Below are 57,671 nucleotides of genomic sequence, written 5' to 3'. Positions count from 1 at the left end.
TTGGGCGGCGGCCACCTGCGGCTTGCCGCCGTCGACCACGACGAGCTGGGGCGGGTAGGCGAACCGCTTCGGCCTGCCCTCCTCGTCGATCGGGCCGGAGGGCCCCTGGTCGGGGCCGTCGAGTCCGTCCGGGCCGTCGAGGGGCTGCCCGGTGGTCCCGGTGGACCCGGTGGACTCGGTGGACTCGGGAGTCTCGACGGCCCCGGGAGCCCCGGATGTTTCGGTGGCCCCGGAAACCCCGGCGATCCCGGATGCCTCAGTGGCCCCGGGAACCCCAGGAGCCCCGGTGGCTTCCTCCTGCCACTCCCCCGTCTTCTGCTTCTCCTGCAGATAGCGGCGGAAGCGGCGACTCACGACCTCGTGCATGGAGCGGACATCGTCCTGCCCGGCGAAGCTCTTGATCTGGAAGCGGCGGTACTCACTCTTCCGGGGGAGCCCGTCCTCGAAGACCACCATGGAGGCCACCACGTCATCGCCCTGGAGATGGGAGATGTCGAAGCACTCCACGCGCAGCGGAGCGGAGTCCAGCCCCAGGGCCTCGGCGATCTCCTCCAGCGCCCGGGAGCGGGTGGTGAGGTCGGAGGCGCGCTTGGTCTTGTGCAGCGCGAGCGCCTGCTGGGCGTTGCGCTGCACGGTCTCCATCAGGTCCTTCTTGTCGCCGCGCTGCGGGATGCGCAGATCGACCCGGGAGCCCCGGCGCTCGGCGAGCCACTGGGCGACCGGCTCGGCCGGTTCCGGCACGGCGGGCACCAGGACCTCCTTGGGGACGGCGTCGCCGCGCTCCTCCCCGTACAGCTGCTGGAGGGCGTGCTCGACCAGCCCGGCGGTGTCGACGGCCTCGACCTTGTCGGTGACCCAGCCGCGCTGACCGCGCACCCGGCCGCCGCGCACATGGAAGATCTGGACGGCCGCCTCCAGCTCGTCCTCGGCGACCGCTATCAGGTCGGCGTCGGTGGCGTCGGCGAGCACCACCGCGTTCTTCTCCATGGCGCGCTTGAGCGCCCCTATGTCGTCACGGAGCCGGGCCGCCTTCTCGTACTCCATGTCCTCGGCGGCCTCGTGCATCCGCTCCTCCAGGCGGCGCAGATAGGTGCCGGTGCGGCCGGCCATGAAGTCGCAGAACTCCTCGGCCAGTTGGCGGTGCTCCTCGGCGGTGACACGGCCGACGCAGGGGGCCGAGCACTTGCCGATATAGCCGAGCAGACAGGGGCGGCCGATCTGGGCGGAGCGCTTGAACACCCCGGCGGAGCAGGTCCGGACGGGGAACACGCGCAGCATCAGGTCGACGGTCTCGCGGATGGCCCAGGCGTGGGCGTACGGGCCGAAGTAGCGCACGCCCTTCTTCTTGGCGCCGCGCATCACCTGGACCCGGGGGAACTCCTCGTTGAGGGTCACGGCGAGGGAGGGGTAGCTCTTGTCGTCGCGGTACTTGACGTTGAACCGGGGGTCGAACTCCTTGATCCAGGAGTACTCGAGCTGCAGGGCCTCGACCTCGGTGGAGACCACGGTCCACTCCACGGCGGCGGCCGTGGTGACCATGGTGCGGGTCCGCGGGTGGAGGTTCGCCAGGTCCTGGAAGTACGACGAGAGCCGCTGGCGCAGGCTCTTCGCCTTTCCGACGTAGATCACCCGGCCGTGCTCGTCACGGAACTTGTAGACCCCCGGCGAGTCGGGGATCTGTCCCGGCTTGGGGCGGTAGCTGCTCGGGTCGGCCATGGTCACCACCCTACTTGCGGGGAGTGACACATCCGGTGCCCTCGGGACGCGGTTCGGTGAGGTCCAGGGGATTTGGGGATTCCGCCGTCCGCTCAGGCGTCGGGGCCCGCGATGAGCCGTCCGCCCCTCGCGGTGACCGGGACCGACGGCAGCGGCTGCTCCGCGGGCCCCTGGACGACCTTGCCGGTGCGGGCGTCGAACTGGCTGCCGTGACAGGGACAGTTGATCTTGCCGTCCTCGACCGTGTCGACGACGCAACCGGCGTGGGTGCACACCGCGCTGAACGCCGTGAACTCCCCCTTGGCGGGCTGGGCGACCACCACCCGCTGCTCTCGGTAGATCTTGGCGCCGCCGACCGGCACCACACCGGCCGAGCCGAGCTCGACGGGGGCGGTGGGCGTCGGGGACGCCTTCTTGCCCGACCCGCTCGGGGAGCAGGCCGCCACCCCGAGCCCGGCGGCTCCGGCCAGCGCGGCGCGGCACAGCACGGTTCGACGGGAGGCGGGCTGGCTGGACATCTGCGACTCCTGGGGGTGTGAGGGCCCTCCGACCATACCGGTACAGATCCTTCCGTTCGCCACCGCCCCCAGGGGGGACGTAAGCGCTTGCGCAAACGTTTACGTCTGCCGCCCGATGCGATACGTTACGTGCCCCCAGCAGGGCTCGGCAGCCCGACGGACCCGAACTCGCCCTTGGGACCGGCTCCCCCCTGGACCGGCTCCCCCTTGGACCGACTCCCCCGACGATCTCGACGTTAAGGACCGCAGCGGATGGCAACCATGGTCGATGTCGCCCGTCGCGCCGGGGTGTCCGTGGCCACCGTCTCGCATGTGCTCAACGAGACCCGGCCGGTCCGCCCCGGCACCCGTAAGGCCGTGCTGGACGCCATCGACGAGCTCGGATACATCCCCAATACGCTGGCGCGCTCCCTGGTGACCGCGCGCACCCGCTCGATCGGCCTGGCCGTCTCGGCGATCAGCAATCCGTACTTCACCGAGATCCTCCAGGGCGTCGAGGCCGGCGCCCTGGAGCGGGGCTACGGTCTGCTGATCGCCGATCCGCATGACGACCCCGAGCATGAGCTGACCGTCGTCCGGCTGCTGCATGAGCGACGGGTGGACGGCGTGCTCGTCGCCCCGTCGGCCGGGCCCGCCGGGCTGCTGGAGTATCTGGCCCGCCGTAAGATCCCCGCCGTCTTCCTCGACCGGCTGGTCGGCGACGCCCATGACCAGGTGTGCGTCGAGAACGTCCGCCCCGTCGAACAGCTGGTCGACCATCTCGCCGATCTCGGCCACACCCGCATCGGACTGGTCGCCGGGCTGCCGGGGCTGAGCACCACCACCGAGCGGATCGCGGGCTACCGGGCCGGGCTGGAGCGGCACGGGCTGCCGTTCCGCCCCGGGCTGCTGGCCGAGGGCCACTCCGAGGCGCGGGGCGCGGAGGACGCCGTCCACCGGCTGCTGGCCTTCCCCGAGCCGCCCACCGCGATCATCACCGCGAACAACGCGATGACCATCGGTGCGCTGCGCGCCCTGCGGACGGCGGGGCTGAGCGTGCCGGACGATCTCGCGCTGGTCTGCTTCGACGACTTCTCCTGGGCGGATGTCTTCTCCCCCGGGCTCACCGCGATCTCCCAGCCCGGCCGGGAGGTCGGCGCCACCGCCGTCCGGCTGCTGCTCGAGCGGCTGGAGAATCCGGGGCGGCCGCCGCGCACCGTCCGGCTGCCCTGTGCCTTCGTCCACCGCACCTCGTGCGGCTGTGTGGCCGAAGGCCTCGACCGACCGCTCCCCGGAACTCCCGGAATCGCCGGAAAGGACCCCGTCTCGTGATCGTCGTCGCCGGAGAAGCCCTGATCGACCTCGTGCCCGAGCGCACGCCGAGCCCCGCGGCGGAGGGTCAGTTGCCCGCGCTGCGGCCCGCGCGCGGCGGCGGCCCGTACAACACCGCGCTGGCCCTGGGGCGGCTCGGCTCGCCCACCGCGTTCTGCTCGCGGGTCTCCACGGACGGTTTCGGGGAGGCGCTGCTGGAGGGCCTGCGGAAGGACGGCGTGGACACCGCGCTGGTGCAGCGCGGCGAGGAGCCCACGACCCTGGCCGTCGCCTCCATCGGGGCCGATGGCTCGGCCGGGTACGGCTTCTATGTGCAGGGCACCGCGGACCGGCTCTTCACCCTGCCGCCGTCCCTTCCCGAGGGGGTGAGCGCGCTGTCGCTGGGCACCTGCTCGCTGGTGCTGGAGCCGGGCGCGAGCGCGTACGAGGAGCTGCTGCGGCGCGAGGCCGCGCGCGGGGTCTTCACCACGCTGGACCCCAATATCCGCACCGGTCTGATCCCCGACGCCGATGCCTACCGGGCCCGCTTCCGCGGCTGGCTGCCCCATATCGGCCTGCTGAAGCTGTCCATAGAGGACGCGAGGTGGCTGGCCGACTCGGAGGACGCGGGGGATGTCGAGAGGGCCGTGGGCGCGTGGCTGGCGGCGGGCCCGGCGGCCGTGGTGCTCACCCATGGCGGGGAGGGGCTGAGCGTACGGCGCCAGGACGGCCCGGTGATCTCGGTGCCGGGCGAGCGGGTGGACATCGTGGACACCATCGGGGCGGGCGACACCGTGAACGCCGCGCTGCTGCACCGGCTGGCGGGGCACCAGGCACTGTCGGCGCCCGCGCTGGCCAAGCTGGACGAGGCGGCCTGGCGGGATGTGCTGGGCTTCGCCGCCCGCGCCGCCGCGATCACCTGCTCCCGCGCGGGAGCGGAGCCGCCCTACGCGTCCGAGCTGGCCTGAGCCCAACCGTTGCGCCCGCGCTCGCGCCGCGCCCGGGTCGGTCCGGGCGCGGCGCGGGCATAGGAGCGTGGGCTACTTCGCGGCCGTCCGCTTGGCGGCGGCCGTGGTCTTGGCCGCCGCCTTCTTGGCCACGGTCTTCTTCGCCGCGGTCTTCTTGGCCGCCGTGGACTTCGCGGCGGCCTTCTTGGCGGGCGCCTTCTTGGTGGTCACGCCGCCCTTGCGCGCGGCGGGCACCGTGGCGTCGCTCACCCGGTCGCCCAGCATGTCCCGCAGGAACTTCCCGGTGTGGCTGACCGTGATCGAGGCCACGTCCTCCGGGGTGCCCTCGGCGATCACCAGACCGCCGCCGCTACCGCCCTCGGGGCCCATGTCCACGACCCAGTCGGCCGTCTTGATCACATCGAGGTTGTGCTCGATGACGATCACCGTGTTGCCCTTGTCGACCAGGCCGGAGAGCACGCTGATCAGCTTGCTGATGTCCTCGAAGTGCAGACCGGTGGTCGGCTCGTCCAGCACATACACCGTGCGGCCGGTGGACCGCTTCTGGAGCTCGCTCGCCAGCTTCACGCGCTGGGCCTCACCGCCGGAGAGGGTCGGTGCGGGCTGCCCGAGCCGGACATAGCCCAGCCCGACCTCGTTGAGGGTGCGCAGATGGCGGGCGATGGTGGGCACCGCCTCGAAGAAGTCCAGGGCCTCCTCGATGGGCATGTCCAGCACCTCGGCGATGGACTTGCCCTTGTAGTGCACCTCCAGGGTCTCCCGGTTGTAGCGCGCGCCGTGGCAGACCTCGCACGGCACATACACATCCGGCAGGAAGTTCATCTCGATCTTGATGGTGCCGTCACCGGAGCAGTTCTCGCAGCGGCCGCCCTTGACGTTGAAGGAGAACCGCCCGGGCTGGTACCCGCGGACCTTGGCCTCCATCGTCTCCGCGAACAGCTTGCGCACATGGTCGAAGACGCCGGTGTACGTGGCCGGGTTCGAGCGCGGGGTGCGGCCGATGGGCGACTGGTCGACATGCACCACCTTGTCGACGAGATCGTCGCCGGCGACCCGGGTGTGCCGCCCGGGAACCGCCCGCGCGCCGTTCAGCTCGCGGGCCAGATGGGTGTAGAGGATGTCGTTGACCAGCGTGGACTTACCCGATCCGGAGACACCGGTGACGGCGGTGAGCACTCCGAGCGGGAAGGACACGTCGATGTCCTGGAGGTTGTTCTCCCGGGCGCCGTGGACCGTAAGGCGCCGCTTGGGGTCCATGGGCCGGCGCGCCGCCGGCAGCGGGATGGCCTTCTTGCCGGACAGATAGTGCCCGGTCACCGACTCCTGGTTGACCAGCAGCTCGCTCAGCGGCCCGCTGTGCACCACCTTGCCGCCGTGCTCGCCCGCGCCCGGGCCGATGTCCACCACCCAGTCCGAGGTCTTGATGGTGTCCTCGTCGTGCTCGACGACGATCAGGGTGTTGCCGAGGTCGCGCAGCCGCACCAGCGTCTCGATCAGCCGGTGGTTGTCTCGCTGGTGCAGGCCGATGGACGGCTCGTCCAGCACATAGAGCACGCCGACCAGTCCGGAGCCGATCTGGGTGGCCAGCCGGATGCGCTGGGCCTCGCCGCCGGAGAGGGTGCCCGCGGCGCGGTTGAGCGAGAGGTAGTCCAGGCCGACATCGACCAGGAACCGCAGCCGCTCGTTGACCTCCTTGAGGACCCGCTCGGCGATGGTCTTCTCGCGCGCGCTCAGCTCCATGCCGCGCAGGAACTCGGCGCATTCGCTGATCGACATCGCCGAGACATCCGCGATGGACTTGTCCTGCACGGTGACGGCCAGGACGATCGGCTTCAGGCGGGTGCCCTCACAGGTGGGGCAGGGCACCTCGCGCATATAGCCCTCGAACCGCTCCCGGCTGGCGTCGCTCTCCGCCTCCGAGTGGCGCCGCTTCACATAGGGCAGCGCGCCCTCGAAGGCCGTGGTGTACGCCCGCTGGCGGCCGTAGCGATTGCGGTAGCGGACCTCGATCTGGGTCCGGTGCCCGTTGAGCAGCGCCTTCTTGGCGCGCTGCGGAAGCCCGGCCCAGGGGACGTCGGTACGGAAGCCGAGCGCGTCGGCGAGCGCGCCGACCAGACGGCCGAAGTAGTCCTTGGTGTGGCCGTGGGACCAGGGGTGGATGGCGCCCTCGTCCAGCGACTTCTCCTCGTCCGGGATGATCAGCTCCGGGTCGACCTCCATCCGGGTGCCGATGCCGGTGCACTCCGGGCAGGCGCCGAAGGGCGAGTTGAAGGAGAAGGTGCGCGGCTCCAGCTCCTCGAAGGACAGGTCGTCGTACGGGCAGTAGAGATGCTCGGAGAACATCCGCTCCCGCTGCGGGTCGTCCTCCTCCAGGTCCACGAAGTCGAGGATCACCATGCCGCCGGAGAGGCCGAGCGCGGTCTCCACCGAGTCCGTCAGCCGGCGCTTGGCGCTGTCCTTGACGGTGAGGCGGTCCACGACCACCTCGATGGTGTGCTTCTCCTGCTTCTTCAGCTTCGGCGGGTCGGACAGCTGGATGGTGGCGCCGTCCACCCGGGCGCGGCTGTAGCCCTTGGTCTGGAGATCGGAGAAGAGGTCGACGAACTCCCCCTTGCGCTCGCGCACCAGCGGGGAGAGCACCTGGAAGCGGCTGCCCTCGGGGAGCTCCAGCACCCGGTCCACGATCGCCTGCGGCGACTGGCGGGCGATCGGACGGCCGCATTCGGGGCAGTGCGGCTTGCCGATACGGGCGAACAGCAGCCGGAGGTAGTCATAGACCTCGGTGATGGTGCCGACCGTCGAGCGCGGGTTCCGCGAGGTCGACTTCTGGTCGATCGACACCGCGGGGGACAGGCCCTCGATGAAGTCGACATCGGGCTTGTCCATCTGCCCCAGGAACTGGCGGGCGTAGGAGGAGAGCGACTCGACGTACCGGCGCTGCCCCTCGGCGAAGATCGTGTCGAACGCGAGGGACGACTTGCCCGACCCGGACAGCCCGGTGAAGACGATGAGCGAGTCGCGAGGAAGGTCGAGTGAGACGTTCTTGAGGTTGTGCTCGCGAGCGCCACGAACGATGAGACGGTCGGCCACGCCGGTCGGCACCTTTCTTGAGAGGGTCGGGGTGCGCCGAGCCCGCTCGCGGGGCGGCCCTGCCGGTCGGAGCAGAGGCGGAGCGGAGCGAAGCCCCCAACCCAGGGTATGGGGGCACGACGACGATGTCTTAAGGATGCAGCACACCGAGCCTATAGCACGCACATTCGATTTGCGGGACACGGGAGCCGACTTCACCCGATCGTGTGGTGCGCACTACGGTCGGGTCATGACCGACTACGCCGGGGCCGACTACGCCCGGGACGCCGCCGCCGTTCAGGAGGCGACGGCCCGGCTGCTGACCGCCGTCGCCGCCCTCGACGATGCCTCCCTCGCCCGTCCATCGGAGCTCCCGGGCTGGACCCGCGGCCATGTCCTGGCCCACCTGGCCCGCAACGCGGACGCGATGGTGAACCTCCTCACCTGGGCCCGGACCGGCGAAGAGACTCCGATGTACCCCGACGCGGAGACGCGCGACGCCGACATCCGGCGGGATGCCGCCCGGCCGCTCGCCGTCCACCTGGACGACCTGCGCACCAGCGCCGCCCGCTTCGACGCGGCGGTCGCCGCGCTGCCCCCGGAGCGCCTGCCGTACGAGGTGGCCCTGCGCGGCGGTCTCCGGGAGCCGGCCGCCGGGCTGCCGCTGCGCCGCCTCACCGAGGTCGAGCTGCACCATGTCGATCTCGGCATCGGCCGCACCGTGGCGGATCTCCCCGCCACGTTCGTCGAGAGCCAGCTCACCGTGCTCACTGGTACAAGGTTCGCCGGGCACCCGGATATTCCCCCGCTGCGGCTGGCCACCGGGCCCGGCGAAGCGGACGTCCGGCACACCGGCCGCCCCGCCGCCCCCGGGGAGTCCCCGGTCACCGTCACCGGCTCGCCCGCCGCCCTGCTGGGCTGGCTCACCGGCCGTACGGACGGCGCCGGTCTATCCTGCCCCGACGGTCCCCTGCCCGCCCTGCCCGCACTAGGCTGAGGCCATGACCTACAGCGGAGTGGTGACGGTCGGCGGACCGGCCGACGTGCATGAACTGCCCGATCTCATGATCTCGAAGGTCGCGGTGGGCCCCATGTCCAACAACGCCTATCTGCTGCGCTGCCGGGCCACCGACGAACAGCTGCTGATCGACGCCGCCGCGGAGCCGCACACCCTGCTCTCCCTCATCGGCGAGAGCGGGATCGCGTCCCTGGTCACCACCCACCGCCACCCCGACCACTGGGGTGCGCTGCGCGAGGTGATGGAGGCCACCGGCGCCCGTACCTACGCGGGCCGCTACGACGCGGAGGGCATCCCGGCGCGCACCGATGTCCTGGTCGAGGACGGCGACACGCTGCGGGTCGGCCGGGTCGAGCTGACCGCCCGCCATCTGGTCGGCCACACCCCGGGCAGCATCGCCCTGATCTACGACGATCCGCACGGCCATCCGCACGTGTTCACCGGCGACTGCCTCTTCCCGGGCGGGGTCGGTAACACCCGTAAGGATCCCAAGGCGTTCGAGAGCCTGCTCAACGACGTCGAGACCAAGCTCTTCGACCAGCTCTCCGACGAGACCTGGGTCTACCCCGGCCACGGCGACGACACCACCCTCGGCGCCGAGCGCCCGCACCTCGGCGAGTGGCGCGAGCGCGGCTGGTAGCGGCGCTCGCACGCCCCGGAGCGCCGCGTGCCTCCGTACGCCCCGTGACCCCCGGCGGGCCGGGCCGGTTGTCGCGTCATGCAGCACGACCGCTCTCCGCAGCATGACCGCTCACCGTCCATGGTCCGCCTCGCCGCCGCGTCCATGGCCGGCACCGCGATCGAGTTCTACGACTTCTTCGTCTACGGCACGGCCGCGGCGCTCGTCCTCGGCCCGCTGTTCTTCCCCACCTTCTCGCCGCTGGCCGGCACCCTCGCCGCCTTCGGCACCTTCGCCGTCGGCTTCGTCTCCCGGCCGCTGGGCTCGATGCTCTTCGGGCCCCTCGGCGACCGCCACGGGCGCCGTCCGGTGCTCATCGCCTCACTGCTGCTCACCGGTCTCGCCACCGTCGCCGTGGGCTTCGTCCCGACCTACGACTCGATCGGCATCGCCGCCCCCGTCCTGCTGCTCGTGCTGCGCTTCCTGCAGGGGCTGGGGCTGGGCGGCGAATGGGGCGGCGCGGTGCTGCTGACCGCCGAGCACGCGCCCGCCGCACGGCGCGGGCTGTGGTCGGGCTTTCCGCAAGTCGGCCCGTCCATCGGCTTTCTGCTGGCCAACGGCACGATGCTGGCCCTGTCGGCCACGCTGAGCGATGGCGAGTTCCGGTCCTGGGGGTGGCGGGTGCCGTTCTGGGGCGCGGGGCTGCTGGCGGGCGCCGGGCTGCTGCTGCGGGCCCAGGTGACCGAGTCCCCGCGGTTCCGGGAGCTGGCCGAGCGCGGCGAGCAGGCCGCCGCGCCGCTGGCCGAGGTGGTGCGCGGCCACTGGCGGCTGGTCCTGCTGACCGCGGGCGGTCTCGCGGTGGGCTACGCCGTCTTCTACGCGGTCACCACCTGGGCGCTGGCGTACGGCACGGAGCGGCTCGGGGTCGCCCGCACCACCCTGCTGGGCTGCATCATGGCGGCCGTGGCGGTCCTGGGCGCCCTGACGCCCCTGGCGGCCCATCTCGGCGACCGCTTCGGGCGGCGGCCGATGTGCCTGGTGGGCTGCGTGGCCATCGTGGTGTGGATGTTTCCGCTGGTCGCGCTGTTGCGCACCGGTGAGCCGCCGCTGATGTTCCTGGGCTTCCTGGGCGCGCTGCTCGCCTTCATCACCATGTTCGCCGTGACCTCGGCCTATCTGCCCGAGCTGTTCGAGGCGCGGGTGCGGTGTACGGGGGCGGCGCTCGGCTACAACCTCGCGGGCGTCCTGGGCGGGGCGCTCACCCCGATCGTGGCGACGGCGGTCTCCCACGGCGACGGCCCGCCCTGGGGCGTCGCCGCGTATCTGACCGGCGTGGCGCTGCTGAGCCTGGGCTGCTTCGCCCTGCTGCCGGAGACACGGCCGACGGCCGACCGTCCGGATGGTGGACGGTCGGCCGTACGGCCTCTGGAGGCCGGGGAGGCGGCTGTGTGAGCCCGTCTCCCGGATCCGGGACTGGGCAGCTGTCAGACGCCGCCGGGCGCTCTCGGGCGCCGTCAGGGCGGTGACGCCGCGGGCGCCGTCAGACGTCGACGCTGTCCTTGTCCCGGGCCCGGTCCTCCCCGTTCCCCGCCTCCGCCAGGGCCTGTTTCTTCGAGGCGTACAGACTCGTGGCCGTGGTGACGGCGAGCACCGCGCAGATGACCCCGAGCGAGACCGGGATGCTGATCTCCGGGACATGCACCCCGGACTCGTGCAGCGCGTGCAGCACCAGCTTGACGCCGATGAAGCCGAGGATGATCGACAGCCCGTACGAGAGGTGGACCAGCTTCTTGAGCAGGCCGCCGATGAGGAAGTACAGCTGGCGCAGGCCCATCAGCGCGAAGGCGTTGGCGGTGAAGACGATGTACGGATCCTGGGTGAGGCCGAAGATCGCGGGTATCGAGTCCAGCGCGAAGAGGACGTCGGTGGTGCCGATCGCCAGCATGACGATCAGCATCGGGGTCATCAGCCGCTTGCCGTTCTCCACGATGAACAGCTTGGTGTCGTGGTACCGGTCGGTGGACGGGACTCGCTTCTCGACCGCCTTGAGCAGCCGGTTCTCCTCGAACTCCTCTTCCTCCTCATCGGCCCGCGCCTCCTGGATGAGCTTCCAGGCCGTCCAGATGAGGAAGGCGCCGAAGATGTAGAAGACCCAGGCGAAGGTCGAGACGATCGCGGCACCGGCGGCGATGAAGACCGCGCGCAGCACCAGGGCGATGAGCACACCCACCATCAGCACCCGCTGCTGGTAGATCGTCGGCACGGAGAACTTCGCCATGATCAGGACGAAGACGAAGAGATTGTCGACGCTCAGCGACTTCTCGGTGATGAAACCCGCGAAGAACTCGCCGGAGGGCTGACCGCCCGCGAAGACCAGCAGCCCGAGCCCGAAGAGCCCGGCGAGGGCGACCCAGACGGCGGTCCAGATCCCGGCCTCCTTCATGGAGACCTCATGCGGTTTGCGGCCGCCTATGAAGAAGTCGACGGCGATCAGGGCGCAGAGGCCGATGATCGTCAGCCCCCACATGGTCACGGATACGTCCACGGTTCCTCCGGCATTCGTACGGCAGTCTCAGCGTCGTCGCTGCCGGAGGTCTCTTCCGCCCATGGACCGCGCCATGGACCGGAGTCCCGGGATTCCGTCCGGCCTCCTGGTGCCGGACGGAATCCGTGGTGACGGGAACACCGCTAAGGAGTACTCCCCTCCGCGTAAAAGAGAGTACAGGAATCCCCATGAGATAGTAAAGAGAAAGGCAAAAGCCCTGGTCAGAACCAGGTCAACCCTGGTCAGCCGCCATAGGACTGGCGGGCCCGCGCGGCCCTCAGAGCCTGCGCGGCCCTCCCCACCTCCCCCAGCACCTGGTCCAGCACCCGGCTGCCCGGCGGCACCGTCGGCGGCTCATACGTCCACGCGTGGCCCACCCAGGGGTCGGCGAGGTGGTCGTCGGCCACCGGCGTGAGCCGCAGCAGCGACCGCCACAGCGGGTCCAGCACCGGACCGTAGGCCCGCGCGTCCTCGCGGTCGGCGACCATCATCAGATGCACGCCCACCGACGGCCCCTCGTCCGCCAGATAGCGCAGCTGGGTGACGGCCCGGTCGTCGAAGCCGTGCGGGAAGTCATGGACGATCAGCAGCTGCTCGGCGGTGTCCATATCCGGCGGCAGCGCGTCCGTGGCCCGGCTGCGGATCGCCATCTGCACCAGGTCGACACGCTGGGTCAGCGCGGCGAGCACCGCCGAGACCCCCTGGGCCCCGGCCGCCGGCGGCTCGGCCAGCACACCCGACCCCACCAGCGGGGCGAACGAGCCCGCGGCCGAACCCGCCGGGTCGATCACATGCACCGCGAACTCCCCCGCCGGATAGACGGCCAGCATCCGCGCCGCGATCGCCACCGCCGCGTCCGCGGCCAGCCTGCGCAGCTCACCGGAGTCGGCCGGCCCGTCGAACGAGCTCGAACGCCCGGCGTCGATCCACAGCCCCCGCTCCAGCGGCAGCCGCACCAGCATGGGGATGCGCAGATCGGCGCGCTCCGGAAGGTGCAGATCGCCCAGACGCAGGGCCATCGGGACCTCCATCGGCACCTCGTACGCCTGCCACACCGGGCTGTCCCAGCGGGCGTAGGCGTACGGCAGCGCGGGCTCCACCACCTCGGCCTCGGAGATGAGCTGCGCCAGATCGCGGTCGAGGGCGATCCGGGCCTGCTCGACGAGGTCGGTCTGCTTGGCGCGCGCCTCGGCGCGCGCGGAGTCGGCGGCCGGGCCCACCCGGGTGCACGGGTCGGAGAGCACCCGGTCCAGCTCCTGCTCCATGCGGGACTCGGCGAAGTCCACCGCGCTGCGGTAGGCGGCGGTCGTCCGGGCCAGGTCCTCGAACATCCCCCAGACCTGGTTGTAGAGCCGCTCGTCCATGGACCAGCCGGAGGCGTCGCCCGCGACCGGCCGGGTGGGCTGTCCGGGCGCGGCGGGCGGCGCCGTGGGCGGGGGTGTGGGCGGCGCGGCCGTACGGCGGCTCGGGTGCTGGTAGTCGATGGGCCCTCCGGCGGCGGGCGTGCCCTGCGGCTGCTGGGGCGTGCCCTGCGGCTGCTGCGGCGGGGTCTGCGGCTGGGCCGGGGCCGGGTCGGTGCCGCCGCCCGCGGCGGCCGTGCGCACCCGGCCGTCGCCCTCCGGGCGGGGCGGGGGCTGGGCGACCGAGCGGGCCATGCCGCGGGCCACCGCCTCGTTGATCCGCGCCGCGAGGTCGGTGCCCTGCTCCAGTCCCTGGTCGTGCAGCATGGCGGCCAGCCCGCCCGCGTACCCCTGGCCGATGGCGCGCACCTTCCAGGCGTCCTGCCTGCGGTACAGCTCCAGGGCCGCCACCGCGGACTCCGAGTCCAGATCGGTGATGGTGTAGCTGACGATCTCGGTGCCGTCGAGGCCGGTGACGGCGACGAACGGCGCGGCCATGGCGCCGAACCGGGCCGGGCCGCCGACGCCGGTCGGCAGCGCGAGCAGCACGGTGACCCGGTGGATGTGCCCGGGCATCGCGCCGAGGTCCACGGCGAGCCGGTGGGCGGCCGCCGCCTGTTTGGGCACCTCTATCCCGGCCAGCTGGGGCGAGGCGGGATGCGCGACCCATTCGGCGCCGTGCACCGTGCCCCGCTCATCGCCGAGTGTCGCCCCGGCCACGATCGGATTGCCCGCAGAGATCCGGATCTCCAAACGGGTCTGGGGCAGCGGGTGGTTCTGCCCTCGGACCAGCTCGGCCGTCATGGCTGCGTCCCCTCGTTGTGTTCCGCTGTGTGCCGTACGTGTGAGTGGTGATGCGGTGGTGCGGTGAGCGCGTCGGCCCGGCGAGCTCTGCTCAACCGGGCCGACGCGCTCACCTGGGCGGTACGCCTTTACAGACGCGGTACGCCCTTACAGATGCGGCAGGATGTGCGGCATCAGGTCCTGGAAGGTGCGTCCGTTGGCCGGCTCGCCGACCGCCTTCATCTGCCAGGAGCTGCCCGCGCGCTGGACCGTGGCCATGATCTGGGCGGTGTACTGCCCGCCGCCGGTGAGGGTGTAGCGGGCGAGCTCCTGGCCGTTGGTCTCGTCCACCAGCCGGCAGAACGCGTTCTGCACCTCGGCGAAGGTCTGGCCGGTGAAGGAGTTCACCGTGAAGACGATCTGGTCGATATGGACGGGCACCCGCTGGAGGTCGACCAGGATCGCCTCGTCGTCGCCGCCCTGTCCGGCGCCGCCCACGAGGTTGTCACCGGTGTGGCGGACCGAGCCGTCATCGCTGACCAGGTGGCGGAAGAAGACGACATCGGTCGGCTGCTTGTCGGCGAAGAGGACGGCCGACGCGTCGAGGTCGATCTCCCGCGTACGGGAGCCGAACAGCCCGCGGCGGGGCGCCGCCTGCCAGCCCAGCCCCATCCGCACCGCGGTCAGGGTGCCCCCGTCGGCCTTCTGCAGGCTGATGGCCTGTCCCTTGGACATGTTGACCGTCACGCGCTGTCCCTACTCTCGTCTCTCGATTCCCCGTGGCCGCCGCGGGTGTGCGGCCGTGGCCGCGCCGTACGCACGGCCCTTCCGAAAACCCTATGCACTGCGACCAGGACTCCGGCCGGACGAGCGGACTTTTGTGTCGGTCTTGCAACACAGGGAACCCACGGGCGCCCCGGTGAGGACCCGGGGCGCCCGATGATCAGGAAACTCCGGCCTCCCGCATCTGCCGCAGCTCCTTCTTCAACTCCGAGACCTCGTCGCGCAGTCGGGCCGCCACCTCGAACTGGAGCTCCGCCGCCGCGGCCCGCATGCGGTCGGTCATCTCCTCGATCTGCTCGGCGAGCTCGGCCGCGGGCCGGTCGGTCAGCACCGCCTCCTTGGCCTTGCCCTTGGCGGCCTTGGCCTTGCCGCCCTTGGCCGCCTTGCCGCCGGCCGCCGGCCCGGCCGCCTCCGCGCCCTTGCCGTCCTTCGTCTTGCGGTAGCCGGTGCCGAGCAGCTCCTCCGTGTCGACGTCCTCGCGGGCGATCTGGGCCACGATGTCGTTGATCTTCTTCCGCAGCGGCTGCGGATCGATCTTGTTCGCCTTGTTGTACGCGATCTGCTTCTCGCGGCGGCGGTTGGTCTCGTCGATGGCCTTCGCCATCGCCGGGGTGACCTTGTCGGCGTACATATGCACCTGGCCCGAGACGTTACGGGCGGCGCGGCCGATGGTCTGGATCAGCGAGGTGCCCGAGCGCAGGAAGCCCTCCTTGTCGGCGTCGAGGATGGCGACCAGCGAGACCTCCGGAAGGTCGAGGCCCTCCCGCAGCAGGTTGATGCCCACCAGCACGTCGAACTCACCGGCGCGCAGCTCGCGCAGCAGCTCGACCCGGCGCAGGGTGTCCACATCGCTGTGCAGATAGCGCACCTGAATGCCCAGCTCGAGCATGTAGTCGGTGAGGTCCTCGGCCATCTTCTTGGTGAGGGTGGTGACCAGGACGCGCTCGTCCTTCTCGGTGCGGGTGCGGATCTCATGGATGAGGTCGTCGATCTGGCCCTCGGTCGGCTTGACGACGACCTCCGGGTCGACCAGCCCGGTCGGGCGGATGATCTGCTCCACGAAGCCGTCGCCGCGGGACATCTCGTACGTCCCCGGGGTGGCCGAGAGATAGACCGTCTGGCCGACGCGCTTCAGGAACTCCTCCCACTTCAGCGGGCGGTTGTCCAGTGCGGAGGGCAGCCGGAAGCCGTGCTCGATCAGGGTCCGCTTCCGGGAGGCGTCGCCCTCGTACATCGCGCCGATCTGCGGCACCGTGACATGCGACTCGTCGATGACCAGGAGGAAGTCCTCCGGGAAGTAGTCCAGCAGGGTGTGCGGCGGGGATCCGGTCTCACGGCCGTCGATGTGCAGCGAGTAGTTCTCGATACCGGAGCAGGTGCCGATCTGCCGCATCATCTCGATGTCGTAGGTGGTGCGCATCCGCAGCCGCTGGGCCTCCAGCAGCTTGCCCTGCTTCTCCATCCGGGCCAGGGTCTCGGTGAGCTCGGCCTCGATCCCGGCGATGGCCTTCTCCATGCGCTCGGGCCCGGCCACGTAGTGGGTGGCCGGGAACACATACAGCTCATGGTCATCGCTGATCACTTCGCCGGTGAGCGGATGGAGCGTGGACAGCGCCTCGATCTCGTCGCCGAACATCTCGATGCGGACCGCGAGCTCCTCGTAGACCGGGAAGATCTCGATGGTGTCGCCGCGGACCCGGAAGGTGCCCCGGGTGAACGCCATGTCGTTGCGGTTGTACTGAATATCGACAAAGCGACGCAGCAGCTGATCGCGGTCGATCTCCTCGCCGACCTTGAGCGGCACCATACGGTCCACGTACTCCTGCGGCGTACCGAGGCCGTAGATGCAGGAGACGGAGGCCACCACGATCACATCACGCCGGGTGATCAGCGAATTCGTCGCCGAGTGACGCAGCCGCTCCACCTCCTCGTTGATCGAGGAGTCCTTCTCGATGTAGGTGTCCGACTGCGGGACGTACGCCTCGGGCTGGTAGTAGTCGTAGTACGAGACGAAGTACTCGACCGCGTTGTTCGGCAGCAGCTCGCGGAACTCATTGGCCAGCTGGGCGGCCAGCGTCTTGTTCGGAGCCATGACCAGCGTGGGCCGCTGAAGCTTCTCGATCATCCATGCGGTGGTCGCGGACTTGCCGGTGCCGGTCGCGCCGAGCAGGACGACATCCCTCTCCCCCGCGCGGACGCGCCGGTCGAGGTCGGCGATGGCGGTGGGCTGGTCGCCACTGGGCTGATAAGGGCTGACGACCTCGAAGGGCGCCACCTTGCGTTCGAGCTGAGTTACGGGCCGCATGAGACCAACCGTACGACTCACCACTGACAACGGCGGAGCGCTCGTCCGCACCACCCCCTCCCCGGACCTCCGGCCGGATTCGGATGATCATGCGCACGATGTCGCCCGTGGCACGAATTTTCCGTCCATCCGGCACCTATCCTCCACTGCCGTGCATCTGGGACCCTCTGCCCGTCCATGAGTCGGACGAGAATCAGACGACGCGAGGAGTCCGTATGCAGATCCGCCCGGCCGCCGCGTTAACCGGCGCGCTCATCGGGATGTCCGCGCTCTTCCTCCCCACGGCCACGGCCCAGGCCACCGGCCGGACGACGCACCACCACACGGTCACCGTGGCCCATCGCGGTGCCTCCGCGTACGCCCCCGAGAACACCCTGGCCGCCGTCGATGCCGCCGACGACCTGGGCATCGACTGGGTGGAGAACGACGTCCAGCGCACCAGGGACGGCGAGCTGATCGTCATGCACGACACCACGCTGAGCCGGACCACCGACGTCGAGCAGGTCTTCCCGGACCGCGCGCCCTGGAAGATCTCCGACTTCACCCTCGACGAGATCGAGAAGCTGGACGCCGGAAGCTGGTTCGGCCCCGAGTTCCAGGGCGAGGCGGTGCCCACCCTGGAGGAGTACATGGACCGGGTTTCGGACAACCACCAAAAGCTGCTGCTGGAGCTCAAGGCCCCCGAGCTCTATCCGGGGGTCGAGCGCCAGACGCTGCGGGAGCTGAGGAGAGAGGGCTGGCTGGACCACCGGCACAAGCGGCGGCTGATCATCCAGAGCTTCAGCGCCGACTCCGTGCGGACCGTCCACCAGCTGCGCCCTGACGTCAAGACCGGCTTCCTGGGCACCCCGGCCGTCGCCGATCTGCCGGAGTACGCCGAGTTCTCCGACCAGATCAACCCCAGCTATAAGACCATCGACGCCGGCTATGTGTCCGCGGTGCGGTCGGTGGACGGGGCGCACGGCAAGCCGCTGGAGGTCTACACCTGGACCGTCAACGACGGCCCGCCGGCGGTCTCGGTCGCGGGCATGGGCGTGAACGGCATCATCACCAACAAGCCCGATGTGATCCGGGACGCCCTCGACGACGCCTCGTGAGCCACGGCTCCCCCTGACGAGGCGCCCCGCCGGCCGACCGGCGGGGCGCTATCGGGGGCGCTATCGGTGGGGGCGCCGTCGGTGGGGCGCCGTCGGTGGGGGCGCCGTCGGTGGGGGCGCTGTCAGTGGGGCGCTCTACGCTGAAGGCGTGACGATCGCAGAGCGGCAGACACAGCCGGACCCGCGGGACCGGCCGGAGCGGCGGGAGCGCCCGGAGGGCCCGGACGCGCGCGCCTGGGCCTGGGCGGTCCTGGCCACACCCATCGGCCCGCTGCTGCTCGCGGCCACCGACGAGGGGCTGGCCCAGGTGGTCTTCCACGCGGAGGAGAAGACGGCCGCCGAAACCGTCGCCAGGCTCACCCGCCGCCTCGGCGCCGAGCCCACCGCCGCGCCGTCCGAGGCCCCCGGCACCGCGCCCGCCCCGTCCGCACCTCGCTGCGCCGGGCATCTCGCCGAGGCGATACGGCAGCTGGAAAGCTATTTCGCCGGGGACACCAAGGCGTTCACCCTCTCCCTGGACTGGTCCCTGATCACCGGCTTCAACCGCCGGGTGCTGCGGGAACTGGCCGCCCATGTGCCCTTTGGCACGGTCGTCGGCTATCAGAACCTCGCCGACCGGGTGGGTGAGCCGGGCGCGGCCCGCGCCGTCGGCGTGGCCATGGGGAGCAATCCACTGCCGGTCGTCGTGCCATGCCACCGGGTGGTGGAGAGTAGCGGGGGCATCGGCGGCTTCGGCGGCGGGCTGGAGACCAAGCGCATCCTGCTGGCGCTGGAAGGCGTTCTTCCGCAACCGCTCTTCTGAATCGTTCTTCCCGGCCGGACGGAAATATCTTGTTCCGGAATTCCGCGGCCGTCTTGTGGTGCTTGCCTATCACCCTTATCTTAAGAGCGCCCATCGCCCTGGCTTTCCGTCACCAGCCGGGCATGGGGCTCTCATTGCGTTCAGCCGTACGAACCGTACCGCGCGATAACGCTCTTCCGCTCTTCAGCTCTTCCCGCGCCACAGATCGTGCGTGCCACCCGCTCTGCCGGCACTTCCCGCACGTCCCGCACCCCCCGCACTTCCTTGCGCTTCCTCGCTCTTCCCCGCACTTCCTCGCTCTTCCCGCTCATCGGAAATTCATCGCTCAACTACGTCCCCACAAGTGATCGAATTGGAGAGCCATGTCCGGTGTTCTGCTCGCGGGCGGCGCGGTCGCGGCGCTATTCGCCTCGGCCCTTTCCACCCAGGGTGTTTCCTCGGCTCCTGATGGGCCGCCGGAAAAGATCCAGATAAGCGTCAAGACGGTGAACGGATCGGGCTGCCCCAAGGGCACCACCGCCGTGGCCGTCGCAGCCGACAACTCGGCGTTCACCGTGACCTACAGCGACTATCTCGCTCAGGTAGGACCCGGCGCGGACCCGACCGACATCCGGAAGAACTGCCAGCTCAGCCTGGGCGTGCATGTGCCGCAGGGGTTCACCTACGCCATCGCCCAGGTCGACTACCGGGGCTATGGCTACCTCGAAAAGGGCGCCAAGGGCACCGAGAAGGCGAGCTACTACTTCCAGGGCTCGGCGGACACCGCGTCGCGGACCCATGACTTCAGCGGTCCGTACAACGACAACTGGCAGACCACCGACAGCACCGACTACAGCGCCCTGGTGTGGGCCCCCTGCGGCCAGGACCGCAACTTCAACGTCAACACCGAGCTGCGGGTCAACGCCGGCACCTCTCCTACGGGCACCACCAGCTTCATGGCCATGGACTCGACGGACGGTGGGGTCAACACGGTTTACCACCTCGCCTGGAAGGAATGCCCTTCCGCCGTCCGGTAGCCCGGTAAATCCACCATCGAATGGAGAATCATGCCCGGTGTTCTGTACGCAGGCGGCGTGGTCGCGGCGTTATTCGCCTCGACGCTCACTTCCCAGGCATATGCGCAACCCCCGTTCGACACCGTGCCGCCCGACAAGATCGTGATCACGGTCGCGACCGTGAATGGGTCGGGCTGCCCGGCGGGCACCGCGGCGATCGCCGTCTCCCCGGACAACACGGCCTTCACCGTGACCTACAGCGAGTATCTCGCGCAGGTGGGCAAGGGAGCCAAGCCGACGGACTTCAGAAAGAACTGTCAGCTGAGTCTGGTCATGCATGTGCCACAGGGCTTCTCCTACGCCATCGCCAGTGTCGACTACCGTGGTTTCGCCCATCTGGAAAAGGGCGCGTCCGCCACGCAGAAAGCCTCGTACTACTTCCAGGGGCAGTCGCAGACCTCGTCGAACACGCATAGCTACAACGGCGCCTACGACGACAACTGGCAGGCCACCGACGTATCCGATATCGCCACCGTGGTGTGGTCGCCCTGCGGTGAACTCCGCAACTTCAACATCAACACCGAGTTGCGGGCCAACGCCGGAACGTCCAACACCCAGGAAACGACCAGCTTCATCGCCATGGACTCGACGGACGGCGATGTGAGCACCACCTATCACTTCGCCTGGAAGGAATGCCCGCCGACCAAGAAGTGACCCCCGCGCGCCAACCCGGACCCGCCCCCCTGCACCGCCTCGAACGTACCCGGCTACGACTCCGGGCGGTGCCAGGCCGGATGCCGGGGGTCGTCCGTCCGCACCACCACATCCGCCGCCTCACCGGGCCCCACCTCGTCCTCGTAGCGCGCGAAGGCGGGCAGGGTCCAGTGGTCGCCCTCGTCGGTGCGGCGGGCGAGGGCGGCGGGGGACAGCCGCAGATGCACCGAGAGGTCGAACGGGAACCAGTGCCCCAGCAGCAGCGCGCCGTGCAGCAACAGCACCCCGCCCGGCGGAAGTTCGGCGTACGGGCTGCGCGTGGCCCGGTCGGTCTCCGGATCCCACAGGTCGGGCAGCACCCGCCCGGTGCCGCCCGGCCCCGGTTCCAGCGGATCGAAGACCTCGCGCCACAGCGCGCCGGTGTCCAGCCACCGGTCGTAATACGCGTCGGGGTCCCGCTTCCCGTACTCGTAGCGCAGCGAGGCGGGCCGCCAGAACCCGGCCGCCGCGACCACCAGCACCGGCCGGCCGAGGACGCGCAGCGCCTCCGCCAGACCCCGCGCCAGCTCACCGGTGGGCGCCGCCGGAGCCCCGTCGACGGCGACCCTCAGCCAGGGGCTGCCGTCCGCCGCCGTCAGCCCGGCGATGCGGTCGGCGGTCGCGTCGGTCAGCCGTTCCCAGGTGATCGCTTCGAGCCGCACGCCCCCATCATGCCGTGGGTCCGGGGAGCTCTGGACTCCAGGGCTCAGGGACTCCGGAGAGGTACCCTCCGGCCATGGCATCTCAGATAGCGCTGCTCCGCGGCATCAATGTGGGCGGGAACAGGAAGTTCCCCATGGCCCGGCAGCGTGAGCTGATGGCCGAGCTGGGCTTCGAGGACGTCACCGTCCACCTCCAGACCGGCAATATCGTCTTCGCCGACCCCGGCACCCCTCCCGGGCAAACGGCCCGCACGCTCGAGGACCACTTCGCCGCCGGTCTCGGCTTTCCCGTGGACGTCATGGTCCGTACGCGCGACGAGCTGGCCGCGGCGATCGAGGCCAATCCCTATCCGGAGGCCGTCGCCGAGCCCAAGACCCTGCATGTGGTCTTCCTGGCGGACGTGCCCGCGGACACGGCCGCGCTGGACGCGCTGGATCCGGCCGTCCACGCCCCGGAGGCGTTCCGCCTCATCGGCCGCGAGATCTTCCTGCACTGCCCGGACGGGGTCGGCCGCTCCAAGCTGGCGGCGAAGATCACCAACGCCCGGCTCGGCGTGCCGGCCACCGCCCGCAACTGGAACACGGTCACCAAGCTGCTGACGCTGGCCGACGGCTGAGACGTTTCCTCAAGATCATCCGGAGACACGCCGAACCGCGCTCAGCTCCAGCCGTACCGCTGCCGCAGCCGCATGACGACCAGGTCGAAGCGCGGCCGGTCGAGCGCACACGCCTCACGCCGCATCCCGTCCGGGTGCACCCGCAGCACCCGGTCCACATCGACCCATGACTCCCGCCCGGCCCGGTCCCACGGCCCGGAGCCGATCGGCACCCACTCGCGGTCGGCGTCGTGCCGCTTGCTCGACAGCTGCACGGCGAGCAGCGTCCCGGCCCGCTCCCGCGCGACCACCAGCACCGGCCGGTCCTTGCCGCGGCCGTCGTTCTCCTCGTACGGCACCCATGTCCAGACGATCTCGCCGGGGTCCGGGTCCCCGTCCGGATCGGGTGCGTACTCCGTCCGTACCCGCCCGACCTGGCGCGGATGAGCCTCGACGGTGGCGGCCGGGCCGGTGCTTCCGGGAAGCGCCGCGCCGTCCCCCGTCCCTTGCGTTCCGTTCAATGGGCTGATCACGCCCGACACGTTAACCCGTCCGCGAAACCCGATGACATGGCGGCCCCCTCGACGTGGAAAGGGCATGTACGTGCCCGACGTTCTCGACCCATTGGCGGAGCTCGTCAAACGACGCCATGACCCGGTCGTCGTTCAGACCGTGCGCTCCACGGCGGCCGCGACCATCGCCTACGTCGTCGCCCTCGAGCTCAGCAAGGAACCCGCCCCGCTCACCGCGCCGCTGACCGCCCTCCTCGTCGTCCAGGTCACCCTCTACGCGACCCTCACCAGAAGCCTCCGCAGGGTCGAGGCCGTGGTCGTGGGCGTCCTGATCGCCGTCGCCTTCAGCGTGCTGGTGGGGCTGACCTGGTGGAGCCTGTGCCTGATCATCCTCGCCGCCCAGACCGCCGGTTATCTCACGCGCGTGGGCGACTGGGTCCAGGAGGTGGCGATCAGCGCCATGCTGGTCCTGGGCGTGGCGCAGGTGACCACCTACGCCTGGGACCGGGTGCTGGAGACCCTCATCGGGGCCGGTGTCGGGATGGGCTTCAACTTCTTCCTCGCGCCTCCGGTGTGGGTCGAGACGGCCGGCAAGTCCATCGAGGACCTGGCCCGCCGGATGCGTCAGCTGCTGCTGCACATCGGCGAGGAGCTGGGCAGCCAGATCGCCGTCGACCGCGCCGCCGCCCGGCTCTACGAGGCCCGCCGCCTCGACCACGACATCTCCCAGGTCGACGCCGCCCTCCGGCAGGCGGAGGACAGTGTGCGGCTCAACCCCCGCGTCAAGGAGGGCCTCCTCTACCGCGTGGTGCTCCGCACCGGCCTGGACACGCTGGAGATCTGCACCGTCATCCTGCGCGTCATGTCCCGCACCCTGACCGACCTCGCCAGGGCGCGGACGGACGAACCCCTCTTCCCCCAGGACGTGGCCGATGCCCTGAAGGACCTCTTCATCCATCTCGCCGCCGCCGTCGAGAGCTTCGCCGTCCTGGTCACCACCCAGGTCAGCGCCAACGCCGAAGAGGCCGAATCCCGCCTCTCCAGCGAACTCGTCAAGGCCCACGCCAGCCGCGACCGCGGCGCCGACCTCCTGCTGCGCCGGGTCCAGGAGCACCCCCGCCAGTGGCAGCTGCACGGTGCCCTGCTGGCGGAGATCGACCGCGTCCTCGACGAACTCGACATGGAGCAGCGCTCCAAGCGGCTCATGGAAGAGCTCGACCGCAGCACCCGCGAGAAGCGCGAGCGCTTCCTCTTCCTCCACAAGCTGCGGCGCCGGTTCCGGCGCGGCCGTACGGACGGCTCCGGGGCGGTCTGAGTCCCCGGGGCGGTCAGCTGAGCGGGTAGCGGTCGCGGGGGAAGACCACGTCGTCGTAGGGCTCGTACAGCTCCACCGAACGGTGGAACTCGGAGGCGAAGTCGTCGGCGAGTTCGGCGATCGTGCCGCGGCCCTCGGTCAGGGACAGCCAGGACGGCGGGAGGCGGAGGTCGCCGTGGTGGGCGCCGAGGATGTTGCCGCAGACCGAGCCCGTCGAGTCGCTGTCACCCGAGTGGTTGACGGAGAGCAGCAGGGCCGCCTGGACGGGGGTGCGCGGGGGCGCCGGGTCGTAGCTGATCTTGCCACCGGGGCCGTACAGGATCTGCTGGGCGGGGGTGCGGGCCAGGGCGCTGTAGACCGCGATGGCCAGCGCCTCCTCGGCGACCCAGCCGCCGCCGAGCGATTCGGCCTTCTCGGGGGTCGGATCGCCCTCGGCCGCCAGGTCGACCGCCTTACGGAGGGCGGCGGTGGTCTCCTCGTGGCCGGGGTAGCGGGCGAGGAGTTCCAGGGTGCGCAGGGTCGCGCCTTCCAGGGACTCGCCGTCGAGCAGGCAGGCGATCATGGCGGCCAGGGCACCGGCCGCGTAGTAACCCGTCGGATGGCCATGGGTGATCTGGGCGCAGCGGGCGGCGAGTTCGAAGCAGTCGCGGGGGTCGAGCCCGGTGAGGCCGAACGGCGCCGAGCGCATCACGGTGCCGCAGCCCTTGGAGCCGGTGTTCACCGGGCCGGGGGTGCCGTCGAGGGGAGCGCGCGGGGCGGGGACGTGCTTCGCGGCGAGGCCGGAGAGGCAGGCGTTGCCGGGGGCGCGGCGGGCGTACAGCCAGGGCTGGGTGCGCAGCCAGCCGGAGCGGACCAGGTCCCCGGTGCCCTCGGCGGGTGGCGGCCCGGGGTGGTTCTGGGTGTCCAGCCAGCGCAGATAGGCATGGCGGACGACGGCGGTCTCGGACCCTTCGATCCCCTTGGACGAGGTTCTGGCGTGGGCCCGTATCAGGCCCTCGGCCGTGAAGAGTGTCATCTGGGTGTCATCGGTGACCCGGCCCACGACTCCGCTGCCGTCCGGGACGAGGGTGGTGACGCCCGCGGCGCCATGGGTCTCGCGGATCGACCGCAGCGACAGGAACTCGATGGGATTGCCGAGAGCGTCGCCGATCGCACCGCCCAGCAGGCAGCCGCGGACGCGGGCCCGCTTGGCGGCTGTTTCGTCCCATGACTGGCGGATCACTGGCAGCTCCTCATCGTCCTGGTCCCATGCCGTCCCGTGTGGATGCACACGACATGATCTCAGGTGTCGGTCGGCGTCCCCGGGCGGTAGATTCGAGAGGGCGGAAAGCGGGAGGAAACAGCCGAAAACGGGAGATGCAGTGCCATGCCGATGCGGCTGATCCGAACAGGTGATGAACCGATCCACGCGCGCAGTCCGCTGCGGATGCGGCTGGGGCTGGCCACGTGGGGGCTGCTCTGGACGCTCGGCGGCGCGGTGGCCTTCGCCGTCGCGGGCCGGCCGGGGTGGGCGGCGGCGTGCGGGGCGCTCGCCGTCGTCACGCTGATCGACCTCGTCCTGGTCATCCGGCACATCCGGCAGGGGCCGCACTATCAGCCGGGCCGGGATGTGCCGCCGTACGCACCGATCGCCGAGCGCGGGCGGAGCCACGGGCGGCGAAGGGCTCCGTAAGGGCGGCAAGGACGACGGCGGGATCCGTAAGGGCGACGCCGCTGAAGCGTGGGCGCCGTAAGGCATCGCCGTCCTGAAGCGCGTGGCCACCGTAAGGCGGGCACGACGCTCCGTCGGTGACGGGATATCGACGGCGGGGAGCGCCGCGTTCCGGGGGATACTGCCCAGTACCTGCTGAGTACCTGCGGCGACAGGGGGCCGTCATGGGGGTGCTGGCGATCGGCATCGCGCTCTGTGCGCTCGGGCTGATGCTCTCCGGGACCGGAGAGCCGTACGGGCGGCGGGAGGCGCGGCGGGGACCGGAGGCCGACCCGTACGACATCGCCCGTCAGCGCGGAGTGGCGCTCGGGCTCGGCGGGGTGGTGCTGCTGGGCGCGGTGGTCCTCGGCGGCTTCGCCCTCTGGCGCTGACCGGGGGCGCGGGCGCCCGCCGCGCACCGCCGCGCACCTGGCGCGTACGGCGGCATGCGGGCCCCGGCCAGCACCGCGGCTGAGCCCGCGCCCCGCCTATCCGTCCCGGTCGCCCTTCTCGCCGAACCGGGCCGCCTCCACGAAGTCCGGGCGCGGATCGAGCGCCGCGGCCAGCCGGAAGTGGCGGGTGGCCTCGGCCGAGCGGTTGGCCCGCTCCAGGGTGCGGGCCAGGGCGAAGTGGGCGAAGGCGTTGTCCGGCTCGCGCTCCAGGACCAGCTGGAACTCCAGCTCCGCCGAGCGCAGCTGGGCCGCGCCGAAGAACGCGCGCGCCCGGAGCAGCCGGGCCGCCGTGTTCTCGGGGTGGGCGCTGATGACCGAGTCGAGCAGCTTGACGGCGCCCCGTGGGTCTCGGGCGGCGAGCAGGTGCTCGGCGGCGCGGAAGTCGATGACGTGGGTCTCGGGCGTAGGCACAGCCGTTTCCTTCCCCGGGTACGTACTCGGTGGTGAGGCGGTGGATGGAGTGAGGGGATGGGATGAACCGTCACGGATGATCGTTCGCTACGGGGTGCACAACAACCACCCCGCACGCGGCATTCCCCGCCACGGGCCGCCGCACGCTCCGCACCACGCCCCGGCTCATCGCGCCCCGCCCCGGCTCAGCCGTAGGCCTCCGCGCGCACCGCGCCCCCGCTCAGCCCTCCGCGGTGGCCGCCCGCTGCACCAGGTCCGCCCAGACCTTTCTGACCTGCGGCTCCAGCGCCTCGATCGGGCCATTGTTGTCGATCACGACATCGGCGATGGCCAGCCGTTCCGCGCGGGTGGCCTGTGCCGCCATCCGGGCCCGCGCCTCGTCCTCGGCCATGCCGCGCAGCCGCACCAGCCGGTCGAGCTGGGTCTCGGGCGTGGCGTCCACGACCATGACCAGGTCGTAGAGCAGCGCCAGCTTGTTCTCGGCCAGAAGGGGGACATCATGGACGACCACGGCATCGGGCGCGACCGCGGCCTGGAGTTCGGCGGAGCGGTCCCGGACCAGCGGGTGGACGATCGCGTTCAGCGCGCTCAGCCGCTCCGGGTCGGTGAAGACGATCCCGCCGAGCCTGGGCCGGTCCAGACGGCCGTCGGCGGTCAGCACCTCGGGGCCGAACTCGGCGACCACGGCGGCCAGTCCCGGCGTGTCCGGCTCGACCACCTCGCGAGCGATCCGATCCGAGTCGATCAGCACCGCCCCCAATGAGGTCAGAATCCGTGAGACCTCGCTCTTGCCCGCGCCGATTCCGCCCGTGAGCCCCAGGTTCAGCATGGGGCCCACGCTATACGGCACACCGGTGGGGTCATCGGTCAGGCTCCGCCGTCGCCCTCGCGCTCGGCAAGGAACCGTTCGAACTCCGCGCCCAGTTCATCCGCCGAGGGCAGCTCGGCCGGCTCCGCGACCAGATTGCCGCGGCTCTCCGCCCCGGCCACCGCGTCGTACTGGTGCTCGAGGCCCCGTACGAGCGCGACCAGTTCCTCGTCGCCCTCCGAGATCTGCCGCTCGATCTCCTCCTGCGTCCTGAGGGCCTCGTTGCGCAGGGCGTGCGTCGGCCCCGGCAGCACCAGACCGGTGGCCGCGGTGATGGCCTCCAGCGCGGTGAGCGCCGCGTCCGGATAGGCCGACCGGGCCAGATAGTGCGGCACATGCGCGGCGACGCCGAGCACATCGCGGCCCGCCTCGGCGAGCCGGTACTCGATCAGGGATTCGGCGCTGCCGGGCACTTGGGCCTCGTCGAAGTAGCCCCGGTGACCGGGCATCAGATCGGTGCGATTGCCGTGCGGGGTGATGCCGACCGGCCGGGTGTGCGGCACGCCCATCGGGATGCCGTGGAAGTTCACCGCGAGCCTGACGCCCAGCCGCTCGACCATCTGGTGCACGGCCGCCGCGAACCGCTCCCACTCCACATCCGGCTCCGGCCCGGTGAGCAGCAGGAACGGGGCCGCTGTCGCGTCGCGCACCAGATGCAGCTCGATCTTCGGGGTCTCGTACGCCGTCCACCGGTCGCGCTGGAAGGTCAGCAGGGGCCGGCGGGCCCGGTAGTCGACCAGCCGGTCATGGTCGAAACGCGCGACCACCTTGCGCGGCAGACCGTCGAGCAGCCGCTCCACGATCTGGTCCCCGGTCTCGCCGGCGTCGATATAGCCGTCGAAGTGGTACAGCAGCACCAGCCCGGCCGAGTCCCGCGAGGCTATCGCGTCGACCTCCGCCAGCCCGCTCGGTTCCCATGCGTACAACTCCTGCGGATCATGCACTGTGACCGCTCCTCCTCGTGTTCGCATTGAAGAACACCGAACGGGGGCGGGGGCATTCCCCGGGCCGGACCTTCGATGGCCGAGCGGCGCTGAACCCCGTCTCCAAGCGGCCGTCAACCCCGTCTCCGAGCGGCCGTCAACCCCGTCTCCGAGCGGCCGTCAACCCCGTCTCCGAGGGGCCCGATCGGGCGACGTCTCCAAGTGCCCACCGGGGCGAACGGAAGCGGCCCGATCTCGACGTCGGCGCACGTCGCGGGGTTGACGCGCATATTCGGCACGCCTATCTTCGCCAGCCGTCAGCGGTTCACCATGTCATCCGGCGTTCACTGTCCCGAACCCAGCGTGTTCACCTCTGACCACGGCACAGGAAGGCAGCCTCCTATGCACTCCCCCGGCCGCACACCCACCCGATTACGCGCCCTCCTCACCGCCATCGCCACCGGACTGATCGCCACCGGCGGGCTGGTCGCGGCGGGCATGACCGGGCGGGAGGCTCCCGCCGCCGCCGTCCCGATCTCCGTCGATGACGCGGACGGGCTCAGGGAGGCCCTTGCCGGGGCCCGGCCCGGCGATACGATCCGGCTCGCCGACGGCAGGTACCACGGCGGCTTCGAGATCACCGCCTCCGGCACCTCCGGCTCGCGGATCACCCTCATCGGCTCCCCGAAGGCGGTCCTCACCGGGAGCGGCGGCTACGGGCTGCGGCTGAACGGCGCCTCGTACTGGACCGTCAGGGGGATCACGGTCCACGGCGGCAAGGAGGGCATCAGGATCGACGGCGCCCGCGGCGTGACCGTGGACTCCGTTTCGGTCAGTGTGCGGCGCCATGGGCATGCGTAAGGCCCGCTCCCCAGGGGGAGCGGGCCTTACCTGCTCAGCTGGTGCCGACTAGCGGCGGCTGGTCAGCTCTGGCCACCGGCCAGCTTCTCGCGAAGCGCGGCCAGCGCCTCGTCCGAGGCCAGGGCGCCGGAGTTGTCGGCCGACTCCGAGGAGTACGAACCGCCGCCGCCGGACGCCTGCCCGCCGGGCGCCGGAGCGGCGCTGCCCGCCTCGGCAGCGGCCTGCTCGTCGGCCTCGCGGGACTTGATGACCTGCGCCTGGTGCTGCTCGAAGCGCTGCTGCGCCTCGGCGTACTGGGTCTCCCACGCCTCCCGCTGGGTCTCGAAGCCCTCGAGCCAGTCGTTGGTCTCGGGGTCGAAGCCCTCGGGGTAGATGTAGTTGCCCTGGTCGTCGTAGGACGCGGCCATGCCGTACAGGGTCGGGTCGAACTCGACCACGGACGGGTCGGCACCGAACGCCTCGTTGGCCTGCTTCAGCGAGAGGCTGATGCGGCGGCGCTCGAGGTCGATGTCGATGACCTTGACGAAGATCTCGTCGTTGACCTGGACGACCTGCTCCGGGATCTCCACGTGGCGCTCGGCCAGCTCGGAGATGTGGACCAGACCCTCGATGCCCTCGTCCACGCGGACGAACGCACCGAACGGCACGAGCTTGGTGACCTTACCCGGGACGACCTGACCGATCTGGTGGGTCCGGGCGAACTGCTGCCACGGGTCTTCCTGGGTCGCCTTGAGCGACAGGGAGACGCGCTCGCGGTCCATGTCGACGTCCAGGACCTCGACCGTGACCTCCTGGCCGACCTCGACGACCTCGGACGGGTGGTCGATGTGCTTCCAGGACAGCTCCGAGACGTGGACGAGACCGTCGACGCCACCCAGGTCCACGAACGCACCGAAGTTGACGATGGAGGAGACGACGCCGGAGCGCACCTGGCCCTTCTGGAGGGTGGTGAGGAAGGTCTGGCGGACCTCGCTCTGGGTCTGCTCCAGCCAGGCGCGGCGGGACAGGACCACGTTGTTGCGGTTCTTGTCGAGCTCGATGATCTTCGCCTCGAGCTCCTTGCCCACGTAGGGCTGCAGGTCGCGGACGCGGCGCATCTCCACCAGGGAGGCGGGGAGGAAGCCACGGAGGCCGATGTCGAGGATGAGACCACCCTTGACGACCTCGATGACGGTACCGGTGACGATCCCGTCCTCTTCCTTGATCTTCTCGATGGTGCCCCAGGCGCGCTCGTACTGGGCGCGCTTCTTCGAGAGGATCAGCCGACCTTCCTTGTCCTCCTTCTGGAGAACAAGGGCTTCGATCTCGTCGCCGACGGCCACGACCTCATTGGGGTCGACGTCATGCTTGATCGACAGCTCGCGGGAAGGGATGACGCCTTCCGTCTTGTAACCAATGTCGAGCAGGACCTCGTCCCGGTCGACCTTCACGATGACGCCGTCGACGATGTCGCCGTCGTTGAAGTACTTGATCGTCTCGTCGATCGCGGCGAGGAAGGCTTCCTCGGAACCGATGTCGTTTACCGCCACCTGCGGGGTGGTGCGGGTTGCCTCGGTGCTGCTCGTCATGTGGAAAAGGGCTCCGGTACGGACATGAAGTCGTAGGTACTGCTACGCCGGGACCCTTTATCGCACTGCCGAAGCCGGACAGCCTTGGAGACGCCGAATCCTTCCGATTTCAGGGATCGAAAGCCCGAGCGCCTCGACAACCGAGGGGACATACAACAGATGCGAGCGCGGCCTGCTCCGTCCGAGGCGCACAGGCCCGCAGCGCAACTTGTAGCATACGGGGGCAGCCGGGCATGGTCAATGCACGAAGAGCACACGCGGGGAATAACGCCCCAAACCCGGCAAATTGCATGGTCCGTACTGCGACGCGGCTCTCACCGCGCCCCGCAGCCACAGGTCGATACAGAGAGTACGACGACGCGCGCGATGGTCCAAGAACACGAGCCCAGCACCCCTGGGGAGGCCGCCGAGCCGACGGCCACCCGCCGGACCGCCGACACGGCGGAGAGCAGCCGGGCCAACCGGGGGTGGTGGGACCGCAACGCGGACGAGTACCAGGAGGAGCACGGCGCCTTCCTGGGCGACGACCGGTTCATATGGGGCCCGGAGGGGCTGGACGAGGCGGAGGCCGGGCTGCTGGGCCCGGTGGAGGCGCTCAAGGGGCGCGATGTGCTGGAGGTGGGCGCGGGCGCCGCGCAGTGCGCCCGCTGGCTGGCCGCGCGGGGGGCGCGGCCGGTGGCGCTGGACCTCTCCCACCGGCAGCTGCGGCACGCGCGGCGGATCGACGCGGACGCGGCGGCCTCAGGGGTTTCCGGGGCCTCGGGGGTTTCCGGGGCCTCCCGGGTTTCCGGGGCCTCCCGGGTTTCCGGGGCCTCCCGGGTTTCCCGGGCCTCCCGGGCCGGCGACGCGGCCGGAGTCGCGCTGGTGCAGGCCGACGCCACCGCCCTGCCCTTCCGGGACGGCTCGTTCGACCTGGCGTGCTCGGCGTACGGGGCGGTGCCGTTCGTGGCCGAGCCGGTGCGGGTGATGCGCGAGGTGCGCCGGGTGCTGCGGCCGGGCGGGCGGTGGGTCTTCTCGGTGACGCATCCGATCCGATGGGCGTTCCCCGACGAACCGGGGCCCGAGGGGCTGTCCATCGCCGCCTCCTACTTCGACCGCACGCCCTATGTGGAGCAGGATGAGTCGGGCCGGGCCGTCTATGTGGAGCACCACCGGACGCTGGGCGACCGGGTGCGGGACGTGGTGGCCGGAGGCTTCCGGCTGGTCGACCTGATCGAACCGGAGTGGCCCGCGTGGAACCACCAGGAGTGGGGCGGCTGGTCCCCGCTTCGGGGGAACCTCATCCCGGGCACGGCGATCTTCGTGTGCGAGCGGGACTGAGCGGGATCGAAGCGGAGGGGCGGAGGGTTTGACCATTCCTGCGGACGCGCGCACCAAGGCTCTGGACCGCCTTCCCGTACGCGAAGCCGTGCCCGAGCTGCTGCGCGCGCTCGACGACCGCGGGGTCGCCGTACTGTGCGCGCCCCCGGGGACCGGTAAGACGACACTGGTGCCGCTGGTGCTCGCCGGACTGGTGGGCGGCGGGCCGGTGCGGCGGGTGCTGGTGGCCGAGCCACGGCGGATCGCGGCACGGGCCGCGGCGCGGCGGATGGCGTGGCTGCTGGGCGAGCGGCCGGGCGACAGGATCGGCTTCACCGTGCGCGGGGAGCGGCAGGCCGGGCCCGGGACCGTGGTCGAGGTGGTCACGACCGGGGTGCTGTTGCAACGGCTGCAACGCGATCAGGAGCTGGCCGGCGTCGATGTGGTCGTGCTCGACGAATGCCATGAGCGCCATCTGGACGCGGACACCGCCGCCGCCTTCCTGCTGGACGTCCGGGCCGCCCTGCGCCCCGACCTCCGGCTGATCGCCGCCTCGGCGACCACGGACGCGGAGGGCTGGGCGCGGCTGCTCGGCGACGGCGGGGGTCTCGGGGATGGCGGGGGTGCCGGGGATGGCGGGGGTGCCTGGGGTGGCGGGGCGGACGGCGGGGAGGGCCCCGGGGAGCCCGCCCCGGTCGTCTCGGCGCCGGGGGTCTCCCATCCGGTGGAGGTGGTGTGGGCGCCGCCGGAGCGCCCGGTAAGGCCGCCGCACGGGATGCGGGTGGACCCCGCCCTGCTGGACCATGTCGCGGCCATGGTGCGGCGGGCGCTGCGCGAGCGGGACGGCGATGTGCTCTGCTTCCTGCCCGGCGTCGGGGAGATCGCCCGGGTGGCCGGAAAGCTGGGCGGGCTCGCCGACGCGGAGGTCCTCCAGGTGCACGGGCGGGCGCCCGCCGCCGTCCAGGAGGCGGTGCTCGCGGGCGCGGACGGCGGGCGGCGGCGGGTGGTGCTGGCCACCTCGGTCGCCGAGTCGAGCCTGACCGTGCCGGGCGTACGGATCGTCGTGGACTGCGGGCTGGCGCGTGAGCCCCGGATGGACCACGCACGCGGGCTGAGCGCGCTGACGACCGTAAGGGCGTCACGGGCCGCCGCCCGGCAGCGCGCCGGCCGTGCGGGGCGCGAGGCGCCCGGGGTGGTCTACCGCTGCTGGCCGGAGGCGGAGGACGCCCGGCTGCCGCGTTTCCCGTCCCCGGAGATCGCCGGTGCGGACCTTACGGCTTTCGCGCTCCAGACGGCGTGCTGGGGCGATCCGGACGCCTCTGGGCTGGCTCTGCTGGATCCGCCGCCCGCCGGGGCGATGGCGGCCGCACGCGAGACGCTCACCGCGATCGGCGCCGTGGACGCCGCCGGACGGGCCACCGGACGCGGCGCCCGGATGGCCCGCCTCGGCCTCCACCCCCGCCTCGCGCGGGCGCTCATCGACGGCGCGCGGGAGGTCGGCGCGCGCCGGGCGGCCGAGGTGGTGGCTCTGCTGAGCGAGGAGCCCCCGAGGGAGTACGGCGACGACCTCGCCGCCGCCTGGCGCACCGCCCGCCACGGCGGTGACCCCTACGCCGCCCGCTGGCGCCAGGAGGCCCGGCGGCTCGAACACGCCCTGACCGCCGCGGGGACCGCGCGGCGGGGCGGCGCACGGGGCAGTGACGGTTCGGGGCGCGGCGGGGACGGTCCGGCGCGCGACGATGGCGATCTCGTGCACGATGGCGACAGGCCACGCGGCGGCGATGGCGGCCCCGCGCACGGCAGTGGCGGTCCGGCACGTGGCGGTGATGGCCCGCGCGGCGGCGATGGCGCCCCGGCCCGCGGCGGAGACGGTCCGCGCGGCGATGACGCCGTGGCGGGGCTGATGGCCGCGCTGGCGTTCCCGGAGCGGGTGGCCCGGCGGCGCGGCGAGCGGGCGTACCTCATGGCCGCCGGGACGGGCGCGGAGCTGGGCGACGGCTCGCGGCTGGGCGGGGCGCCATGGCTCGCGGTGGCCGTCGCGGACCGGCCGGTGGCCTCCGCGTCGGCGCGGGTGCGGCTGGCGGCGGTGACCGACGAGGACACCGCCCGGACGGCGGCCGCGGCGCTGGCCTCGGAGGGTGAGGAGGTGCGCTGGGCCGACGGGAACGTCGTGGCGCGCCGGGTGGCCCGGCTCGGCGCGATCGAGCTGGTGTCCCGGCCGCTGGCCGACCCCGATCGGGAGCTGGTGCGGCGGGCGCTGCTGGACGGGCTGCGCCGCGAGGGCACGGGGCTGCTGCGCTGGTCGGCGCAGGCCACGGCGGTCCGGCAGCGGATGGCGTTCCTCCACCGGGAGCTGGGCGGGGCCTGGCCGGATGTCTCCGACGAGGCGCTGCTTGACCGCGCGGACGACTGGCTCGGGACGGAGCTGGCCCGGGCCCGCGGGCGCGCCGATCTCGGGCGGGTGGACGCCGCACAGGCGCTGGCCCGGCTCATGCCGTGGGCCACGGGCGAGGCCGCGCGGTTCGAGGAGCTGGCGCCGGAGCGGATCGAGGTGCCGAGCGGCTCGCGAGTGCGGGTGGACTACGGCGCGGACCGGCCCGTGCTGGCGGCGAAGCTGCAGGAGCTGTTCGGCTGGCAGGAGGCCCCCCGGATCGCGGGCGGCCGAGTGCCGCTGCTGATCCACCTGCTGTCCCCGGCGGGACGCCCGGCCGCGGTCACCGCCGATCTGGCGTCCTTCTGGAAGGACGGCTACCGCTCGGTCCGCGCCGAACTGCGCGGCCGATACCCCAAGCACCCCTGGCCCGAGGACCCGACCACGGCCCAGCCAACCCGCCGCACCAACACCCGCCGCTGAGCGATGCGGCCGAGAGGCCGCACGACCGCTGAGCGCTGAGCGCTCCGCGGGAAGTGCCACGAGGTGCGGTCGTGCATCCGCGGCCGCGTCGTGGCCGGTCCCACGCGGCGGAGCCGCATATCGACACAGCCCCGCGCCCCTTCGGGGCGCACCCGAACCGCACCGGACTTCAGCGAGGCCGCTCAGCGCTCAGTGGGCAGCGGGGCGCGGTGGGCCACGCGGGGCAGTGGGACGGCGGGACGCGGAAGGACCCGTGGGGCGCTGAGGCACGCGGCCAAGTGGGCCGCGCCGCGCAGGGGGTGCGCCGCGCAGGGGGCCGGGGACGCCGTAGGGGGCCGGGGACGCCGTAGGACCCGCGCGGGAGTGGGCCGCGGACACAGTGGGCGCGGGACGCGGTAGGAAACCCGGGGCGCAGCGCGCCGCACGGCGCGCCCGTCGGGGTCAGTCGGCCCAGGCGCGTAGGCGGCGGGCGGTTTCGCCGAGGCGGAAGCCGCTGATCTCCCGTATGTCGCGGACCAGTTCGACCATGGCGCCCGGCGGGGGCGCGATCGGCTCTCCGGACTCCTCTATGTACATCTGCGCGCAGGCCGCGCCGATCGTGGCGTTGTAGTCGGAGAACGGCTCGAGGATCAGTGAGGTGTGCAGAAAGGTCGCGGCGCGGGCGGCGGCCTCCTCGTAGTAGGGCTCGCCCGCGAACCGCTCGTAGCGGTGGCGCTCGGTCATGCAGTGCAGCGCACCCCAGTCCCGGACCGGGGTGTTCACCGGGGAGACCTCGACCTGGACGTTCAGCACCCAACCGGCGTCGACGTACAGGATCACCGCATGCCGTGCGGGAACTCCCGCTCGAACTCGGCCTTGTAGGCCAGAGCGAACTTCACGGCGCCCTCGACGAAGCGCTGCTTCTGACGCCGCCGCACCACGTCCTCGGTCAGTATGTCGTGCGCCAGCCGCTTGATCGCGACGCCCTTCTCCCTCGCCTCGGCACGCAGCTCGGCCAGCTCCTGCTCGGTGAAATCAATCGTGATGCCAGGCATGGGCGGCATGCTAGCCACGCCCGCATCCTGATCACTACCGGCTTGGCCACCACGAGCGAATCGCGAGGACGGAGGTTGACGCGACGGCCGCGCCGCTCAGCACTCCAGCCCGCTCAGCACTCCAGCCTGCTCAGCACTCAGCCCGCTCACCGCTCGCGTCCGCTCAGCACTCCAGTCTCAGGGCGAACTGCTCCCCCGTCGGGAACGGCTCGTCCACGGGGTGCGGCCCGACCCATATGAGCGCCTGTTCGAAGGTCATGTACGAGCCGTTGTCGACGCACTGGCCGACCACCACCGCATTGCCGCCGCAGCGCCATGCCGCGTAGTTCCACGGGTGGTCGCCCTTCTCGTCCCGCACCACGGTCTCCGGCTCGCCCAGGCGCCCGCTGAAAGCGTCCACGGCGGCGCGCCACCGGCCGTCGAAGCCGGAGCGGTCGGCCTCGCGGTCGAAGACCCAGCCGGGGTCGCCGGAGTGGTACTCGGCGAGCCAGTCGACATTGCCGGTGAGCCCGTCGGCCTGCAGCTCCGCGTCGAAGTCGTCCGGCTCGTAGTAGTAACAGAACGGGATCATGCATTCGGTGTCCGCGTCGTCGGGCCCGCCGAACCACTCCGGGAGGACATAGTGCCCGGTGTTGGTGGCGTACGAGGACGTGCGGGAGCCGTCGGGCACCCAGCCGAAGCGCTTCGCGGCGTCCGCCGTGGCGCCCGGGGTCCATTCCAGGCGCGCCAAGTCGGCGATGTGGCCGATGAGTTCGGGACCGGGGACGCAGCTGTTCACTGGCATGGTCATACGCTACGGCCCGCCACTGACAACGCGGCCGGCGCCGCCGGGGCGGACGGCGGGCGCGCGGCGCGACCGCGCGCCTCCAGCAGCAGCGCGAGCGCGAGCAGGGCCAGCCCCAGGATCAGGAAGCCCCACGGCAGATAGGCCGTGAGCAGCAGGACCAGCTGGCGCTGGGACTTGACCATGTCCACCGTGTGCCGGATGTAGTCCTCGCGCATCTTCACATGGCCGGAGAAGACGGTCACCCGGTCGCGGTCGCCCAGCAGTGTGCCGCCGCGCAGCTCCTCCTTGTGGATCTCCTGCCCGTTGACCGGGGCGCCGGTGGTGGGCTCGACCCAGAACATCCGCTTGGTGCTGTACCAGCGGGAAGTGCCGGCCTTGCGGACGGTCTCGGGGGTGACGCCGTTGACCGGCATCGTCTTGGGCAGCGGCACCTTGGTCCAGGGGATGGTCTGCTCGAAGTAGTAGACCTCCAGGCCGCGGAAGTTCCGGGTGCCCTTGTAGTGGATGGGGGCGGAGGTGCGGGTCTGGGCGTCGAAGTAGCGGTAGTCGCGCTTCTCGGTGAGGAACGGCCACTTGTATTCGATGCCGTCGCGGCGCACCGCGTCCCCGTCGACATGTTCGCCGCCCGCGTGCACCGGGTCCTGGGAGTGGGCGTCGAAGACATAGCGCTCGGGGATCTTGGAGACCATCTTGCCGTCGGGCCCGGCCACATACGACAGGGTGTCCCAGACGACGACATCGCGCCCGGTCGCCTTCTCCACCTTCTTCGCGGCGGGCACATTGCCGCGCAGGGTCTGCACGATGCTGACCTTGGGGACGGTGCGGGGCTTCATCGTGCCGTAGTCGAGCAGGGTTGCCGGACTGGCCTCCATCACCGCCGTCTGGTACTCACTGGGCGGGATCTTGGCCAGCCGGGGATAGGCGTACCAGCGCAGCAGCGGCGCGAGGGCGGCGAAGAAGACGGCGAAGGCCAGCAGCACCAGGCTTGCTCTGCGGCGCATGGCGGATGTCCCTCCCTCAGGGGTGCTTGGGGACGGTGGTGAGCAGGGGTTCCGGGGAGGTCTCACCGCTGGGGGCGCCGATGGCCGTCACCGTGAGAACGATGGCGAGGGCGGCGACGAGTCCGATCGCGGCGGTGGCGAGGGCACGCATACGGGGCCTCCTCGTGGTCGGTACGAGGCGCTGCCTGACGCTTCGTCAGGGATGGGGCACCGTAGCAACGGGGGGCGCAGATGAGAACACGAAGGCGTGAAAGCGTCACACCGCCCCCGGGCCCGGTGGGGGCTCAGGGGCGGTGCGGCGAACTGTGTGAGGGGCGCTTGTCTACGAGGCGGGGGCCTGGGTGACCGTCAGCTCGATGTCCAGGACGGCGCCGCCCTCGGCGGTGAGGCGGAGCAGGAAGGTGCCCGCCTGGTCATCGGTGAGGATCTTCGGCAGCGTGAGCCGGCCGAGGTCGTCGGTCTTCAGGGCGGCCAGGGTGCGCACCGGCTTGCCCTTGTCGTCCAGGAAGTAGGGCCCCTTGTCGCTGGGCTTCGGGTCCTTGGCCGAGGTGATCATGGTGGCGGTCACCGGGACATCCGCCATGACCTTGCCCTTTTTGGTGGCCTTGACGGTCAGCTCGTCGGCGAAGGAGGCGCCGGTCCGGGCCGTGAGCTTCTTGTCGCCGATCCGGGCCAGCGCGTCGGCCTGCGGCACGGGCCGGGCCTTGACGGTGGCGGTGAACTCGACCGGGGCGGCCTCCCGCCCCACGGCGGTGGCGCGCACGGTGAAGGTGCCGGTCTTCTCGCCCGCGAGCAGCTTCGGCGCGGTGGCGGTGCCATCGGCGGCGGTCAGCACGGTGGCGGACTTGACCAGGCCGAGGAAGCGCGCGTCGGTGTCGCCGAGGATCTCGTACCGCACCCGGGCACCGGCCACCGGCTTGCCCGCGGTGTCCACGGCCTTGACGCGCGGCGACCGGTCGAACCCGGTGCCCGCGGTGGTGGACAGTTCCTTCGCGCCGACGGTGGTGAGCTTGCTGGTGCCGCTCGGGGTGGACGGCGGAGTGGTGGGGGGCTTCGGGGTCGGGCTCCCGGTGCCGGGGGTGCCAGGGTTGCCCGGGGTGCCGGGGGTACCACCGGTCGGCGGGGTGGACGGCGGAGTGGTGGTGTCGGGGTTGTCGTTGGGCTTGGGCAGGGTGTGGGCCGGGTTCTCCTTGCCGTTCCCGGGGTCCTCGCCCTTGCCGCCGCCCTTCCCCGGATTCCTGCCCGAGTCCTTGCCCTTGTCGCCCGAGCCGGAGCCGGAGTCGTTCCCCGAGGGGATCCCACCGGTGCCGTCGGGGACCTCATGGGTGCCGCGCTTGTAGTACTCGAACCACGACAGGACGGTGTTCAGATACTCCCGCGAGTGGTTGTAGCCGAGGATCGCGCGGTCCAGGTCGGCCTTGACGGACAGGTCGCGGCCGTCCGCACAGAGGTAGCTGCCCGCGGCGAGGGCGGCGTCGAAGACGTTGTTGGGGTCCTTCTCGCCGTCACCATTGCCGTCCCGGCCCCAGCTGGCCCAGGTGGACGGGATGAACTGCATGGGGCCGACCGCCCGGTCATGCTGACTGTCGCCATCGTAGGCACCGCCGTCGGTGTCCTTGATCAGGGCGAAGCCGTCGCCGTTGAGCACCGGGCCGAGGATGGGCGAGACGGTGGTGCCGTCGGCGCCCACATTGCCGCCGCCGGCCTGACCGGACTCGACCTTGCCGATCGCGGCCAGCAGCTCCCAGGGCAGATTGCAGCCGGGGTTGGACTCCCTCAGGGTCGCTTCCGCCTTCTTGTAGGCGGCGAGGACGCTCGCGGGTATGCCCGCCTCGGGCTTGGTGCTGCTGCCCCCGGGGAGCCCGGGCAGATCGATCGAGGAGCCCGGTTTGTCGGGAGTGACCAGGGGTGGCAGATCGGTGTGGTACGAGGAACCACCGTCTATGGGGGTGTCATCCGGCGCCGGCGCCTCCCCCGCCCGCTGCTCCCGGTTCCGGTCGCCATGGTCGGAATTGGCGAAACCCGGCGCCTGGGACGCGGTGAGGGCGGCCATCGCGGCCGCCGCCACCGCTGTCGTGGCCGCCCCCTTGCGCAGTCGTCGGCCGATAAGCGGTGCCATCCGTGTGTCCCTCCCGTCGAACACGATGCGCTCCCCCAGCGCGTCAACTCTGGTGACACTACGACAACTTATGGCCCGCAGCTACCGGTGCAAACACCCCATCGGGCGAACTCTCAGTGAGCCGCGGACTCCCAGTCCGCACCGGATCCTACCGATACGCCCAGCGGAGCGCTCAGCTGGAAGGCGCCCGCCATCTCCCGGCGCACCAGTTCCTCGACCCGCTCCCGCTCACCGGGCGCGATCTCCAGCACGATTTCGTCGTGGACCTGCAGCAGCATCCGCGACGAGAGTTTCTCCTTCGTCAACGCCGCGTCCACCTTGAGCATCGCGATCTTCACGATGTCGGCGGCGGTGCCCTGGATCGGGGCGTTGAGCGCCATCCGCTCGGCCATCTCGCGGCGCTGGCGGTTGTCGCTGGTGAGGTCCGGCAGATAGCGGCGGCGGCCGAGCATGGTCTCCGTATAGCCGGTGGCGCGCGCCTCCTCGACGACCCGCTGGAGATAGTCGCGCACCCCGCCGAACCGCTCGAAGAAGTTCTCCATCAGCTTGCGGGCCTCGTCGGGGGTGATGCCCAGCTGCTGGGAGAGGCCGAACGCCGAGAGGCCGTACGCCAGCCCGTAGGACATGGCCTTGATCTTGCGGCGCATCTCCGGGTCGACCGCCGACTTGTCGACGGAGAAGACCTGGGAGGCGACCGTGGTGTGCAGGTCCTCACCGGAGGTGAACGCCTCGATCAGGCCCTCGTCCTCGGAGAGATGGGCCATCACGCGCAGCTCGATCTGGCTGTAGTCGGCGGTCATCAGCGACTCGAAGCCGTCGCCGACGACGAAGCCGCGCCGGATCGCCCGGCCCTCGTCCGTGCGCACCGGGATGTTCTGCAGATTGGGGTCGGTGGAGGAGAGCCGGCCGGTGGCCGCCACGGTCTGGTTGAAGGTGGTGTGGATGCGCCCGCCGGGGGCGATCGTCTTGATCAGGCCCTCGACGGTGGAGCGCAGCCGCGCCTGCTCACGGTGGCGCAGCATGATCACCGGGAGCTCGTGGTCGGTCTGCGCGGCCAGCCAGGCCAGCGCGTCGGCGTCCGTGGTGTACCCGGTCTTGGTCTTCTTGGTCTTGGGCAGGCCCAGCTCGCCGAAGAGCACCTCCTGGAGCTGCTTGGGCGAGCCGAGGTTGAACTCATGGCCCACCGCGTCGTGGGCCTCCTTCACGGCGTGCTGCACGGCGGCCGCGAACTGCTGCTCCATGCGCTCCAGCCAGCCGCGGTCGGCGGCGATGCCCCACCGCTCCATCCGGGCCAGCAGCTCGGAGACGGGCAGCTCCATGTCGTGCAGCAGCCCGTCCGCGCCCACGTCCTTGAGCCGGCCGCCGAAGGCCTCACCCAGGTCCAGGATGGTCCGCGCCTTGATCATCAGGGCGTCCCGCTCGGCCTCTTCATCGGCGCCGAAGGCCAGCTGTCCGCTGTCCGCGGCCGCCGCCGGGGACAGCTCACGGCCCAGGTACTCCACCGACAGGGCGTCCAGCTCGAAGGAGCGGCGGCCGGGCTTGACCAGATAGGCGGCGAGGGCGGTGTCCATGGAGACGCCCGCGACGGACCAGCCGTGCTCGGCGAAGACCCGCATGATCCCCTTGGCGTTGTGCAGCACCTTGGGGCGGTCCGGGTCCGCGATCCACTCGGCGAACGCCCGCTCGTCGGCCTCGTCCAGCTGCGAGGGGTCGAAGCAGGCGGCGGGGCCGGAGCCGGTGGCCAGCGCGACCTCGCTGACGCTGCCGCTGCCCAGCGCCCAGGTGTCGACGGTGGCCAGGCCCAGCGGGGTGTCGCGGTGGCTCTCCAGCCAGGGGGCGACCTCGCCCGCGCCCAGCGCCACTCCGTCGACCGCGACACCCGGCTCGGCGGCCGCGGGCTCGTCCGCCGCCGCGCCCGGGTCGACGGCCATGATCCGGTCGCGGAAGTTCTGGTGGCGGAACTCCAGCGCGTCCAGGATCACCCCGAGCGCCTCCCGGTCGTACGGGGCGCGCTCGAGCCCCTCGGGGCCGGCGGTGAGCTCCACGTCCCGCACCAGCTCGGTCAGCCGGCGGTTGAGCTTCACGGACTCCAGGTGGTCACGGAGCTTCTCGCCGACCTTCCCCTTGACCTCCTCGACTCGCTCCACCAGTTCCTTGAAGGAGCCGAACTGGTTGATCCACTTCGCCGCGGTCTTCTCGCCGACGCCCGGGATGCCGGGGAGGTTGTCCGACGGGTCGCCGCGCAGGGCCGCGAAGTCGGGGTACTGGCTCGGGGTGAGGCCGTACTTCTCCTGCACCTTCTCGGGGGTGAACCGGGTCAGCTCGGAGACGCCCTTGGTGGGGTAGAGCACCGTGACATGGTCGGTGACCAGCTGGAAGGAGTCCCGGTCGCCGGTGACGATCAGGACGTCGAAGCCCTGCTCCTCGGCCTGGGTGGCGAGGGTGGCGATCACATCGTCGGCCTCGAAGCCGTCCACCGCGAAGCGCGTGATCTTCATGGCGTCGAGCAGCTCGCCGATCAGCTCGACCTGGCCCTTGAACTCGTCGGGGGACTTGGAGCGGTTCGCCTTGTACTCGGTGAACTGCTCGGAGCGCCAGGTCTTGCGCGAGACGTCGAACGCCACGGCGAGGTGCGTGGGCCGCTCATCACGGAGCGTGTTCGCCAGCATCGAGGTGAAGCCGTAGATCGCGTTGGTCGTCTGGCCGGTGGTCGTGTTGAAGTTCTCCGCCGGCAGCGCGAAGAACGCCCGGTATGCCAGGGAGTGCCCGTCCAGCAGGAGCAGGCGGGGACGGTCATCCCCCGTGCGGTCGGGCGCGGGCGCCGCGGTCTTCTTCGATGCTTTCTCTGCCACGCCCCCGATCCTGCCACGCCCCACCGACAATGCCTCCCGCCCCGGCCACCGGACCGGGCCCGGCCACCGACCGCCGGACCGGGCCGCCGCCCCGGCTGTCGGTGGCCCGTGACAGGATCGGACCCACAGCCCCACACACAGGTCCCGCAACGCTCGAGCCCAAGGGGAGCGACATGGCAGCCAAGCCGCCCGCAGGCGATCCGATCCAGGACGCGCCCGAGGTCACAGCCCCACAACATGCCGCCGCCGGGCTGCCGGCCGTAGGGCATTCGCTGCGCATCGCCCACCAGCAGATGGGCGTGCGCCGCACCGCGCTCACCCTGCTGCGCGTCAACCAGAAGGACGGCTTCGACTGCCCCGGCTGTGCCTGGCCCGAGCCGGACAAGCGCCATGCGGCCGAGTTCTGTGAGAACGGCGCGAAGGCCGTCGCCGAGGAGGCCACCCTCCGCCGGGTGACGCCCGACTTCTTCGCCGCCCACCCGGTGGCCGACCTCGCCACCCGCAGCGGCTACTGGCTCGGTCAGCAGGGCCGGCTGACCCAGCCGATGTACCTGCCCGAGGGCGCCGAGCGGTACGAGCCGGTGACCTGGGACCGGGCGTTCGACATCATCGCCGACGAGCTGACCGCGCTCGGCTCCCCCGACGAGGCGGTCTTCTACACCTCGGGCCGCACCAGCAACGAGGCGGCCTTCCTCTACCAGCTCTTCGCCCGCGAGTTCGGCACCAACAACCTGCCCGACTGCTCCAACATGTGCCATGAGTCCTCCGGCTCGGCGCTCACCGAGACCCTCGGCGTCGGTAAGGGCAGCGTGCTGCTGGAGGACCTCTACAAGGCCGACCTGATCGTCGTGGCCGGGCAGAACCCGGGCACCAACCACCCGCGCATGCTCTCCGCCCTGGAGAAGGCCAAGGCCAACGGCGCGAAGATCATCTCCATCAACCCGCTGCCCGAGGCCGGTCTCGAGCGGTTCAAGAACCCGCAGAACGCCCGCGGTATCGCGGGGGGCGGCACCGCGCTCACCGATCTCTTCCTGCAGATCCGGATCGGCGGCGACCAGGCCCTCTTCCGGCTCCTCAACAAGCTCATCCTGGAAGCGTCCGACAGCGCCTCCGGCGCGGGGGAGGGAGCCACCGACGAGGAGTTCATCGGTGAGCACACCCACGGGTTCGAGGAGTTCGCGAAGGCCGCCCGCGACGCCGACTGGGACGAGACGCTGCGCGCCACCGGTCTCGACCGCGCCGACATCGACCGCGCGCTGCGCATGGTCCTCGACTCGAAGCGCACCATCGTGTGCTGGGCGATGGGCCTGACCCAGCACAAGCACTCGGTGCCCACCATCCGTGAGGTCGTCAACTTCCTGCTGCTGCGCGGGAACGTCGGCCGCCCCGGCGCCGGGGTCTGCCCGGTGCGCGGCCACAGCAATGTGCAGGGCGACCGCACCATGGGCATCTTCGAGCGCCCCGCCCCGGCCTTCCTGGACGCCCTGGAGCGCGAGTTCGGCTTCGCCCCGCCCCGCGAGCACGGCTTCGACGTCGTCCGGGCCATCCGTGCCCTGCGCGACGGCCAGGCGAAGGTCTTCTTCGCCATGGGCGGCAACTTCGTGGCGGCCTCCCCCGACACCGAGGTCACCGAGTCCGCGATGCGCACCGCCCGGCTGACCGTCCATGTCTCCACCAAGCTCAACCGCTCCCATGTGGTCACCGGCGCGCGGGCGCTGATCCTGCCCACCCTCGGCCGCACCGAGCGCGATCTCCAGGGCGGCGGCCCGCAGTTCGTCACCGTCGAGGACTCCATGGGCATGGTGCACGCCTCCCGCGGGCGCCTGGAGCCCGCGAGCTCCCATCTGCTCTCCGAGCCGGCCATCGTCTGCCGGCTGGCCCGCCGGGTGCTCGGCCCCGAGAGCCACACCCCCTGGGAGGAGTTCGAGAAGGACTACGCACGCGTCCGCGACCGCATCGCGGCCGTCATCCCCGGCTTCGAGGACTTCAACGACCGGGTGAGCGACCCCTCCGGTTTCGCCCTGCCGCACGCCCCGCGGGACAGCCGCAGCTTCCCCACCGCCACCGGTAAGGCCAACTTCACGGCGGCCCCCGTCGAGTACCCCGAGGCGCCCGAGGGCCGGCTGCTGCTGCAGACCCTGCGCTCCCACGACCAGTACAACACCACCATCTACGGTCTGGACGACCGCTACCGCGGCATCAAGAACGGCCGCCGGGTGGTGCTGGTGCACCCCGAGGACGCCCGGGAGCTCGGGCTGGCCGACGGCGCTTACGTCGACCTGGTCGGCGAGTGGAAGGACGGCACCGAGCGGCGTGCTACCGGCTTCCGCGTGATCCACTACCCGACCGCGCGCGGCTGCGCCGCCTCGTACTACCCGGAGACCAACGTCCTGGTCCCGCTGGACGCCACCGCCGACACCAGCAACACCCCGGCGAGCAAGTCCGTGGTCGTCCGCCTGGAACAGACGACCCCGGCCTAAGCGTTTGCTCAGTTGCCTGGTAAGAAGGTGGCCACCACAAGCAAAGGTGGCCACCACAGCAACCGAACGGAGCCTGTCCCGATGGGCGAGCAGACCAGCGTGAAGTTCCCGCAAGAGGTACTCGACGAGTACGCGGCGCTCGGCGTGGATCTTCCCGCGCTGTTCTCCGCCGGACACCTCGGCACCCGCATGGGCGTGCGGATCGTCGAGGCCTCGGCCGAGCGGGTCGTGGGCACCATGCCGGTGGAGGGCAACACCCAGCCGTACGGGCTGCTGCACGGCGGCGCCTCCGCCGTGCTGGCCGAGACCCTCGGCTCGGTCGGCTCGATGCTCCACGGCGGCAGCGGGCGGATCGCGGTCGGCGTGGACCTCAACTGCACCCACCACCGGGGCGCCCGCTCGGGCCTGGTCACCGGCGTCGCCACCCCCGTCCACCGGGGTCGCTCCACCGCCACCTACGAGATCGTCATCAGCGATGAGCAGGACCGGCGGGTGTGCACCGCCCGCCTCACCTGCCTGCTGCGCGAGGTGGACGACGCCGGGCGGGCCAAGACGGTCGCCGACATCACCGAGGCGAAGGACCGCGCCGAGGCGTGACGCCCGGCGCCATCGCCGGTGACGCCCCGCGCCATCGCCGTTGTCCCTCTGGGAGGCCGGGTCTACCGTGACCCTCCATGGGGGCAACGACCCGGGCGGGCTCCTGGCCCGCCGCCGTCCGTGGATGCGCTCTCGTACTCGCCGTGACGGTGACCGGATGCGGCGGCTCCGGTTCCGGCTCCCACAGCTCCGGCGACTCTCACAGCTCCAGCGGCTCTCACAGCTCCGGCGGCTCCCACAGCTCCAGCGGCTCTCACAGCCCCGGCGACTCCCGTAGCGCCCCGGCGTCCACGCCCGCCCCCCGCGACCCCACACCGCAGGCCACCTCCCCCGTACGGCTGTGCGCCGACCTCATCTCCTACTGGGCCGAGCAGGACCTCGCGGGCAGCCAGTGGGCCGGGCTCGACTGGGAGCAGAAGGGGCTCTCCAACGAGCAGTACGAGATCTACGACGACCTCGTCCAGGCCGCGCGCGCCGAACGGAAGCGGCATGGCACCCCGGCGGCCAAAGCGCTGATCAAGCGGCTGGCCGAGCGCCGCTGCGCGGCCGCGGACGGCGCCACCCACAGCTCCGAGAACTGGCGCCCGCCGACCTGAGCCGCACCGGCCCAACACCGGCCCGACACCGACGCGACACCGACGCGACACCGGCCCGACACCATTCCGGAACCCCCGCCCACCGCCCCGGACAGGCCCCGGGCCGCACCGCCATTCGTAACACTGCGTAACGCTGACGCAATATAAGATCGCATTTTCAGCACCCTCGGCGACCACGAAAACGATCTTCCCGCGCTCATCCGCGCACCCGCTTCCGCGCTTCATCCACAAGCTGAGCGCACTCCTTAGCGGAACTGCACCTTCTCAGGATCCGGACCTAATGATTGGTCCAAATGCGCCCTATTCGTCCCTTCCGTTCCGCTACACGGACATCCCGGGGTGACGCGCGTCATAACAAGACAGTCACATCATCGTCTAGACCTCTGCCCCATGTCGCCCCCCGCGCTTAGAGTCACAGCCAGTCACGGCCCCGTGGGGTGTACGCCGCGCCCACACGGCCATTCCAGGTTCATCCGGCGAGGACACGGCACTCCATCGACCCGGGGTGCCGGGCCAGCGAAAGGATTCCTCGTGCGACACCGTTCCTTGCTCATCATGACGACCGCCATCACCGCGGGCGCTCTCACTCTCAGCGCCTGCGGGTCGCGGGACGACAAAGACAACAGTGGCGGCAAGGACAGCAAGACGACCGTGGTCATCGGTGTCGACGCCCCGCTCACCGGCTCGCTGTCCGCTCTCGGCCAGGGCATCAAGAACTCCGTCGACCTCGCGGCGAAGATAGCCAACAAGAACAACGAGGTGGACGGGGTCACCTTCAAGGTCAAGTCCTTCGACGACCAGGCCGTGCCCTCCTCCGGCAAGGCGAACGCGACCTCGATGGTCGACGACGAGGACATCCTCGGCGCGGTCGGGCCGCTCAACTCGGGCGTCGCCCAGTCCATGCAGGGCGTCTTCGAGAGAGGCGACCTCGCCCAGGTCTCCCCCGCCAACACCAACCCGGCCCTGAGCCAGGGCGACGACTGGGCCTCGGGCAAGAAGTCGCGCCCCTTCAAGACCTACTTCCGCACCGCGACCACCGACATCATCCAGGGCCGCTTCGCCGCGCAGTACTACTACAAGGACGCGAAGAAGCGGAAGGTCTTCGTCGTCGACGACAAGCAGGCGTACGGCAACGGCCTCGCCACCATCTTCGCCCAGGAGTTCCAGCGCCTCGGCGGCAAGGTCGTCGGCCGGGACCACCTGACCGTCAAGGAGACCGACTTCTCCGGCATCTCCAACAAGGTCAAGTCCACCGGCGCCGACTCCGTCTACTTCGGCGGTCAGTACCCCGAGGGCGGGCTGCTGTCCGACCAGGTCAAGCAGGCCGGCGCGCAGGTCCCGATCATGGGCGGCGACGGCATCTACGACCCCGCCTTCATCAAGGCGTCGGGCACCAACAACGACGGTGACCTCGCCACCTCCGTCGGCTACCCGGTCGAGCAGCTCGACTCCGCCAAGACGTTCGTGAAGAACTACGGGGACCAGCACTACAAGGACCCGTACGCGGCCTACGGCGGCTACTCCTACGACGCCGGCTGGGCCATCATCCAGGCCGTCAAGGCCGTGGTCGAGGACAACGACGGCAAGCTCCCGGACGACGCCCGCGCCAAGGTCACCGAGGCGCTCGGCAAGGTCTCCTTCGACGGCGTCACCGGCAAGGTCTCCTTCGACCAGTACGGCGACACCACGAACAAGCAGCTGACCGTCTACAAGGTCACCAAGGGCGCCTGGAAGTCCGTGAAGAGCGAGACCTTCAAGGACTGACCCCGGCAGCGATCCGCACACCCACGAAACGAATCCGCGCGAGGGCGTACCCATCGCCCTCGCGCGGTGTCATATCCGACACGCTCATCGGAGGCCCTGCGGTGCACGAACTGCCGCAAACGCTGGTCAACGGCCTGACCCTTGGCGCCCTCTACGGCTTGATCGCCATCGGGTACACCATGGTCTACGGCATCGTCCAGCTCATCAACTTCGCCCATGGCGAGATCTTCATGATCGGGGGCTTCGGGGCCCTCACCATCTACATCTGGCTGCCCAGCGGCACCGCGCTCTCCCTCGCACTGCCCCTGATGCTGATCGGCGGCATCGTCGCCTCGGTCGCCATCGCCACCGCGGCGGAACGCTTCGCCTACCGGCCCCTGCGCGGCGGCCCCCGGCTCGCCCCCCTGATCACCGCGATCGGTCTGTCCATCGCACTGCAGCAGGCCGTCTGGGCCTTCTACCCCGACGCCAAGAAGCCCCGCAGCTTCCCGCAGTTCGAGGGATCGTCGTTCGAGATCCTCGACAATCTGCACATCCAGCGCGGCGACGCCTTCCTCCTCATCGCCGCCCCGCTGTGCATGCTCGCCCTCGGGCTGTTCGTCTCCAAGAGCCGGGCCGGCCGCGCCATGCAGGCCACCGCGCAGGACCCCGACACCGCCAAGCTCATGGGCATCAACACCGACCGCATCATCGTGATGGCCTTCGCCATCGGCGGTGCGTTCGCCGCCGTCGCCGCCCTCTCCCACGGGCTCAAGTACGGCCAGATCAACTTCGAGATGGGCTTCATCGCCGGTCTCAAGGCGTTCACCGCCGCCGTGCTCGGCGGCATCGGCAACATCTACGGCGCCATGCTCGGCGGCGTCGTCCTGGGCATCGTCGAGGCCCTGGCCATCAAGTACATCCAGGACATCCCCGGGATGGACCAGCTCGGCGGCGGTGCCTGGAAGGACGTATGGGCCTTCACCCTGCTCATCGTCGTCCTGCTGGTCAGGCCACAGGGCCTGCTCGGCGAACGCGTAGCGGACCGGGCGTGAGGGAGTGAACCGATGACCACCGACAAGACCCAGCCCAGCGCCGTGCGCAAGGCCGAGGCCGGCGCACCCGCCCCGCGCACCACCCTGCTCCGGGCCCTCACCGCGGCCGGCGGCGCCGCCGCCGTCGTCTCCACCTTCCTGGCCTGGACCTGGACCGCCGAATTCCCCGGTGATCTGACCGTCTACGGCTACCCCGGCGGACTGCAGCTCCTCACCCTCGTCCTGGGTATCGCCACCGGCGTCTTCGCGCTGGCCGCCCTCGACCTGAAGGGGCTGCGCTGGCTCACCCCCAGCGGCTCCACCCAGGCCCTGCGGATGCTGGCCCTCGGCACCTTCGCCGTCACCTGGTTCACCGTCATCGCGATCGCGGTGGATCTGGACGGCCTGGTCAACCTGGAACCGGGCGGCTGGATCGCCGCCGTGGTGACCGCCGCCCCCGTGGCCACCACCTTCCTGCTCCCGGACGACAGCCGACCGCTGCGCCGTCCCGAGAAGCTGCCCTCCTGGGCCGAGATCCTGATCATCGCGGCGGTCTTCGCCATCGGCCTCTACGTGGTCAACTACGGCATCCAGACCGACGCCGACCACCCCGAGCCGTTCCTCGGCTACCTCATCGCCGTCGGATTCGCGGCCGTCGCCCTGGTCAAGGCCGGGCTCATCAGCCGGATCAGCGAGCTCACCAGCTCCTACCGCTCCGTCACCCTGGTGGCGGCGCTGATCACCGCGATCGTCTTCCCCTTCTTCCAGGACAAGTCCAGCTTCACCGAACTGGGCGTCAACATCGCCATCTTCGCGACCGTCGCCCTCGGCCTGAACATCGTCGTCGGCCTCGCCGGCCTCCTCGACCTCGGGTATGTCGCCTTCCTCGGCGTCGGCGCCTACACCGCCGCCCTGGTCTCCGGATCCACCGCCTCGACCCTCGACGTCAAGTTCCCCTTCTGGGCCGCCGTGATCACCGGCGGCGTGGTCTCCCTGATCTTCGGCGTGATCATCGGCGCCCCCACCCTGCGGCTGCGCGGCGACTATCTCGCCATCGTCACCCTCGGTTTCGGAGAGATCTTCCGTCTCGCCATGCTGAACCTCGATGGCACCTCCGGGCCCTCCGTCACCAACGGCCCCGACGGCATCCCCAACATCCCCCCGCTGGAGATCTTCGGGTTCAACTTCAACGACGACCACAGCGTCGGCGGGCTCACCCTCGACTCCAACGGCAACTACTACCTGCTAATGCTGCTGGTCACCGTCCTCGTGGTGCTGATCTTCAGCCGGGCGGGCAACTCCCGCATCGGCCGCGCCTGGGTCGCCATCCGCGAGGACGAGACCGCCGCCACCGCCATGGGCATCAACGGATTCCGGGTCAAGCTCATCGCCTTCGCGCTCGGCGCCACCCTGGCCGGGGTCGCCGGTGCCGTATGGGCCCACTTCCAGTCCACGGTCGTCCCCGAGCAGTACGTCTTCGCCGGACCCGTCCCGCCCAACTCCACCTTCCTGGTGGCCGCCGTCATCCTCGGCGGCATGGGCACCATCGGCGGCCCGCTGCTCGGCGCCACCCTGCTCTATCTGATCCCCAAGAAGCTGGAGTTCCTCCAGGACTACCAGCTCCTCGCCTTCGGTATCGCGCTCATCCTGCTGATGCGCTTCCGCCCCGAGGGAATCGTCCCCAACCGGCGGCAGCAGCTCGAGTACCACGAGACCGGCCAGCTCGACGTCCCCGGCGCCACCGGACTCAAGGACAGTGCCGTCGGCGTCACCAAGGCGGAGGCATGACAGCGATGACCACCACCACGACCTCCCCCGTGCTCACCGCCACCGGCGTCACCATGCGCTTCGGCGGGCTCACGGCCGTACAAGCGGTCGACCTCGACGTCCACCCCGGCGAGATCGTCGGCCTCATCGGGCCCAACGGCGCGGGCAAGACCACCTTCTTCAACTGCCTCACCGGTCTCTACGTCCCCACCGAGGGCAGCGTCGCCTACCGGGGCACCGTGCTGCCGCCCAAGCCCCACCTGGTCACCCAGGCGGGCATCGCGCGCACCTTCCAGAACATCCGGCTCTTCGCCAATATGACGGTCCTGGAGAACGTGCTCGTCGGCCGCCACACCCGCACCAAGGAGGGCCTGTGGTCGGCCCTGCTGCGCGGCCCCGGCTTCAAGCGCGCCGAGGCCGCCTCCAAGGCCCGCGCCATGGAACTCCTGGAGTTCACCGGCCTCGCCGACAAGGCCGACCACCTCTCCCGCAACCTCCCCTACGGCGAGCAGCGCAAGCTGGAGATCGCCCGCGCCCTCGCCAGCGACCCCGGACTGCTGCTCCTCGACGAGCCCACCGCCGGAATGAACCCCCAGGAGACCCGCGCCACCGAGGAACTGGTCTTCGCCATCCGGGACCTGGGCACCGCCGTGCTCGTCATCGAGCACGACATGCGCTTCATCTTCAACCTCTGCGACCGGGTCGCCGTGCTCGTCCAGGGCCAGAAGCTCGTCGAGGGCACCTCGGAGGTCGTCCAGAGCGATGAGCGCGTCATCGCCGCCTACCTCGGCACCCCCTTCGAGGGCGCGCCGGGCGCGGAGGAGGCCGCCGAGGTCGAGGCCGCGGAGGCCGGGGCCACGACCGGAGCCACGGGAGGGGCCACGCAGGACGAGGCCCAGCGGGGCACCACAGCACGTACGGAGGACGGACAGTGACCGCACTGCTCGAGGTCGAGGACCTGCGGGTCGCCTACGGCAAGATCGAGGCCGTCAAGGGCATCTCGTTCAGCGTCGAGGCCGGACAGGTCGTCACCCTCATCGGTACCAACGGCGCGGGCAAGACGACCACGCTGCGCACCCTGTCCGGCCTGCTCGAGCCGCTCGGCGGGGAGATCCGCTTCGACGGCAAGCCGCTGCGGGGCGTCCCCGCGCACAAGATCGTCGCCCTGGGGCTGGCCCATTCGCCCGAGGGGCGGCATATCTTCCCGCGGCTGTCGATCGCCGAGAACCTCCAGCTCGGAGCGTTCCTCCGGAAGGACGCGGACGGCATAGCCGCCGACATCCAACACGCCTACGAGCTCTTCCCCATCCTCGGCGAGCGCCGCAACCAGGCGGCGGGCACCCTCTCCGGCGGTGAGCAGCAGATGCTCGCGATGGGGCGGGCGCTGATGTCCCGCCCCAAGCTGCTGATGCTCGACGAGCCCTCGATGGGCCTCTCGCCGATCATGATGCAGAAGATCATGCAGACCATCGCCGAGCTCAAGTCCCAGGGCACGACGATCCTGCTGGTCGAGCAGAACGCCCAGGCGGCGCTGTCGCTGGCCGACCAGGGCCATGTGATGGAGATCGGCAAGATCGTGCTGTCGGGGACGGGCGAGACGCTGCTGCACGACGAGTCGGTGCGGAAGGCGTACCTCGGCGAGGACTGAGAGCCGACGGAAAGGGTCCGCACCGCCGCTCGGGCGGTGCGGACCCTTTCCCCTTCTACTGCTCCTTGTTGGCGGCCTTCTTCTCCGCCGCGTCCTCGATGACGGCCTCGGCCACCTGTTGCATCGACAGCCGGCGGTCCATCGAGGTCTTCTGGATCCAGCGGAAGGCGGCGGGCTCGGTCAGCCCGTACTGGGTCTGGAGGACGCTCTTGGCCCGGTCGACCAGCTTGCGGGTCTCCAGCCGCTGGGAGAGGTCGGCGACCTCCAGTTCCAGGGTCTTCAGCTCGGTGAAGCGGGAGACGGCCATCTCGATGGCCGGGACCACGTCGCTCTTGCTGAACGGCTTCACGAGATACGCCATCGCCCCGGCGTCCCGGGCCCGTTCGACCAGTTCGCGCTGGGAGAAGGCGGTCAGCATCAGAACGGGGGCGATGCGGTCGGCCGCGATCCGCTCGGCGGCGGAGATGCCGTCGAGGATCGGCATCTTCACATCGAGGATGACGAGGTCGGGGTGGTGCTCCTGGGCGAGCGCGACAGCCGTCTCCCCATCGCCCGCCTCGCCGACGACGGAGTACCCCTCCTCCTCGAGCATCTCCTTCAGGTCGAGGCGGATGAGGGCCTCGTCCTCGGCGATGACGACGCGGGTTGTCTGCGGTGGGACGTGCGACTGCGCGTCGGGGGCGTCAGCGGTGCTCACTGTGCTCCTCGTTTTCCTGGCAGGTGGGCACCATGAGCCTACCTAGCTGCGGTAAGGTGGACGCGCAGCGGGTCATTGGTGACCTTCGAAACTGCAAGCCCCGGTAGCCCAATTGGCAGCAGGCAATGGATTCAAAACCCATACAGTGTCGGTTCGAGTCCGACCCGGGGCACTTTTCCTTCGATTCCAAGGTCACATTGGAATCGGTCTTCTTCACTCGATGAAGTGAACGCTTCGGCGAAATACCACGTCGGGCCGAAGTACTGAACCAGTACTTCGGCCCCAAGGAGCGAGGCTCGGTTACCTCAGGTCGTCCGCGCCGATGTGGTGGACGCGGACCAGATTGGTGGAGCCGGAGACACCGGGCGGGGAACCGGCGGTGATGATGACCAGGTCGCCCTTCTTGCAGCGGCCGAGGCGCAGCAGTTCCTCGTCCACCTGGGCCACCATCTCGTCCGTGGAATCGACCATCGGACCGAGGAAGGTCTCCACGCCCCAGGTCAGATTGAGCTGGGAGCGGGTGCCCGGCTCCGGGGTGAAGGCCAGCAGCGGGATCGGGGAGCGGTAGCGGGAGAGGCGGCGCACGGTGTCGCCGGACTGGGTGAAGGCGACGAGGAACTTCGCGCCGAGGAAGTCGCCCATCTCGGCCGCCGCGCGGGCCACCGCGCCGCCCTGGGTGCGGGGCTTGCTGCGCTCGGTGAGCGGGGGCAGGCCCTTGGCGAGGATGTCCTCCTCGGCGGCGGCCACGATGCGGCCCATCGTCTTGACCGTGACGATCGGGTACTTGCCGACGCTGGTCTCGCCCGAGAGCATCACCGCGTCCGTGCCGTCGATCACCGCGTTGGCGACGTCGGACGCCTCGGCCCGGGTGGGGCGGGAGTTCTCGATCATCGAGTCGAGCATCTGGGTGGCGACGATCACCGGCTTGGCGTTCCGCTTGGCCAGCTTGATCGCGCGCTTCTGGACGATCGGCACCTGCTCCAGCGGCATCTCCACGCCGAGGTCGCCGCGGGCGACCATGATGCCGTCGAAGGCGTCGACGATCCCCTCGAGGTTCTCCACCGCCTGCGGCTTCTCGATCTTCGCGATGACCGGGAGCCTGCGGTCCTCCTCGTCCATCACCCGGTGGACGTCCACGACGTCGTCGCCGTTGCGGACGAAGGAGAGGGCGATGACATCGGCGCCGATGCGCAGGGCCCAGCGCAGGTCCTCGATGTCCTTCTTGGACAGCGCGGGGACGGAGACGGCCACACCGGGGAGGTTGAGCCCCTTGTGGTCGGAGATCATGCCGCCCTCGATGGCGATGGTGTGCACCCGGGGGCCGTCGATGTCGACGACCTCGAGGGTGACCCGGCCGTCGTCGACGAGGATCCGCTCACCCTTGCTGACGTCGCCGGCCAGCCCCTCGTAGGTGGTACCGCAGCGGAACCGGTCGCCCTCGATGGGTTCGACGGTGATGATGAACTCATCCCCGCGTTCAAGGAGTACGGGCCCCTCACGGAAACGGCCGAGCCGAATCTTCGGACCTTGAAGGTCGGCGAGGATGCCGACGCTGCGACCGGTTTCCAGCGAGGCTTTGCGCACTCGCCGATAACGCTCCTCGTGCTCGGCATAGGTGCCGTGGCTGAGGTTGAAGCGGGCCACGTCCATTCCGGCCTCGATGAGCGCCTTGATCTGCTCGTACGAGTCGGTGGCGGGTCCCAAAGTACAGACGATTTTTGCTCGGCGCATGATGCCGAGCCTATGACTTACTGGCGAGTAAAGAACTGAGAACTTCACACTCCTCCATGGCCTTTGGATGGCAGGTTATTGACAACTAATGAAACGTGCAGTGGGCCGCTCCGATGAGCGTTTCGGAGGGTGGTTCCGGGGCTCCGGAGGAGGCGTTTCACAGCTCGGGCGGGGTCATGGTGAAGCGCGCGTTGACGTGCGCGTACACCGTCTGGCGCTGCGGTTCGAGGTCGAGCGCGGCCACGGCGTCCCGGTCGCCGGGGCCGCCGTAGCCGGACCGGGCGCGCGGGGCGGCGACGGCCACGGGCTGGAACGGTCCCTCCTCCGCCTCCAGGTCGGCCAGCTCGATGAGCGCGACCAGCCGGGCGTCGAGCGCCCCCGCGTACTCGCGGGCCCGCCGCACCGCCGCGCGCACCGCCCGCTGCCGGGCCCGGCCGTAGGCGGGTGAGTCGGGGCGCAGCCCCCACCAGGGGCCGTCGACCCGGGTGAGCTCGAGGTCGGCGAGGCGGGTGGTGAGCTCGCCCAGGGCGGTGAAGTCGGTGAGGGTCGCGGTCAGGTGCACCCGGCCGTGATAGGCCCGTACGCGCTCATGGCGGCTCTTGGGGTTGATCTCGGGGGCGACCGAGAAGGCGCCGGTCTCCAGCTTCTCGACCGCCTCGCCGTAGGACTTCACCAGCTCCAGGACCTGGTTGTTGCGGCGGGTGAGGTCCTCCAGCGCGGCGCGCCGGTCGGCGCCGCGGGCGCTGACGGTGATGGTGAGCCGGGCGATCTCGGGGTCGACCTCCAGGGTCGCCTCGCCGCGGACGGCGACGCGCGGGATCTCGGGGGTGCCGTACGGCACGGGGGCGGCGGGCTGCGGCGGCGGGCCGGGCTGAGCGGGCTGCGGCGGCGGGCCGGCCTGGGCGGGCTGCGGCGGCGGGCTGGGCCGGCCGGGCTGGGGCGGCTGATTCATGGCGGCTCCCGGTCAGGTGCGCGAGGGCTGGTGCGAAGCGGTGCGGTTGGGCCAGAATCTACGCGCGTTGTGCCCAATTCGCAGGTATCTCAGGGGAGATCAGCCATGCCGCTCAACCGTCGGAAGTTCCTCGGCCGCACCGCGGCGAGCGGTGCGGGGGCCGCCCTCGCCTCCGCCGCGGCCGCCGTCCCGGCCGAGGCGCGGGGCCACGAGCGGCCCCGGCGGCGGTACGCCTTCACCGTGATGGGCACGACCGATCTGCACGGCAACGTCTTCAACTGGGACTACTTCACCGACGCCGAGTTCGACGACACGGCGCACAACGATGTGGGCCTGGCGAAGATCTCCACGCTGGTCGACGAGGTCCGCAAGGAGAAGGGGCGCCGCAATACGCTGCTGATCGACGCGGGCGACACCATCCAGGGCACCCAGCTGTCGTACTACTACGCCCGGGTGGACCCGATCACCGGGGAAGGCGGCCCGGTGCACCCCATGGCGCAGGCCATGAACGCGATCGGCTATGACGCGGCGGCGCTGGGCAACCATGAGTTCAACTACGGCATCCCGGTGCTGCGGAAGTTCGAGGAGCAGTGCGACTTCCCGCTGCTGGGGGCGAACGCGCTGGACGCGAAGACGCTGCGGCCCGCCTTCCCGCCGCACCTGATGACGCGGCTGCGCACCCCGTGCGGACGGGATGTGAAGGTGGCGGTGCTGGGGCTGACCAACCCGGGCATCGCGATCTGGGACAAGGTCAATGTGCAGGGGAAGATGACCTTCCCCGGCCTGGAGGAGCAGGCCGCGAAGTGGGTGCCGCGGCTGCGGTCGATGGGCGCGGACGTGGTGATCGTCTCGGCGCATTCGGGGACCAGCGGCACCTCCAGCTACGGCGACCAGGTGCCGTATGTGGAGAACGCGGCGGCGCTGGTGGCCGAGAAGGTGGCGGGGATCGACGCGATCCTGGTGGGCCACGCGCATGTGGAGATCCCCGAGTCACGGGTGGTCAACAAGGAGACGGGGCGGGAGGTCGTGCTCTCCGAGCCGCTCAAGTGGGGTCAGCGGCTCACCCTCTTCGACTTCGAGCTGGAGTGGGAGCGGGGCCGCTGGCGGGTGACGTCGGTGTCGGCGAAGGTGCTGAACTCCAACACGGCCGGGGAGGACCCGCGGATCGTGCGGCTGCTCGACGCCGAGCACAAGAAGGTCGTCGGGTATGTGAACCAGGTCATCGGCACCTGCTCGGCGGCGATGACGGCCGCCGAGGCGCCGTACAAGGACGCGCCGATCGTCGACTTCATCAACCATGTGCAGACGGAGACGGTGAAGGCGGCGCTGGCGGGGACGGAGTACGCGGAGCTGCCGGTGCTCTCTCAGGCGTCCTGCTTCTCCCGTACGGCGGCGATCCCGGCCGGGGAGGTCACGATCCGGCAGGTGGCGGGGCTGTACCCGTTCGAGAACACCCTGGAGGCGCGGGTGCTGACGGGCGCCCAGCTCAAGGACTACTTGGAGTTCTCGGCGCGCTACTACGTCCAGACCCCGGCAGGCGGCGATGTGGACCCCGCGAAGCTGACGAACGCCTCGGACATCCCGGACTACAACTACGACGCGGTCGGCGGCCTCACCTACGAGATCGACATCGCGAAGGCGCCGGGTTCGCGCATCGCGAAGCTCGGCTTCGACGGCGAGCCGGTCGACGAGAAGGCGCGGTTCGTACTGGCGGTCAACAACTACCGGGCGAGCGGGGGCGGCAACTTCCCGCATGTGGCCTCCGCGAAGCAGGTGTGGGCCAATTCGGAGGAGATCCGGAACACGATCATCGCCTGGGTGCAGGCGAAGGGGACGATCGATGTGTCGCGGTTCGGGTCGGTGGACTGGAAGCTGACGCGGGACGGCGTTCCGGTGTTCTAGTTCGCTTCTTGAAGGACGAGGCGTGCCCCGTTGCAGGACGAGGCGTGCCCCGCCGGCTT

The 57,671-nt window shown here is 70.7% G+C and carries 49 protein-coding genes and 1 tRNA gene (1 of these 50 running past the window's edge); 26 read left to right on the top strand and 24 right to left on the bottom strand.

The annotated features are described in order from the left end of the window. Together uvrC and JK364_RS25105 are read right to left on the bottom strand one after the other, a co-directional pair. Window positions 1-1,716: the 5' portion of an excinuclease ABC subunit UvrC gene (gene uvrC, locus JK364_RS25110; protein ID WP_201853452.1), read on the bottom strand. Its footprint begins 471 nt before the window's first position; the window shows 1,716 of its 2,187 coding nt (coding positions 1-1,716); its start codon is at window positions 1,714-1,716; its stop codon lies beyond the left edge, outside the window. A gap of 92 nt (window positions 1,717-1,808) precedes the next feature. Further along, the gene (locus tag JK364_RS25105) at window positions 1,809-2,234 is read right to left on the bottom strand and encodes a Rieske (2Fe-2S) protein (protein WP_201853451.1); all 426 of its coding nucleotides are present in this window, start codon (window positions 2,232-2,234) and stop codon (window positions 1,809-1,811) included. A 252-nt stretch (window positions 2,235-2,486) separates the two neighbouring features. Here JK364_RS25105 and JK364_RS25100 point away from each other — a divergent pair, with 252 nt between their 5' ends. Both JK364_RS25100 and JK364_RS25095 read left to right on the top strand, forming a co-directional pair. After that, window positions 2,487-3,545 carry a LacI family DNA-binding transcriptional regulator gene (locus JK364_RS25100; protein ID WP_201853450.1) on the top strand — a complete coding sequence of 353 codons (1,059 nt, stop codon included), beginning with the start codon at window positions 2,487-2,489 and terminating at the stop codon, window positions 3,543-3,545. Beyond that, on the top strand, window positions 3,542-4,492 hold the full coding sequence (locus JK364_RS25095) for a carbohydrate kinase family protein (RefSeq protein ID WP_201853449.1): 951 nt from the start codon (window positions 3,542-3,544) through the stop codon (window positions 4,490-4,492). Before JK364_RS25100 ends, JK364_RS25095 begins: the two co-directional genes overlap by 4 nt. Before the next feature lie 72 nt (window positions 4,493-4,564). Here JK364_RS25095 and uvrA read toward each other — a convergent pair whose 3' ends face one another. Continuing rightward, window positions 4,565-7,582, bottom strand: a complete 3,018-nt coding sequence (gene uvrA, locus JK364_RS25090; RefSeq protein ID WP_201853448.1) for an excinuclease ABC subunit UvrA — start codon at window positions 7,580-7,582, stop codon at window positions 4,565-4,567. Window positions 7,583-7,811: 229 nt separating this feature from the next. On the opposite strand from uvrA, the gene JK364_RS25085 reads away from it, so the two are divergent. From JK364_RS25085 to JK364_RS25075, 3 genes are all read left to right on the top strand, one after another. Then, on the top strand, window positions 7,812-8,558 hold the full coding sequence (locus tag JK364_RS25085; protein ID WP_230992445.1) for a maleylpyruvate isomerase family mycothiol-dependent enzyme: 747 nt from the start codon (window positions 7,812-7,814) through the stop codon (window positions 8,556-8,558). A gap of 4 nt (window positions 8,559-8,562) precedes the next feature. Then, a complete protein-coding gene (locus JK364_RS25080; RefSeq protein WP_201853446.1) occupies window positions 8,563-9,219 on the top strand; it encodes an MBL fold metallo-hydrolase in 657 nt (218 codons plus the stop codon). 120 nt (window positions 9,220-9,339) lie between these two features. Continuing rightward, complete coding sequence (locus JK364_RS25075) at window positions 9,340-10,650, top strand: MFS transporter (protein WP_201853684.1); 1,311 nt, start codon at window positions 9,340-9,342, stop codon at window positions 10,648-10,650. 88 nt (window positions 10,651-10,738) lie between these two features. On the opposite strand, the gene JK364_RS25070 is transcribed toward JK364_RS25075, so the two are convergent. From JK364_RS25070 to uvrB, 4 genes are all read right to left on the bottom strand, one after another. Further along, a complete protein-coding gene (locus tag JK364_RS25070) occupies window positions 10,739-11,743 on the bottom strand; it encodes a TerC family protein (RefSeq protein ID WP_201853445.1) in 1,005 nt (334 codons plus the stop codon). Between the two features lie 242 nt (window positions 11,744-11,985). Next, window positions 11,986-13,947, bottom strand: a complete 1,962-nt coding sequence (locus JK364_RS25065; protein ID WP_201853444.1) for a TerD family protein — start codon at window positions 13,945-13,947, stop codon at window positions 11,986-11,988. A gap of 147 nt (window positions 13,948-14,094) precedes the next feature. After that, complete coding sequence (locus tag JK364_RS25060) at window positions 14,095-14,673, bottom strand: TerD family protein (RefSeq protein ID WP_020872192.1); 579 nt, start codon at window positions 14,671-14,673, stop codon at window positions 14,095-14,097. A 196-nt stretch (window positions 14,674-14,869) separates the two neighbouring features. Then, the gene (uvrB, locus tag JK364_RS25055) at window positions 14,870-17,014 is read right to left on the bottom strand and encodes an excinuclease ABC subunit UvrB (protein ID WP_201853443.1); all 2,145 of its coding nucleotides are present in this window, start codon (window positions 17,012-17,014) and stop codon (window positions 14,870-14,872) included. Window positions 17,015-17,229: 215 nt separating this feature from the next. On the opposite strand from uvrB, the gene JK364_RS25050 reads away from it, so the two are divergent. From JK364_RS25050 to JK364_RS25035, 4 genes are all read left to right on the top strand, one after another. Beyond that, window positions 17,230-18,111, top strand: coding sequence for a glycerophosphodiester phosphodiesterase (locus JK364_RS25050; RefSeq protein ID WP_201853442.1), 882 nt, complete (start codon window positions 17,230-17,232; stop codon window positions 18,109-18,111). A gap of 154 nt (window positions 18,112-18,265) precedes the next feature. Next, the gene (locus JK364_RS25045) at window positions 18,266-18,913 is read left to right on the top strand and encodes a methylated-DNA--[protein]-cysteine S-methyltransferase (RefSeq protein WP_372461986.1); all 648 of its coding nucleotides are present in this window, start codon (window positions 18,266-18,268) and stop codon (window positions 18,911-18,913) included. Window positions 18,914-19,275: 362 nt separating this feature from the next. Next, entirely contained in the window at window positions 19,276-19,929 is a 654-nt protein-coding gene (locus JK364_RS25040; RefSeq protein ID WP_201853440.1) for a DUF4360 domain-containing protein, read from the top strand. A 30-nt stretch (window positions 19,930-19,959) separates the two neighbouring features. Continuing rightward, entirely contained in the window at window positions 19,960-20,622 is a 663-nt protein-coding gene (locus JK364_RS25035; RefSeq protein ID WP_201853439.1) for a DUF4360 domain-containing protein, read from the top strand. A gap of 53 nt (window positions 20,623-20,675) precedes the next feature. On the opposite strand, the gene JK364_RS25030 is transcribed toward JK364_RS25035, so the two are convergent. Continuing rightward, a complete protein-coding gene (locus JK364_RS25030; RefSeq protein ID WP_201853438.1) occupies window positions 20,676-21,323 on the bottom strand; it encodes a nucleoside/nucleotide kinase family protein in 648 nt (215 codons plus the stop codon). 74 nt (window positions 21,324-21,397) lie between these two features. Between JK364_RS25030 and JK364_RS25025 the strand changes: the two genes are divergently transcribed. Continuing rightward, a complete protein-coding gene (locus JK364_RS25025) occupies window positions 21,398-21,940 on the top strand; it encodes a DUF1697 domain-containing protein (protein ID WP_201853437.1) in 543 nt (180 codons plus the stop codon). Between the two features lie 41 nt (window positions 21,941-21,981). Here JK364_RS25025 and JK364_RS25020 read toward each other — a convergent pair whose 3' ends face one another. Further along, window positions 21,982-22,452, bottom strand: coding sequence for a type II toxin-antitoxin system PemK/MazF family toxin (locus JK364_RS25020; RefSeq protein ID WP_372461983.1), 471 nt, complete (start codon window positions 22,450-22,452; stop codon window positions 21,982-21,984). 64 nt (window positions 22,453-22,516) lie between these two features. On the opposite strand from JK364_RS25020, the gene JK364_RS25015 reads away from it, so the two are divergent. Then, a complete protein-coding gene (locus JK364_RS25015) occupies window positions 22,517-23,746 on the top strand; it encodes an FUSC family protein (RefSeq protein ID WP_230992443.1) in 1,230 nt (409 codons plus the stop codon). Window positions 23,747-23,759: 13 nt separating this feature from the next. On the opposite strand, the gene JK364_RS25010 is transcribed toward JK364_RS25015, so the two are convergent. Further along, the gene (locus JK364_RS25010; RefSeq protein WP_201853436.1) at window positions 23,760-24,968 is read right to left on the bottom strand and encodes an ADP-ribosylglycohydrolase family protein; all 1,209 of its coding nucleotides are present in this window, start codon (window positions 24,966-24,968) and stop codon (window positions 23,760-23,762) included. 144 nt (window positions 24,969-25,112) lie between these two features. Here JK364_RS25010 and JK364_RS25005 point away from each other — a divergent pair, with 144 nt between their 5' ends. Both JK364_RS25005 and JK364_RS25000 read left to right on the top strand, forming a co-directional pair. After that, window positions 25,113-25,418, top strand: coding sequence for a DUF6343 family protein (locus JK364_RS25005; protein ID WP_201853435.1), 306 nt, complete (start codon window positions 25,113-25,115; stop codon window positions 25,416-25,418). A 203-nt stretch (window positions 25,419-25,621) separates the two neighbouring features. Next, window positions 25,622-25,828, top strand: coding sequence for a hypothetical protein (locus JK364_RS25000; RefSeq protein WP_201853434.1), 207 nt, complete (start codon window positions 25,622-25,624; stop codon window positions 25,826-25,828). Window positions 25,829-25,924: 96 nt separating this feature from the next. On the opposite strand, the gene JK364_RS24995 is transcribed toward JK364_RS25000, so the two are convergent. The 3 genes from JK364_RS24995 to JK364_RS24985 form a co-directional block, all read right to left on the bottom strand. Next, window positions 25,925-26,299 carry a tetratricopeptide repeat protein gene (locus tag JK364_RS24995; RefSeq protein ID WP_201853433.1) on the bottom strand — a complete coding sequence of 125 codons (375 nt, stop codon included), beginning with the start codon at window positions 26,297-26,299 and terminating at the stop codon, window positions 25,925-25,927. A 220-nt stretch (window positions 26,300-26,519) separates the two neighbouring features. Further along, entirely contained in the window at window positions 26,520-27,128 is a 609-nt protein-coding gene (coaE, locus tag JK364_RS24990; RefSeq protein ID WP_201853432.1) for a dephospho-CoA kinase, read from the bottom strand. A gap of 38 nt (window positions 27,129-27,166) precedes the next feature. Further along, window positions 27,167-28,111, bottom strand: coding sequence for a PAC2 family protein (locus tag JK364_RS24985; RefSeq protein ID WP_201853431.1), 945 nt, complete (start codon window positions 28,109-28,111; stop codon window positions 27,167-27,169). 381 nt (window positions 28,112-28,492) lie between these two features. On the opposite strand from JK364_RS24985, the gene JK364_RS24980 reads away from it, so the two are divergent. Then, entirely contained in the window at window positions 28,493-28,951 is a 459-nt protein-coding gene (locus JK364_RS24980; protein ID WP_201853430.1) for a right-handed parallel beta-helix repeat-containing protein, read from the top strand. Between the two features lie 62 nt (window positions 28,952-29,013). On the opposite strand, the gene rpsA is transcribed toward JK364_RS24980, so the two are convergent. Next, window positions 29,014-30,519, bottom strand: a complete 1,506-nt coding sequence (gene rpsA, locus JK364_RS24975) for a 30S ribosomal protein S1 (protein ID WP_201853429.1) — start codon at window positions 30,517-30,519, stop codon at window positions 29,014-29,016. 366 nt (window positions 30,520-30,885) lie between these two features. Between rpsA and JK364_RS24970 the strand changes: the two genes are divergently transcribed. Together JK364_RS24970 and JK364_RS24965 are read left to right on the top strand one after the other, a co-directional pair. After that, window positions 30,886-31,839, top strand: a complete 954-nt coding sequence (locus JK364_RS24970; protein WP_201853428.1) for a class I SAM-dependent methyltransferase — start codon at window positions 30,886-30,888, stop codon at window positions 31,837-31,839. Between the two features lie 28 nt (window positions 31,840-31,867). After that, window positions 31,868-34,672, top strand: coding sequence for an ATP-dependent RNA helicase (locus JK364_RS24965; RefSeq protein ID WP_201853427.1), 2,805 nt, complete (start codon window positions 31,868-31,870; stop codon window positions 34,670-34,672). Between the two features lie 441 nt (window positions 34,673-35,113). On the opposite strand, the gene JK364_RS24960 is transcribed toward JK364_RS24965, so the two are convergent. The 7 genes from JK364_RS24960 to polA all read right to left on the bottom strand — a co-directional run bounded on the left by JK364_RS24960 (window position 35,114) and on the right by polA (window position 42,465). Then, entirely contained in the window at window positions 35,114-35,491 is a 378-nt protein-coding gene (locus JK364_RS24960) for a hypothetical protein (protein WP_201853426.1), read from the bottom strand. Beyond that, window positions 35,488-35,706 (bottom strand): hypothetical protein, encoded by a 219-nt coding sequence (locus tag JK364_RS24955; protein WP_230992441.1) that lies wholly within the window; start codon window positions 35,704-35,706, stop codon window positions 35,488-35,490. Before JK364_RS24955 ends, JK364_RS24960 begins: the two co-directional genes overlap by 4 nt. Window positions 35,707-35,869: 163 nt before the next feature. Next, on the bottom strand, window positions 35,870-36,490 hold the full coding sequence (locus JK364_RS24950; RefSeq protein WP_230992440.1) for a hypothetical protein: 621 nt from the start codon (window positions 36,488-36,490) through the stop codon (window positions 35,870-35,872). A 2-nt stretch (window positions 36,491-36,492) separates the two neighbouring features. Next, the gene (pgfA, locus tag JK364_RS24945; RefSeq protein ID WP_201853424.1) at window positions 36,493-37,494 is read right to left on the bottom strand and encodes a cell envelope lipid trafficking protein PgfA; all 1,002 of its coding nucleotides are present in this window, start codon (window positions 37,492-37,494) and stop codon (window positions 36,493-36,495) included. Between the two features lie 16 nt (window positions 37,495-37,510). Continuing rightward, the gene (locus tag JK364_RS24940) at window positions 37,511-37,645 is read right to left on the bottom strand and encodes an SPW_0924 family protein (protein WP_201853423.1); all 135 of its coding nucleotides are present in this window, start codon (window positions 37,643-37,645) and stop codon (window positions 37,511-37,513) included. A 171-nt stretch (window positions 37,646-37,816) separates the two neighbouring features. Continuing rightward, on the bottom strand, window positions 37,817-39,613 hold the full coding sequence (locus JK364_RS24935) for a lytic transglycosylase domain-containing protein (protein WP_201853422.1): 1,797 nt from the start codon (window positions 39,611-39,613) through the stop codon (window positions 37,817-37,819). A 113-nt stretch (window positions 39,614-39,726) separates the two neighbouring features. Next, the gene (gene polA, locus JK364_RS24930; protein WP_201853421.1) at window positions 39,727-42,465 is read right to left on the bottom strand and encodes a DNA polymerase I; all 2,739 of its coding nucleotides are present in this window, start codon (window positions 42,463-42,465) and stop codon (window positions 39,727-39,729) included. Window positions 42,466-42,638: 173 nt separating this feature from the next. Here polA and JK364_RS24925 point away from each other — a divergent pair, with 173 nt between their 5' ends. The 8 genes from JK364_RS24925 (at window position 42,639) to JK364_RS24890 (ending at window position 52,330) form a co-directional block, all read left to right on the top strand. Continuing rightward, window positions 42,639-44,945, top strand: coding sequence for an FdhF/YdeP family oxidoreductase (locus tag JK364_RS24925; RefSeq protein ID WP_201853420.1), 2,307 nt, complete (start codon window positions 42,639-42,641; stop codon window positions 44,943-44,945). Between the two features lie 81 nt (window positions 44,946-45,026). Then, a complete protein-coding gene (locus tag JK364_RS24920) occupies window positions 45,027-45,542 on the top strand; it encodes a hotdog fold thioesterase (RefSeq protein WP_201853419.1) in 516 nt (171 codons plus the stop codon). A 77-nt stretch (window positions 45,543-45,619) separates the two neighbouring features. Next, window positions 45,620-46,138 (top strand): hypothetical protein, encoded by a 519-nt coding sequence (locus JK364_RS24915; protein ID WP_201853418.1) that lies wholly within the window; start codon window positions 45,620-45,622, stop codon window positions 46,136-46,138. Between the two features lie 531 nt (window positions 46,139-46,669). Beyond that, a complete protein-coding gene (locus tag JK364_RS24910) occupies window positions 46,670-47,902 on the top strand; it encodes a branched-chain amino acid ABC transporter substrate-binding protein (protein WP_201853417.1) in 1,233 nt (410 codons plus the stop codon). Between the two features lie 101 nt (window positions 47,903-48,003). After that, entirely contained in the window at window positions 48,004-48,936 is a 933-nt protein-coding gene (locus JK364_RS24905) for a branched-chain amino acid ABC transporter permease (RefSeq protein ID WP_037948794.1), read from the top strand. Window positions 48,937-48,948: 12 nt separating this feature from the next. After that, window positions 48,949-50,703: a branched-chain amino acid ABC transporter permease gene (locus JK364_RS24900; protein ID WP_201853416.1), complete on the top strand. Its 1,755-nt coding sequence runs from the start codon at window positions 48,949-48,951 to the stop codon at window positions 50,701-50,703. Beyond that, the gene (locus JK364_RS57090; RefSeq protein WP_086880995.1) at window positions 50,700-51,617 is read left to right on the top strand and encodes an ABC transporter ATP-binding protein; all 918 of its coding nucleotides are present in this window, start codon (window positions 50,700-50,702) and stop codon (window positions 51,615-51,617) included. Before JK364_RS24900 ends, JK364_RS57090 begins: the two co-directional genes overlap by 4 nt. Continuing rightward, window positions 51,614-52,330 carry an ABC transporter ATP-binding protein gene (locus JK364_RS24890; RefSeq protein WP_201853415.1) on the top strand — a complete coding sequence of 239 codons (717 nt, stop codon included), beginning with the start codon at window positions 51,614-51,616 and terminating at the stop codon, window positions 52,328-52,330. The genes JK364_RS57090 and JK364_RS24890 overlap by 4 nt, the downstream gene beginning before the upstream one ends. A gap of 55 nt (window positions 52,331-52,385) precedes the next feature. On the opposite strand, the gene JK364_RS24885 is transcribed toward JK364_RS24890, so the two are convergent. Then, window positions 52,386-53,027, bottom strand: coding sequence for an ANTAR domain-containing response regulator (locus tag JK364_RS24885; protein ID WP_201853414.1), 642 nt, complete (start codon window positions 53,025-53,027; stop codon window positions 52,386-52,388). 97 nt (window positions 53,028-53,124) lie between these two features. Between JK364_RS24885 and JK364_RS24880 the strand changes: the two genes are divergently transcribed. Beyond that, a tRNA-Leu gene (locus JK364_RS24880) sits at window positions 53,125-53,199 on the top strand. A 128-nt stretch (window positions 53,200-53,327) separates the two neighbouring features. Here JK364_RS24880 and pyk read toward each other — a convergent pair. Together pyk and JK364_RS24870 are read right to left on the bottom strand one after the other, a co-directional pair. Continuing rightward, window positions 53,328-54,758 (bottom strand): pyruvate kinase, encoded by a 1,431-nt coding sequence (pyk, locus tag JK364_RS24875; RefSeq protein WP_201853413.1) that lies wholly within the window; start codon window positions 54,756-54,758, stop codon window positions 53,328-53,330. Window positions 54,759-54,915: 157 nt separating this feature from the next. Beyond that, window positions 54,916-55,710 (bottom strand): SIMPL domain-containing protein, encoded by a 795-nt coding sequence (locus JK364_RS24870; RefSeq protein WP_201853412.1) that lies wholly within the window; start codon window positions 55,708-55,710, stop codon window positions 54,916-54,918. Between the two features lie 105 nt (window positions 55,711-55,815). On the opposite strand from JK364_RS24870, the gene JK364_RS24865 reads away from it, so the two are divergent. Continuing rightward, window positions 55,816-57,612 carry a bifunctional metallophosphatase/5'-nucleotidase gene (locus JK364_RS24865; RefSeq protein ID WP_201853411.1) on the top strand — a complete coding sequence of 599 codons (1,797 nt, stop codon included), beginning with the start codon at window positions 55,816-55,818 and terminating at the stop codon, window positions 57,610-57,612. Window positions 57,613-57,671: the final 59 nt, after the last annotated feature.

This window comes from Streptomyces endocoffeicus, from assembly GCF_016741935.1.
In the GTDB taxonomy this organism is placed as follows: Bacteria; Actinomycetota; Actinomycetes; order Streptomycetales; family Streptomycetaceae; genus Streptomyces; species Streptomyces endocoffeicus.
The sequence above is the reverse complement of the archived record's forward strand: the minus strand, read 5'-3'. Positions and strand labels throughout refer to the sequence as shown.

Coding starts and splice junctions, on each gene's coding strand:
- JK364_RS25105 (WP_201853451.1), bottom strand. CDS start 2,234: ATGTCCAGCCAGCCCGCCTCCCGTCGAACCGTGCTGTGCCGCGCCGCG.
- JK364_RS25100 (WP_201853450.1), top strand. CDS start 2,487: ATGGCAACCATGGTCGATGTCGCCCGTCGCGCCGGGGTGTCCGTGGCC.
- JK364_RS25085 (WP_230992445.1), top strand. CDS start 7,812: ATGACCGACTACGCCGGGGCCGACTACGCCCGGGACGCCGCCGCCGTT.
- JK364_RS25080 (WP_201853446.1), top strand. CDS start 8,563: ATGACCTACAGCGGAGTGGTGACGGTCGGCGGACCGGCCGACGTGCAT.
- JK364_RS25075 (WP_201853684.1), top strand. CDS start 9,340: ATGGTCCGCCTCGCCGCCGCGTCCATGGCCGGCACCGCGATCGAGTTC.
- JK364_RS25065 (WP_201853444.1), bottom strand. CDS start 13,947: ATGACGGCCGAGCTGGTCCGAGGGCAGAACCACCCGCTGCCCCAGACC.
- uvrB (WP_201853443.1), bottom strand. CDS start 17,014: ATGCGGCCCGTAACTCAGCTCGAACGCAAGGTGGCGCCCTTCGAGGTC.
- JK364_RS25050 (WP_201853442.1), top strand. CDS start 17,230: ATGCAGATCCGCCCGGCCGCCGCGTTAACCGGCGCGCTCATCGGGATG.
- JK364_RS25040 (WP_201853440.1), top strand. CDS start 19,276: ATGTCCGGTGTTCTGCTCGCGGGCGGCGCGGTCGCGGCGCTATTCGCC.
- JK364_RS25035 (WP_201853439.1), top strand. CDS start 19,960: ATGCCCGGTGTTCTGTACGCAGGCGGCGTGGTCGCGGCGTTATTCGCC.
- JK364_RS25025 (WP_201853437.1), top strand. CDS start 21,398: ATGGCATCTCAGATAGCGCTGCTCCGCGGCATCAATGTGGGCGGGAAC.
- JK364_RS25015 (WP_230992443.1), top strand. CDS start 22,517: ATGTACGTGCCCGACGTTCTCGACCCATTGGCGGAGCTCGTCAAACGA.
- JK364_RS25005 (WP_201853435.1), top strand. CDS start 25,113: ATGCCGATGCGGCTGATCCGAACAGGTGATGAACCGATCCACGCGCGC.
- JK364_RS25000 (WP_201853434.1), top strand. CDS start 25,622: ATGGGGGTGCTGGCGATCGGCATCGCGCTCTGTGCGCTCGGGCTGATG.
- coaE (WP_201853432.1), bottom strand. CDS start 27,128: ATGCTGAACCTGGGGCTCACGGGCGGAATCGGCGCGGGCAAGAGCGAG.
- JK364_RS24980 (WP_201853430.1), top strand. CDS start 28,493: ATGCACTCCCCCGGCCGCACACCCACCCGATTACGCGCCCTCCTCACC.
- rpsA (WP_201853429.1), bottom strand. CDS start 30,519: ATGACGAGCAGCACCGAGGCAACCCGCACCACCCCGCAGGTGGCGGTA.
- JK364_RS24970 (WP_201853428.1), top strand. CDS start 30,886: ATGGTCCAAGAACACGAGCCCAGCACCCCTGGGGAGGCCGCCGAGCCG.
- JK364_RS24955 (WP_230992441.1), bottom strand. CDS start 35,706: ATGCCTGGCATCACGATTGATTTCACCGAGCAGGAGCTGGCCGAGCTG.
- JK364_RS24950 (WP_230992440.1), bottom strand. CDS start 36,490: ATGCCAGTGAACAGCTGCGTCCCCGGTCCCGAACTCATCGGCCACATC.
- pgfA (WP_201853424.1), bottom strand. CDS start 37,494: ATGCGCCGCAGAGCAAGCCTGGTGCTGCTGGCCTTCGCCGTCTTCTTC.
- JK364_RS24940 (WP_201853423.1), bottom strand. CDS start 37,645: ATGCGTGCCCTCGCCACCGCCGCGATCGGACTCGTCGCCGCCCTCGCC.
- JK364_RS24935 (WP_201853422.1), bottom strand. CDS start 39,613: ATGGCACCGCTTATCGGCCGACGACTGCGCAAGGGGGCGGCCACGACA.
- JK364_RS24925 (WP_201853420.1), top strand. CDS start 42,639: ATGGCAGCCAAGCCGCCCGCAGGCGATCCGATCCAGGACGCGCCCGAG.
- JK364_RS24920 (WP_201853419.1), top strand. CDS start 45,027: ATGGGCGAGCAGACCAGCGTGAAGTTCCCGCAAGAGGTACTCGACGAG.
- JK364_RS24915 (WP_201853418.1), top strand. CDS start 45,620: ATGGGGGCAACGACCCGGGCGGGCTCCTGGCCCGCCGCCGTCCGTGGA.
- JK364_RS24900 (WP_201853416.1), top strand. CDS start 48,949: ATGACCACCGACAAGACCCAGCCCAGCGCCGTGCGCAAGGCCGAGGCC.
- JK364_RS57090 (WP_086880995.1), top strand. CDS start 50,700: ATGACAGCGATGACCACCACCACGACCTCCCCCGTGCTCACCGCCACC.
- pyk (WP_201853413.1), bottom strand. CDS start 54,758: ATGCGCCGAGCAAAAATCGTCTGTACTTTGGGACCCGCCACCGACTCG.
- JK364_RS24870 (WP_201853412.1), bottom strand. CDS start 55,710: ATGAATCAGCCGCCCCAGCCCGGCCGGCCCAGCCCGCCGCCGCAGCCC.
- JK364_RS24865 (WP_201853411.1), top strand. CDS start 55,816: ATGCCGCTCAACCGTCGGAAGTTCCTCGGCCGCACCGCGGCGAGCGGT.